Here is a 55,916-nt window from a genome sequence, read left to right as displayed (position 1 = left end):
ACATTAATTGTTTTATATTACTTAAATAGTTGATTTTTTCCTAAAAATCATTTTTTATTGTCGGATTTCCACACCATTCATTCCGTATATATCAGCAATAGAGCTAATTTAGTCCTTTCTCACGTTAAAATATGTTAAGTTGTAATAAAAATAAAAAATCGGCTTTATTTTTGTATGGTAAGTTACTACAGGAAATTGACTGTTTGTTTTACAAACGAACTTTTTTATTAAATAATATTAAGAAAGAAATGTATGAAATTTAAGAATTTATTATTTTCATTAGGAATTGCTTTACTCGGAGGAGTAGCAGCTGTTTTTATTTATGCGCGGCTTGTAGGATATCCTGAAAATCAAGCTTTTTCGGGACAATCATCTTCTCCTTCGGTTTATTATGCCGCATTAACACCTCAGGATGCCCGCGATGTGGCTTACCCTGATTTTACATTTGCTGCTGAGCGTACTGTGAATTGTGTGGTTCACGTAAAAGTAAAGACCATGCAGAACATGTATAGTGGTTCGGGAAATCCTTTTTTTGATTTCTTTTACGGATACCGCGAACAACGACAGGTTCCGCGCGAAGGATTCGGTTCCGGAGTCATTATTACCGATGATGGATATATCATTACCAACAACCATGTCATTGATAAAGCCGATGAAATAGAGGTAACACTCAATGATAAGCGTGTATTTACCGCGAAACTGGTAGGCGCTGACCCCACAACGGATCTTGCACTGTTAAAGATAGAAGAAAGCGGATTGCCGCACCTTACTTATGGTGATTCTGAAGCATTACGTGTAGGTGAATGGGTATTGGCAGTCGGAAATCCTTACAACCTGACATCTACGGTTACAGCCGGAATCGTCAGTGCTAAAACCCGCCAACTAGGCATCCTGGCAAATTCGACCCAAATGGGTATTGAATCTTTCATCCAGACTGATGCTGCAGTAAATCCGGGAAACAGTGGAGGAGCTTTGGTCAACACCAAAGGGGAACTGGTCGGGATCAATACGGCCATTGCTTCCCAAACAGGATCTTTTTCCGGAAATTCATTTGCTATTCCTGTATCTATTGTTCAAAAAGTCATTCTTGACCTGAAAGAGTTCGGAGTGGTACAACGCGCCATGTTGGGTATCGGTACCAGAGAGATAGATGCTGAATTTGCCAAAGAAAAAGGGTTGGACAAGATTGAGGGAATTTATGTAGCCAGTGTCATGGAAACCGGAGGTGCAGCTGCAGCAGGAATTAAAGAAGGCGATATCATCAAATCGATCAATGGAATTTCTGTGAATAGTTTTTCCCAGCTTCAGGAACAGCTAAGTAAGTATCGTCCAAATGATCATGTTGATGTCACCATAGAAAGAAATAAAAAAACACAACAAATTCAGGTTACTTTACGTAATATAGAAGAAACCACTCAAATTTCAAATGGTGATTCATCAAGTATTCTTGGCGCGAAATTTGAGGGGATAAATGATAGAGATAAACGAACTCTGCGGATCAGATCCGGTATTAAAGTAACAGATGTCGGGAATGGTAAATTGAAAGAAGCAGGCGTTCGTAATGGGTTCATCGTTACAAGAATAAATGATCAGCCAGTCAGTTCCATTTCTGATTTTCAGTCTATCCTCAATAAAATAGAACCGGGAGGACGAATCATTATTGACGGCATCTATCCGAATGGTAAAATAGATTATTATGGTTTTGCTAAATAATAAATTTATCATTTGATCAAACAATTTGTTTTTGGACGTGTTATATATTTAACGTAATTTTGCACAAATTTTTCAGATAGAATGAGACAGTTAAAAATCACAAAATCAATCACAAACAGGGAAAGTGCTTCTTTAGATAAATACCTGCAGGAAATTGGCAAGGAAGAGTTAATTACTGTAGAAGAAGAAGTAGAATTAGCCCAGAGAATAAAAAAAGGCGACCGTACAGCATTAGAAAAACTAACGAGAGCCAATCTCAGATTTGTGGTTTCTGTCGCAAAACAATACCAGAATCAAGGACTAAGTTTGCCCGATTTGATCAATGAGGGTAACTTAGGACTGATTAAAGCTGCCGAAAAGTTTGATGAAACGCGCGGTTTTAAATTTATATCCTATGCCGTTTGGTGGATCAGGCAATCTATATTACAGGCTTTGGCAGAACAATCACGTATCGTTCGTTTACCTTTGAATCAGGTAGGTTCATTGAATAAAATCAACAAAGCATTTTCAAAATTTGAACAGGAAAATGAACGGATTCCTTCTGCAGAGGAGTTAGCGGATGTCCTGGAAATTACCAAAGAAAAGATAGCTGATACCATGCGTGTTTCGGGACGTCATGTATCTGTCGATGCTCCGTTTATTGAAGGTGAAGATAATAGCCTGCTGGATGTATTGGTCAATAACGATTCTCCCGTTGCTGACAGGGCGTTGATCAATGAATCGCTGATCCGTGAAATTGAACGCGCTTTGGCTACACTTACCGAACGGGAACGGGATATCATTAAGTTGTTTTTTGGTATTGGAGTGCAAGAAATGACACTTGAAGAAATTGGTGAAAAGTTCGGATTAACGAGAGAACGGGTACGGCAGATCAAAGAAAAAGCCATCCGTAGATTACGTCATACATCCAGAAGTAAATTATTAAAAAGTTATTTGGGGTAACCCTCGACAAAAGTTTTCACAAAAAGTTGCAAGGATCTTGCAACTTTTTGTTTTTTATCAATGCTGTCTTACAACTGATCCCCTTCTTATTTTTTATATTAAAATTAGATCGAAGGTAAGAACTATTATCCTTCTATATCAGATTTAGGGGACAAGCTTTTTGTTGTTTTTATGCCTGTCCTTATCCCGTACAGTCTTTTTCTCAAAATTATTTTTCAGTGCTTCCGTCAAATCTATCCCTGTCTGATTGGCAAGACAAATCACTACAAATAAAACATCAGCCAACTCATCAGCCAGATATTTTTTATCATCAGAAGATTTGGATGATTGTTCTCCATAATCCCGGGCGATAATTCGCGCCACCTCCCCTACTTCTTCAGCCAGAATAGCCATATTGGTGAGTTCGTTGAAATAACGCACCCCATATTCTTTTATCCATTTATCTACAAATTGTTGTGCTTCTTTGATGGTCATCTGATCCGTTTTAGATAGCCTGCTGACATTAGTTTTTCCCAAACAATGCTTTGAATAAATGTTCTACTTTGCTGACAAAAACAACCTGGATAGATAGCCCTGAAACATCAATACCTTTTTTATTGGCGCCTGCAACAAAAATCTTAGTAAATCCCAGTTTTTGTGCTTCCTGTATTCTTTGCTCGATCCGACTTACCGGACGTATCTCTCCTGAAAGCCCTACTTCACCGGAAAAACAATATTGATGACTGATAGGCATATCAATATTAGATGACATAATCGCAGCAATTACAGCCATATCTATGGCAGGATCGTCCACCTTGAGCCCACCGGCAATATTCAGGAATACATCTTTCGCCGATAAACTGAACCCTGCACGTTTCTCCAACACAGCCAACAACATATTCAACCGCCTGCCGTCAAAACCGGTACAGGAACGTTGGGGAGTCCCGTAAACAGCAGAACTAACCAAAGCCTGTACTTCAATCAAAAAAGGCCTGATACCATCAATTGTGGCTCCGATCCCGATCCCGCTTAATCCTTCGTCATTCGTAGTAATCAACATTTCAGAAGGATTATTGACCTCTCTAAGTCCATTACCCCGCATTTCAAAGATCCCTAATTCCGAAGTCGAACCGAAACGGTTCTTCAAAGAGCGGAGAATCCGGTATACATGATTGTGGTCACCCTCAAACTGAAGAACAGCATCCACAATATGTTCCAGAATTTTAGGACCGGCCAGTATTCCGTCTTTAGTAATATGACCTATCAAAATAATGGAGGTATGGGTAGCCTTGGCATATTTAAGCAATGCTGCGGTACATTCCCTTACCTGGGAAACACTTCCTGCCGAGGAATCAATATTCTGGGTACTGATGGTCTGGATAGAATCAACAAATAGTAAAGACGGTTTATTATCATTACAATGCATCAGAATATTTTCCAAAGAAGTCTCATTCAGGAAAAGACAGTCATTGTCTTTCCTTCCGATGCGCTCAGCCCTTAATTTTATTTGTTGAAGGCTTTCCTCTCCGGAAACATATAATACGTTTTGTCCTTGTAGCTCTAAGGCAACTTGTAACGCCAGAGTCGATTTCCCGATACCGGGCTCACCTCCCAGCAATACCAGAGATCCCGGGACCAAACCGCCTCCCAGGACCCTGTTTAATTCTTCATTGTGGGTATTGATCCGTTGGTGGACTGCCGCTGATATTTCGGATAACTTCTGCGGTCTCGTCCTCTCAGTCGTTTCGTAAATCGGATGATTCGCTGTCTTCTTTTCTACCGGTTCCTCGATATAGGTATTCCATTCTCCACATCCGGGACAACGGCCAATCCACTTTGAAGACTCATTCCCACAATTCCTGCAATAAAATATGGTCTTGAGTTTCGCCATTTTAAGTTTTATCAGATATCCCTAAATCTATTACAGTACCAGCATGGCATCGCCATAAGACCCGAATCTGTATTTTTCCTTAACTGCCAGCTCATATATATCCATCAACCTGTCATATCCTGTAAAGGCCGATACCATCATCATCATGGTCGACATGGGCAAATGGAAGTTAGAAACCAGGCTTGTGGGTACACTTATTTCATAAGGTGGAAAAATAAATTTATTGGTCCAGATGTCGGCCGGCTTCAGCATTCCATTTGTGGAGACAGAACTCTCCAAAGCACGTAATACGGTTGTTCCGACAGCGCATACTTCAGACCTTCTCAATTTTGCATTATTGACAATTTCTGATGATGCTTCAGAAATGTTCATCTGTTCCGAATCCATTTTATGTTTGGTCAGATCCTCTACATCCACACTCCGGAAATTACCTAATCCCATGTGCAATGTGATCTCGGTCCGCTCAATACCTTTGATCTCGAAACGTTTTAATAATTCCCTACTAAAGTGTAGGCCAGCAGACGGTGCAGCAACAGCCCCTTCATGCTTTGCAAGAATCGTTTGGTAACGATCTTTATCTTCAGGAAGTACTTCGCGTTTTATAAATTTAGGAAGAGGAGTTTGTCCCAGGGAATAAAGGGTCTTTTTAAATACATCATATTCTCCGTCGAAAAGAAAACGAAGGGTACGCCCACGGGAAGTCGTATTATCAATGACCTCGGCAACCAGTGTATCATTGTCACCGAAATAAAGTTTATTTCCTATACGTATTTTTCTGGCGGGATCTACTAACACATCCCATAAACGTTGTTCTCTGTTGAGTTCACGCAACAGGAATACTTCTATTTGCGCTCCTGTTTTTTCCTTATTGCCATATAAACGTGCAGGAAAGACCTTGGTATCATTAAATACCATAACATCTCCTTCGTTAAAATAATCAATAATATCTTTAAATGTACGATGTTCAATGTGATCGTACTGACGATTGATCACCATTAACCGCGATTCGTCCCTGTTAGGTGCAGGGAATTTAGCGATCAGATCGGGTGGCAAATGAAATTTATACTGTGAAAGCCTCATATTAAAGGTATCTTTGAAATTAAATGATTACAACTATATTTTTGAAATTTCCATTTCAAAAGAATTAGGAAGCATGGCATCTTCAACTTTAAAAGCCCCGATGGCCGTTCTTCTTAATCCGATCAGACATGCCCCACTTTGATTCGCAATGCCGATATCACGGGCAAAAGCTCTTACATACGTTCCCTTACTGCAACGCATCTTTATTTCTACAACCGGAAGTTCAAATCGGATTATTTCCAGATTACTGATGGTAACCGTATTCGGAGGTAATTCCATATCTGATCCTTTTCTTGCAAAAGTGTAGGCACGTTTTCCCTGCAAATTCTTTGCCGAAAATAATGGCGGTACTTGTTGAATTTCACCGAGAAACTGTTTCAACGACTGCTCCAATGATTCCCGGGTAATGTGCTCGTATGGAAAGGTGGCGTTCGTCTCCGTTTCAAGATCAAAAGATAAAGTTGTCCGCCCGAATTCGATGCTGGCAACATATTCCTTATCCATATCCATCCATTCCGAAATGCATTTGGTTGCTTTTCCGGAACAAACAATCATTAGTCCGGTAGCTAAAGGATCAAGTGTTCCGGCATGACCTACCTTCAATTTCTTTATTTTCAACTTATGGGTAATCAGGTTACGACACTTACGAACTACATCAAATGATGTCCACGTTAATGGTTTATCGATCAATATTACCTGCCCGCTGATAAAATCTTCAGCAACGGATATTTGAGGATCAAACAGAGGAATGAGCTTTTCTTCAGGCATTCTTTATTATCCCAAAAAGATAAGTACAGCTGTACCGACAATAGCACAATAAATTGCAAAATAGATCAGTTTACCTTTTTTCACAAGATTCAGCATCCAGGAACAGGCAATAAATCCCGAAACAAAAGCTGCAAGAAAACCAATCACCAAGGAGACTGTCGGAATACCGGATACTTCTGATGAAAAATCGCCTTTCACCAAATCAAGAAAACATTCCCCCAAAATAGGAGCCAATACCATCAGGAAAGAAAACTTGGCAACCACATCTTTCTTATTTCCCAGCAGTAACCCTGTTGAGATTGTGGTCCCGGAGCGGGATAAACCAGGTAGAACGGCACATGCTTGTGAAATACCGATGATAAGTGCATCCCAGAAAGAAATTTTTTCTTTCTGACGTGGCTTTGCATAATAGGCAAATGTCAACAATCCTGCTGTGAGTAATAACATAGAACCTACCAGCATCAAACTATCGGAGAAAAAACCTTCCACGACATCCTTAAAAAATAAACCGACGATACCAACAGGAATAGCAGAAACAATTAATTTAACAATAAACTGGGTTTGGTCATTCCATTCAAATTTAAATAATCCACGTAACAGATCCATGATTTCTTTTCGCAGTACTACAATTGTACTCAAAACGGTAGCTACATGAACAGCAACCGTAAAAGTCAGGTTATTGGTCACCTGAACATTCAGCAATGCAGCGCCAATTTCCAGATGACCGCTGCTGCTGACCGGCAGAAATTCTGTTAATCCTTGAACAATCCCTAATATAAGTGCCTCTAACCAATTCATTAAATTCCGGTATTATAGGATTACGTTATAAGTTTGATAAAGTCTAAGTAATAGAATTTGATCTTATTTACATTTATAAAAAAATACAAAAACCCCGTCAAGGGGTTCCTGTATTTATATCAAGCAAGCTAAATGTTATTCCGGTTTTCAGACAAATACATCTAAGCTTAAATAAATTTTACCAACTTGCTTTTTTTACACCGGGTATTAACCCCTTGGAAGCCATTTCACGAAAAACAATACGGCTTACACCAAACTGACGCATATAGCCTTTAGGACGACCTGTCAGCAGACAACGGTTATGTAATCTTACCGTACTTGAATTCCTCGGCAAAGTTGCCAACTTCTGAAAATCTCCTTCTGCTTTCAGCTTCGCACGTTTTTCAGCATATCTGGCCACCATTTTTGCACGTTTAACTTCACGCGCTTTCATTGATTCTTTAGCCATATCTTAATTCTTTTTTGCGTTTTTAAAAGGTAAACCATACTCACGTAACAAAGCATAACCCTCTTCATCAGTTCTTGCTGTAGTAACGAATGTTATTTCCACACCAAGTATTTTGGTTACTTTGTCAATGTCAATCTCAGGAAAGATGATCTGTTCGGAAATACCTAAGCTATAATTTCCTTTCCCATCCAACTTACCGGATATTCCCTTGAAGTCGCGGATACGGGGAAGAGATACTGAGATCAGACGTTCAAGAAATTCATACATCTTACCACTGCGTAAAGTAACACGAACTCCAACAGGAACTCCTTTACGAAGCTTGAAGTTTGAGATATCTTTACGGGAAACAGTTGCTACTGCTTTTTGTCCTGCAATAGCAGACAATTCGGTGATAGAAGTATCAATGATCTTCTTATCTGCTACCGAATGACGGCCTACTCCCTGATTGATAATGATTTTCTCAATTTTAGGAACCTGCATTACACTGGTATAACCAAACTCTTTCATCAGAGCAGGAACAACTTCCTTCTGATATTTTGTTTTATATGTAGGAATATACTTTTTCATTATTTAAGTTCCTCCCCTGATTTTTTTGCATAACGAACCACTTTATCCCCATCCCGGCGACGGCCGATACGGGTTGCTTTCTTTTCTTTCGGATCGATATGGTTTAAATTAGAAATATGTATGGGAGCTTCCTTTTCTACGAAACCACCATTGGTATTCTTTGCATTAGGTTTGGTGTGTTTGGTGACCATATTCACACCTTCTACTATCGCACGGACACGATTTTTCTTCTTGTCAAAGATAACATCCAGTACCCGTCCTTGCTGACCTTTGTCATCACCGGCGTTCACAATCACCATGTCGCCTTTTTTGATATGTAACTTTTTGCTCATTTCAAATTCGTTTTTTGATGATTATAAAACTTCAGGAGCCAACGAAACAATCTTCATGAAACCGTCACGTAATTCACGTGCAACAGGGCCGAAAATACGGGTACCCCTGATTTCGCCCGCATTATTCAATAATACTACTGCATTATCGTCAAAACGGATATACGAACCATCGGCACGACGGATTTCTTTTTTAGTACGTACAACAACGGCTTTGCTGACCGTTCCTTTTTTAATATCGCCGGCTGGGATCGCATCCTTTACGGAAACAACTATAGTATCACCGACACTTGCATATTTACGGCGTGTTCCTCCAAGTACGCGGATACACAATACTTCTTTTGCTCCGCTGTTGTCGGCTACGCTTAATCTACTCTCTTGTTGTATCATGATTATTTCGCTCTTTCTATGATTTCAACTAATCTCCAATTCTTGTTTTTGCTTAAAGGACGGGTTTCCATAATGCGAACCGTATCACCGATACCACATGTATTTCCCTCGTCGTGGGCAAAGAATTTAGAGGTCTTATTCACAAACTTTCCGTACATCGGATGTTTTACTTTTGTTTTCACAGCAATAACAATGGTTTTATTCATTTTGTTGCTGACAACAACACCGATACGTTCTTTTCTTAAATTTCTTTTTTCCATTGGACTCTAATTACTGTTTTTCGGCTAATTCTCTCTTTTTTAACTCGGTCAATAAGCGTGCAATGTTCTTACGCGCAAATCTCAACTTCATCGGGTTATCCAACGGAGAAACGGCATGATTCAACTTCATTTTAGTGAGCATATTCTTTTCGTTTTCGATACGCTCAATCAACTCTTTCGTTGATAATTCTCTGATCTCTGATGTATTCATGTCCGGTCAATTATTTTTCAAAAACGTAATCACGACGTACTACAAGCTTCGTATGAACAGGCAATTTTTGAGCCCCTAAACGAAGTGCTTCTTTGGCAATTTCATAAGGTACGCCTTCTATTTCAAACATGATACGACCCGGAGTAATGGGTGCAACAAATCCTTCCGGAGCACCTTTACCTTTACCCATACGAACTTCGGCAGGTTTTTTGGTAATAGGTTTATCAGGAAAAATGCGGATCCATAACTGGCCTTCACGTTTCATATAACGGGTAATCGCCTGACGGGCAGCTTCGATTTGACGACCGGTAATCCATGCACAATCCAAGGTCTTGATACCAAAAGAACCGAAAGAAAGCTCATGTCCGCGTTGCGAATTACCTTTCATCCGTCCTTTCTGGCGTCTTCTGAATTTGGTTTTTTTAGGTTGTAACATTTTCTAATATTTTAATGCTTCTATCCTTTAAAATGATTATTAGCGACGACGGCCACCGCCACCGCCTCTTTTACCTCCGCGATCACCTCTTTCACCACGGAATTCGCCGCGAGGAGAACGGCTGTTTCCTTGTTGGGAAGCTGCGAAGTTACCTACATTCGGTGAAAGGTCACGTTTTCCGTAAACTTCACCATTACAAATCCATACCTTGATACCAATCAGACCAACTTTGGTTAATGCTTCTGCAAGGGCATAATCGATATCGGCACGAAATGTATGCAAAGGGATACGTCCTTCTTTCAACATTTCGGCACGAGCCATTTCTGCACCTCCTAAACGGCCGGAAGCAATAATCTTGATACCTTCGGCGCCCATACGCATGGTCGACATGATAGACATTTTCATAGCACGGCGATATGAAATCTTGCCTTCGACCTGGCGGGCAATGTTGTTTGCTACAATGGTAGCATCCAACTCCGGACGTTTGATCTCGAAAATATTGATCTGAACATCCTTTTGAGTGATTTTCCTCAACTCTTCCTTTAGTTTATCCACCTCTTGTCCGCCTTTACCGATAATAATACCGGGACGGGCAGTGTGTACCGTAACTGTAATCAATTTTAAGGTTCTCTCAATAATGATCTTCGAGATACTGGCTTTGGCTAAACGGGCATTGAGATATTTACGTATCTTGTTGTCTTCTACTATTTTTTCAGAGAAGTCCTTGCCGCCATACCAGTTGGAGTCCCAACCTTTGATGATTCCAAGACGATTCGAAATTGGATTTGTTTTTTGTCCCATTTACAGTTACTTATTTGGTTTGAGTTTGAGTTTCGTTTTGCACTTTATCTACCACAAGTGTAACATGGTTCGAACGTTTCAACATCCTGTAACCACGACCTTGAGGTGCTGTACGCAGACGTTTCATTACACGTCCGCTGTCAACTTTTACTTCTGAAACAAACAGGGTATTGTCTTCCAGACGCTCTCCTTCATTTTTCTTTTGCCAGTTGGCAATTGCAGATTTGAGGAGTTTTTCAACCCTGATAGCAGCATCTTTATTGCTGAATTTCAATATATCTAAAGCCCTATTCACTTCTTCTCCCCTGATCATGTCTACTACATAACGCATCTTACGGGGCGATGTAGGACAATTTCTAAGGATGGCAAAACTTTTTGTTTTATTTGCCTCTTTACGTTTATCGGCTGTTATTTTCTTTCTTTTGCTCATAACGATTATTCTTTCAGGCTTTACAATTATTTTTTACCGGCATGTCCTCTGAACACCCGTGTTGGAGAAAACTCACCCAACCTGTGACCTATCATATTCTCAGTCACATATACAGGGATGAATTTGTTTCCATTATGTACGGCAATAGTATGTCCTACAAAATCGGGAGAAATCATCGAACGTCTCGACCAGGTTTTAATGACAGATTTCTTGTTGGTTTCGTTCATTTCGAGAACTCTTTTTTCCAACTTATAATCAATAAAAGGACCTTTTTTTAATGAACGGCTCATATCGGATTATTTTTTTCTACGTTCTACAATATATTGACTAGAAGCTTTCTTCTTATTTCTCGTTTTGTAACCTTTAGCAGGTAAACCTTTACGAGAACGGGGATGACCTCCTGAAGCACGGCCTTCACCACCACCCATCGGGTGATCGACAGGGTTCATAGCAACACCTCTGGTACGGGGACGGCGTCCCAGCCAACGGTTACGCCCGGCCTTGCCTGATTGCTCGTTTGAATGATCCGGATTAGATACTGAACCGACCGTAGCCTTACAAGTGACCAAGATCATACGAACTTCACCTGAAGGTAATTTCAGGTTGGCATATTTGCCATCACGAGAAAGCAATTGCGCATATGTTCCGGCACTACGAGCCATAGATGCTCCTTCACCGGGACGAAGTTCAATATTGTGAACAATGGTACCCAATGGAATATCCGATAAATATAATGTATTTCCGATTTCCGGAGCAACATTACGTCCTGATTCTACTTTCTGTCCGACCTTAAGCCCGACAGGAGCTATAATATAACGTTTTTCACCATCGGCATAAGCCACCAATGCAATACGAGCACTACGGTTAGGATCGTATTCGATGGTTTTTACGATAGCGGGAATATTTTCTTTATCTCTTAAAAAATCGATAATACGTAATTGTCTTTTATGACCGCCGCCGATATAGCGCATAGTCATTTTACCGGAACTATTACGTCCACCTGATCTTTTAACAGGGTAAAGTAACGATTTTTCCGGAGTAGCACATGTAATATCGTCAAAGGTAGTGACGATTTTATGTCTCTGCCCCGGTGTTGTGGGTTTATATTTCTTTAATGCCATAACCGTTTAGATATTACTATAAAAATCAATTTTTTCACCTTCTTTAACAGTCACTACCGCTTTCTTGTAAGCATTGCTCTTACCAGAAATGACGCCTGACTTTGTAAATCTCGATTTATTCTTTCCAGCATAACGCATGGTGTTCACAGACACAACCGTAACCCCATACATTTCTTCAATTGCTTTTCTGATCTGCAATTTATTGGCCGTCCTCTCTACCAAAAAACCATAACGATTCAGTTTTTCTTCCTGAGATGTCATTTTTTCGGTGAGTACCGGCTTTAAAAGTATTTCTAATGACGTTTTCATTTTGGGTTACGAGTTTTGTTGTAAAACATTGATCGAACTTTCTGAAAAAACCAATACCGATGCGTCAGTAATGTTATATGTATTCAAACCTGAAACAGTAACGGTCTTTGTTTTTTGCAAATTCCTGGATGATAAATATACATTATCCTTTTTCTCTGCAAATACAAAAAGGGACTTTTTGTCAACGATCTGCAGATTCTTTTGTATTTGTACGAATTCTTTCGTCTTAGGGGCATCAAAATTGAAATCTTCAACAACCATGATTCCTTCACTCTTGGCTTTATGGCTAAGTGCTGAAAGACGGGCCAGTTGTTTCATTTTTTTATTCAATTTGAAAGAATAATCCCTCGGAAGGGGACCGAATATTCGTCCACCACCAACAAACACTGGTGATTTCAAGCTACCGGCACGAGCTCCTCCTGTTCCCTTTTGACGTTTGATCTTACGGGTACTGCGGGCAATTTCCCATCTTTCTTTGGCTTTGTGTGTTCCTTGACGTTGATTGGCCAAATATTGTTTAATGTCCAGATAAATGGCATGGTCGTTCGGTTCGATACCGAAAATCGCATCATCAAGAGATACCTTTCTTCCGGTATCTTTCCCTTCTATATTATATACTGCTACTTCCATTAATATTCAACTATTAAATATGAACCAATTGCTCCGGGAACAGAGCCTTTTACTAATAAAAGATTCTTATCAGCGAGTACCTGTAAAACTACGAGGTTCTGAATCTTTACTCTTTCACCACCTGTACGGCCGGCCATCCTCTTTCCTTTAAAAACACGTGAAGGATATGAAGATGCTCCCATGGAACCAGGTGCACGTAAACGGTTATGCTGTCCGTGAGTGGCACCGCCCACACCTCCGAAGTTGTGGCGTTTCATTACACCCTGAAAACCTTTTCCTTTGGATGTTCCAATCACATCAACATAATCATCTACCTGTATTTTTCCTTCCATATCGGCCAAAGTAATAGATTGTCCCAATTTATAATTGTTCACATCTATTTCATTGTTACGAAATTCAATAAGCAATCTCTTAGGTGATGTTTTTGCTTTTTCAAAATGTTTCCTCTCTGCTTTAGGAGTATTCTTTTCTTTCTTTTCACCAAAACCCAACTGCAGAGCGTCGTAACCGTCTTTCTCAACGGTTCTGATTTGGGTGACTACGCAAGGGCCAGCCTCAATAACCGTACAAGGTACATTTTTACCCTCCGGTGTAAAAATCGAGGTCATCCCTATCTTTTTTCCAATGATTCCTGGCATAGTTTATTAATTATTAAATGAATGATATAAGGTGGATCTCATCATGCCTTCTGATTCCCCACCACTGCTTAAACCTTTATGATCACACTTTGATTTCTACCTCCACGCCGCTGGGCAACTCTAACTTCATCAGCGCATCGATGGTTTTAGGCGTAGAACTGTAAATATCCATCAAACGTTGGAATGAACTGAGTTCGAATTGTTCCCTTGATTTTTTATTAACAAAGGTCGAACGGTTCACTGTGAAAATACGCTTGTGTGTAGGAAGGGGTATAGGACCGCTTACCGAAGCACCTGTCATTTTCACCGTTTTAACGATTTTTTCAGCCGACTTATCCACCAGATTGTGGTCGTAAGATTTAAGTTTAATTCTAATCTTTTGGCTCATATTGAATTAAAAAAATAATGAATTTGCTGTTCTATTAGGCATTTCCTTTAACGCTTGATATCACTTCTTTAGCTAAATTATCAGCCAAAGGACTGTAATGAGAGAATTCCATCGTCGATGTGGCACGACCCGATGTGATAGTACGCAACACGGTTACATACCCGAACATCTCAGAGAGCGGTACTTTACATTTGACAACACGTGCTCCTCCCCTTTCTTCCATACCTGTGATCTGACCACGACGTTTATTGAAGTCGCCAATTACATCACCCATATATTCTTCCGGTGTGACCACTTCAACGGACATGATCGGTTCCAGAAGGATAGGTTTAGCATGTTTACAAGCTTCACGGAATGCCTGTTTGGCACAAATTTCGAATGAGAGCGAATCGGAGTCGACAGCGTGATACGAGCCATCGAGCAAAGTTACTTTCATACTGTTTAAAGAAAACCCGGCCAAAACACCATTTTGCATGGATTCTTTGAAACCCTTTTCAACAGAAGGAATATATTCTTTGGGAATATTTCCACCTTTTACTTCATTAATGAATTGCAACCCCGTAACACCTTCATCAGCCGGCCCTACCACTACAATGATATCGGCAAATTTACCACGTCCACCGCTTTGTTTCTTAAATACTTCACGATGTTGGTATGAAGCGGTAATGGCTTCTTTATATGCGACCTGAGGATTACCCTGGTTACATTCCACTTTGAACTCACGGCGTAAACGGTCAAGAATGATTTCCAAATGGAGTTCACCCATTCCTTCTATCACAGTTTGGCCGGAATCCGGATCTGATTTCACCCGGAAAGTAGGATCTTCTTCAGACAGTTTTGATAAAGCTGTGCCCAGCTTATCTATATCTGCTTGTGTTTTTGGTTCTACAGCCACACCGATTACTGGATCCGGGAAAGTTATCGATTCCAACACGATTGGTTTCGCCGGGTCACATAAAGTATCTCCGGTACGCAGATCCTTTAAACCGACTGCAGCACAAATATCACCGGCACTACAGTTTTCTATAGGGTTTTGTTTATTCGAATGCATCTGGAACAAACGCGAGATACGTTCTTTTTTGCCTGAACGGGTATTCAACACGTATGAACCACTGTCCAATGTTCCTGAATAAACACGAATAAAGACCAGGCGACCGACATAAGGATCCGTAGCTACTTTAAAAGCAAGAGCTGTTAAAGGTTCCTTATCATCAGGCTTACGGGTCACGGTGTCCTCCGTATCCGGGTTAATACCTGTTATATTTCCTTTATCAAGAGGACTTGGCAAATATGCTGCAATGGCATCCAATAAATACTGTACGCCTTTGTTTTTAAACGACGAACCACACATCATCGGCACAATCGTTTGTGCAATGACTGCTTTACGTATACCTGTTTTTAATTCTTCAACAGTGATGGTATCCGGATCATCAAAGAACTTTTCCATTAAGACATCATCGGTTTCCACTACTGACTCGATCAATTGATTACGCCATTCTGTAGCTTCATCCAACATTTCTGCCGGAATTTCCTTTACTTCAACTTTTTGACCTTTATCATCAAGCCAATAAACAGCTTTAAAAGTAATCAGGTCGATGATACCTTCGAATTTATCTTCGGCTCCAATAGGAATTACCAATGGAACCGGATTAGATTTCAGGCGCTCCCGGACCTGGTTTACCACACCTATAAAATCGGCTCCGTTACGATCCATTTTATTAACGAATCCTATACGGGGTACACCATATTTTTCAGCCTGACGCCATACTGTTTCCGATTGCGGCTCAACACCACCTACAGCGCAAAATAAAGCGACTGTTCCATCGAGAATACGTAATGACCGTTCTACTTCGACTGTAAAGTCAACGTGACCGGGGGTATCTATCAGATTAATATTATATACTTGATCATTGTATTTCCATTGGCAGAATGTTGCAGCGGAAGTAATGGTAATCCCTCTTTCCTGCTCCTGCACCATCCAGTCCATGGTTGCGGCGCCATCATGAACTTCTCCCAGCTTATAATTGACACCCGTGTAGAACAAAATTCTCTCAGACGTAGTTGTCTTACCGGCATCAATGTGCGCCATTATACCAATATTCCTGGTATAGTTTAAATCTTTACTCATTTAATTATTAATATACTCCTTTTTCTTCTTTATTAATTTAGCGGAATATTAAAAACGAAAATGTGAGAATGCACGATTGGCTTCTGCCATTTTATGCATATCTTCTTTTCTTTTAAATGCTCCTCCTTCTTCGTTATACGCGGCTAAAATTTCGGCTGCAAGTTTTTCGCTCATGGATTTACCACTACGTTTCCTTGCATAAAGAATCATGTTTTTCATGCTTACCGAAACCTTACGATCCGGACGGACTTCCATCGGTACCTGAAAAGTGGCACCACCTACACGACGACTTTTAACTTCAACCTGAGGTGTTATGTTTTCAAGTGCCTTACGCCATATATCCAAAGGCGCTTTATCATCTTCCTTGGCCTTGGCTTCAACAGTTTTCATTGCATCATAGAAAATATTGAAAGCAGTCGACTTTTTGCCATCCAACATCAGGTTGTTCACAAACCGGGTTACCTCTTTATCACCATATACGGGATCAGGTAATAATATTCTTTTTTTAGGTTTTGTCTTGCGCATTGAAGTATCCTATATAATGTGTATAATTCTTATTTTTTAGCTTTTGCAGCTTTTGGCCTCTTGGCACCATACAACGAACGGCTGGCCAAACGACCTTCAACGCCGGATGCATCAAGAGCCCCACGGATAATGTGGTAACGTACACCTGGAAGATCTTTCACCCTACCGCCACGGATCAACACGATCGAGTGCTCCTGAAGATTATGACCTTCACCAGGAATATAGGCGTTCACTTCTTTCTGATTGACCAACTTTACACGGGCTACTTTACGCATAGCCGAATTGGGTTTTTTCGGAGTGGTAGTATATACACGAACACAAACACCCCTCCGTTGAGGGCAAGAATCCAAAGCAGGCGCCTTACTTTTATCCACAAGTTTGGCCCGTCCTTTTCTTACTAATTGCTGAATTGTAGGCATAAAGTCTATTTAATCTATTCTATTTTACTCTAAAAAATGGTTCGCAAAGGTACGGCTTTTTTTATTATAAACAAGACCACACGAAATATTTTACTAAAAATATATGTATTTTTTCAAAAAATATTCCCATTAAACTGGTGGAATATGTAGAATGAAACATTTTTCCCATTTTTACGTAATTATATTTGAGCGGCAATTAAGATATAACATGGAAGATTTACCAAGATATTTATTATATCCGGCAGACATTTTTGTTGATAAAGTTCCTCATATTGTAAGTACGGTATTGGGATCGTGCGTTTCGGTTTGCCTGTACTCTCCACAAATGCAAATAGGAGCCATTAACCACTATATTCTACCCCAATGGAATGGTAATGACCTGGCAACCATGAAATATGGAAATCTGGCTATTATCCGTATCCTTGAAGGATTGCTGAATTTCGGATGTAAGTATGAGGACATCGAAGCTAAAGTACTGGGAGGTGCGGAGGTGCTTACCGGAACTCCAACAAGATTCCATATCGGAAGAAGAAATGTTAAGATAGCTACCGAAATTCTCAATGAATTTAAAATACCTATTGTTTTCTCTAATATAGGAGGAGATACAGGAAGAAAAATTACATTTAACACAAAGACAGGTGAAGTAGATAGTTATTTCATACAGAAAAAAATAAATTCAACTGTCGACACTATCCAAAAACGGAATCCGGAGGGATTTTAATATAAAATAACCTCACACACCTAAGGCCGGCCTTTTTATACTTTAACTCAAAGTATCAGTTATAAATCAGTATAGTTCATAGCTTCTTTATTCAAAGCATACTTTGAGTATTTTAGCTTCTATTCCGAATTCTCCTGTTAGATTTTCTATTTCAAATTACCAGTTTTAAACAGGCTGTTGTCATTGAGAATTCACGGAACTATTGCCTGACAATTTTCAAGTATCTTTTTGATTTCCGGAATGGGAACACCCAGAGGCGTAGTATTTCTCAGGCATGCCAAAGCAGCAGCGGCTCCGGCAACCTGTCCCATTCCCATACACGATGCCTGTACCCGAAGTGCTGAATTTGCCAAACGATCGCTACTGACGCATCTTCCGGCTACTATCAGGTTTTTACTGTTCTTAGGTACCAATGCCCTTAACGGAACGGTGGCTACTTTTCCTTCCTGAAGGTGTTTCGGACGTACTCCCTCCGCGATATGTAAATCTATCGGATAAAATGAATATGATAGAGAATCCTCAAATACCCGCCCTTCTACATAATCATCATGTGTGACCTGATATATTCCATCTATGCGATTGGTTTCCCGGATAGATGTTTCCGGTTGCATTTTAGAAATATAGGCATTTTCACATCCGGGTAACGATCTGACAAAACGGATAATGCGTAACATAGATTCGCGTCCCCGAATGTTGGTCTGCGTATGTGTCCGGGATGTCGTTGAATCAGCATCCATTACATGTTGGGTAGCTAATCCTCCCTTTGCATTGAGCAGGGACATAATACCGCTATAAGCATCTGTTTTCAATAATGTACCATCGGCAATTGCTTGCTTAAACCGCTTATTCAAATCATCCGGATCCAGTTTTTTAACATCATATCCGCCAAGTTCAAAAATCAATGATCCGGGTTGGATCTCCTCTTCCCTTATCAGGTGGAATCCGCACATCGAAACGACCAATGCATTTCCGGTACAATCGACCAATTGATCACATATGATCCGGTAATGAGTTCCTTTTCCGACAACATCCACATGCCATTTTCCATTTTTCATTTTAATCTGCACCGGTGTTTCGTAGTACCGGATAGTAACTCCCGCCTGTAAGCATTTTTCTTCCGCGATCAGCGCATATAAAGGGCCGTTAATATGTACCTGATGCCGCCAGTGCTGCCGCCCTGGAGGAATAGTAAAATCAGGGATCTTGCCGCCTCCCAGGGTAACGGTTTCCTCAACCAGCTCCCAGCCTATTCCGCCGATAACCTGCCGGCCCCAGGCATGGAATATTCCCGGAAAAGTAACGCCGCCTGTAGTCATGGTTCCGCCCAGCCAACTGCCATTTTCCACGAGAATGGTTTTACAACCGGCCCTTGCCGCCTGAATGGCTGCAATAACACCTGCCGTTCCGCCACCTACCACTAAAATATCTGTTTCCTGAGTCGGAACCTTTGACTGGGCGTTTTCAGTTTTAGCATCCAGAACCGCCGGAATGGAACATGCTACGGATAAAGCCCCTATATTTTTTATTGCTGTACGTCTTTTCATATTTTCACGGATATTTATGGCAAAATTACAATAAAACCGTCAAGCTTCGGAATCCTAACGGTTTTATTGTTTTTGTTATCAATCATTAATGATATTATATATTTCTATTTCATATAGCCGGACCTGGTTATAGGTATAAAACCTGACTTTATTTGTTGAAACCATCTCCCTTATGAGTATTCATGCGAATCATTCCTTAAAAAATCAGATAAATGAAAGCGATGGCAATTTTCCCCATCGTAGGTACGAGTAGTCCCGCTGTATATCTTACTTTTTTCGCTTTTTGAATCTTTGTTTTTTTGTTCAACCAGTTGAAGAATGATTCTAGTTGAACAAATATTCAATGCGTTTATTTTATTGATAATTAATTTTTTAACCAAATAATCAGCAAATAGTATCAACTACTGATTCGCATGAGTATTAATCAAACAATTGTTGACACCAAGACGGAGATAAGGTTCACTGCGCTTCATTATTCCGGAAGCGGTAACCATGTGCATACATGCGAACCGTTCCACCCATTCACAGATGCATAATCCGTCATGCGGATATCACCATCTTCAGTAGGAATAATAAATTCCAGATGCGTTCCGAAAAGTGCCGGCTGAACTTTTTGAATGTTCACTACACCTTTTCCGTCGGATACAACCTTAACGGGTTTATCGAAATCAGCATCGATATTTTGATCTCTTGCCAGTACGATCGGTCCCCATTTCAGGGCCTGGAAGTTATGTGAAGCCGGATTGCTCCCTTTGGGGGCATCTATTATGCGACATTTCATCTCAAAAGTAATGTCTACCTTATCTTTGTTTCTCCATTCACGGGAAATATCAAGATATGTTCCCTGTTCGACCTTGCCGATGGATTCTCCATTTACCTTAACTATAGTGTTTTCACTCCATTCGGGTATCCGTAGTTTCAGATTGAACTTTTCTTTTCTTGCCGGATTAATGTTTATCACAACATTTCCGGATTGCGGATAATCTGTTACAATTTGTAATTTCAAATCCTTATTCTTAGGCGTCTTCATATAAACCATAGCTGCATCATACAGATTTACTACAGGACCACCGGCTGAATTCATTACAGCGACAAAAGGAATATACGCCAATCCCATCGGACCATTCAGGTTACAACAAGTTACGTGCAGGTCGTCGAACATCCAGCCCCATCCACTACCGTTTACTTTCTTTCCGTTAAGTAGATTGACATAACTGAAGCCGTCGCCTGTTGGTTTCATGGCGCCGATTAATCCGTTATAGACATATTTTTCTATTTCGTCCATGGTGGATGATTCGCCGGTAAGGCGTAATATCTGGCTGCAAAATTTCATCCAGGTAACTCCTGTGCAGGTTTCCATCATGCGTGAAATATCAGGGTTGGACTGTTCGATTGCCGTGTTCCCCCATGCCTCTCCCATCACTTTCGGATGATAGGGTTGATCACAACCACCGTTACCAATAAGGGTGATTTCTTTGGTCCTGATGTTGTTGTAATAATTGAGCAAGGTCTGTTTCACCGTGGGATCTGCCGTTACGCGATAATATTCAACTAATCCTTCGAACAGCGACGTCATCTCATAAGCCTTTGGGTAGTGTCCGGCCATTTTGTATGGCTCAACATTGTTCAATGCCATTTCGAAAACATTGTAATGTTTTGTACCTCCCATTTCATAAATATAGGTGGCAAAGTCCAGATAGCATTGTTCGCCTGTCATTTTATACAACCGCATAAAGGGTTCGAGTAATGTACTCGACTCGATGTGACAAGGCTCATACCCGATATTGGTTGCACTCCATCCGACATCAGTAATCTCTGTTTTAGGTGCATACCCGACAATTTCGATAATATTGTCGGCTTGTTTTTTCAATGCATCGAGTACAGCCGGATCGGGGTTTACCCAGTTATAGTATTCATCCAACCCGAGCATGACATACTTGCGTTCCCAGAGCTCACTTTTTTCAGGTTGTTTTTCGATCTCTACACAACTGATACTACCGTTCGCACGCTGGGTAGATAACAGATCCTTTACGGTTGTTTCCATGAGTTTTTTTAACTCCGGGTCGTGCGTATAACGGTAAAACATGCATCCGGAACGAACGGATTTACCCCACATTTCACCTAAGGCGAATTTCGGGCGGCCGCTTCTAAAAAAATCGACAAATTTGGCATATGGAATGACTCCTTTGTTCCAATGTTCCATTGAATTATCTATATGACCGTCCAGATAGCCGTTTAATTGAACCGCTCCGGGAGGAAGCGGTTCAAACACATCGGAAACATTAATATTATCCCGTTGTTGAAAGGATAACATAAATAATAATATTAATACTGGAGAAAAAAAATTCATCATGTCATGTTATTATTTGAAAATAAGTCCGCTCCGAGCAACTTCTGTTAAAACGGACTTAATTTGGGTTTTGTCTCAAATTTAGATTTAATATCAGTTCATCATGCGGTATAGAATACAAATAATCCCGATTTTCCCTGCATTTATTTACTGTTTATATTATTCTTTATACACGGCAAATTCCGCAAGATGCCCATGCTGCTGGTTAGCATGGGAATTCAACATCCATATGCGGATATACTTCATTGTCGGAGTGCCATCCACATAAAATTGTTGAACTACAGCCCGTTGTTCAAGTGTCGCTTTGTTGGCAGGAGCAGTTGTGCCGGTGAAAATATCATAGGTTGTCCAGTTGGAACCATCCATACTTCCCTGTATCTGGAATTCTTTAATACCGTGTTGTGTATAACTACCGCGCGGAGTCAATTCTACCATATATACATCAATATTTTCACCCATATCATAAGCCAGCCAATGGGGATAATTTGTCGGGTAACTACCACCAGCCGGTTGCCCTTGGGCATCAGTAGCGGTATGCCAGAACGTAGCGGGATTTCCATCGATTGTCTTAGCGGGAATACCACCTTCCGATCCGTTTTCGGTTTGCCCCTGATTAGGCGCCCAGGTGTCGGCAGTGGCAATCCATCCGTCTGTAGAGATTTTCACAGGGTTCTTTACCGGAACATTACCGGTATCATATGCGGTATAAAAAGTATCAATGGCTATGGGGGTAGGCAGGAAAAATGTCCGGTATTTATATTCCGATTCACTAACATGTCCGGTTACCCTGAGGATATCTTCATCGGCAGGAACAACAACCCTACGGGTTTCAGTATCCGAAATTTTGTAAATCAATTCGGTACCAGCCGCGCCGTTGAGTATATCAGACTTTCCCCAAATAATGGTCCAGAGCCTTTCTTCATCTACATATTCATTGGCAATACGCCGATTGGATAAATCCGCCCGGTAAATATCGCCATAGGCTTTTCCTGTTATCTCCATAGGAACAGAGGAATTTCTCTCATCATCAAATGTCTTGAAAATAAAAGTATAAGTATTCTCAACTAACGGTGAAATCATTTGATAAAGGGTATCCATATCCTCAAGGGTTGGAATATCTATCGAGTCGGTGTAATTATTCCAATATATACGGGTATTAGTTACTTTAGGGTCGTTGCTCGGCTGCCATTCCAACAGAATCCTGTTTTCTCCGGGATGCAACAAGGGCGAAACAACTTTGCCCGGATAAGTAATTCCATTGGAAACGATAAACTCCTTATAATTTTCGTCCATATCGCCGCATGAGGCCATAAAACAGGCGATAGATATAAAAATGGAATAATATATTTTATTTATCTTATTCATAATTATACATTTTATTCGTTATTTAATAATCTGACCCCAAAAAGTTAATTCGGAAAGAGTAAAATTTCCTATTTCAACATCTGTACCATATGTACTAAAGGTGGCCGTAGTTCTGAATCTTAAATGAGTTACAGGCATGTAGGGTTCCGGCACTTCATCCGATGCAACCAAGTCATAATCCATCCCATCTACTACACAATAGTCTTTATCTTCCTGCGTAATGGTTCCTACCGATCCGTCTTCTTCATAGCCGGAGGGTTTAAATGCTTCGAACTTTCCAAGTAAGTACCAGTTATCCCAGCTTCCGTTAGCAGGAGGATCATCAGATCCCCATAATTCAAAGGTACGGGGACTGGAGCCCGAATACTCATCGCCGGGTCTCTGATATACCTTCATCCTATTAACACTGGCCGTATATCCTAAAGAAATGGTAAAATGCTGCGGTATAGGTGCGTCATGTTTTGAAGCAAACATATTAGAGTTACGTTTACCGGTAATATCATCCCATACACCTTCAATAGCATATTGCGGTCCTTCTACGTATTCCCAGGTATCTCCGGGAAGTTTCTGGTTTACCCAACCGTCTTTCGGTAACAGTTCCTCCATCAATGGGGTCAGGTAGCGTATAAGGGTATCCGATTTATTGTTCCATCGGTCGCGTACATACATGGCAAATTTTTGCTCCTTGGCTTCCATCCCGCGCCGGTAAAAAATACCAGTATCCGCCTTGGTATAGAAGATTTGCAAAGGATGCCACATATCCATTTCCGTGGTATCGGCCAGTAACACAAGGGCCAGGTTTGCCCGGGAATGATTGGAGAAACTGATGCCGACCCCGCCAAAAGCAGCTTCTATCTCTTTGGCAGCACTCATTACAGGTGGAGTTAGAGGGGTAATGCTTATACTGACCGGCTCTGATGTTTTGTTGTTCCATCCGATACTGTATAAATCGACTGTACGGCTTCTGGTATCGCCAAAGCCTTCAACCACCAATGAATCTACATAAAGGGATGCTTTGGTTTCGCACATTTCACCTCCCCGTTCATAAACGACCTTTACACCTGCCAAATTCTTGTCATTGGGAACCTTATACCTGATAAGAGCGCCACCATGCGTATTGATTACCTCAGTAACGGTTACCGGGGCAGGTGCCGGAGCCTGACCGTCGACATGATCCAACCGGCCTTCTTCTTTACATCCGTACCAGAACAGACTGGCGAACATAATGAACATATTTAATATTTTTTTCATATTCATATTATTATAATTTTTATACTAATCCAGCATATACTTACCTATAATTGTCCTGCTTGCATCACTGATGTTGGTTTTATTGTATTTATGCCGATTTTAATTATCAAACTATATTATCTATTGATTACCAACCGATGTTTTGTACTAAATTCCTGTTGTTTTCGATGTAAGAATCCATGATTGGCCAGAAATAATCTTTTGTACTAAAAGATTGCTGATACAAGGGTGCAACCGAATAATATTTTCCAGGGGCGCTTTCATTCACTTTCCAACCTTCAATGGCACGGGAGAATTGATCCGTAGCCGTTTTCCACCGGCGAAGGTCCCAGAATCTTTGTCCTTCGAGCGCCAGTTCAATCAGGCGTTCCTGTTGGATAATCTGGCGCATTCCTGCCTGTGATTCATATTTACTGTTATTGGCATAGGTATCCCAGGATTCCACTATTCCTTTCAGGCCAGCTCTTGCACGCACAGCATCAATATACTGATATAATTCTGCCTGACTGGCTCCATTCGGCCCCTCTGCTTCATTAATGGCTTCAGCATAGAGCAAATACAAGTCGGCAAGACGCATAATGGGCCAGGGGTAATATTGCATGTTATAGCCATTTACAGACGATTGTACATTTTGATAATGAACGCACTTTTTCCAGTAATACCCGGTAAATGGGCCGAACTGCTGACCTTTCTTACCCTGATTACCACTCCTGCGACAAGCAATATAAAACAAATCGTCCGGCTTATTATCATATTTCCCCTGTCCGTACCAGATTCCGCCATCAAATCCCAAACTGGCATAAAAACGGGGTTCCCTGTTGAAATGCAGTTCAATAGTAGTATATCCATTTTTCACATATAATTGTTCGGCCTCAACCGCTGTCCGTAATGCATACATATTTACCCCCTGTCTACTTTTATCTTCGGCAATGGGCACTCCATTATCTGTATAAAACATTTCGGCAATTTTTAATGGTGGTTGTAATTGTGATCTCAATGTGGAATTGCTGAAATATTGCGGATCCAGATTAGCCGTAGATAGACGTTGTAAAGTCTGCATAGCGCTGCTTCCTGTCTGGGTATTTGCCCAGATAATTTCGGAATTCCATTTCTCGCAGAATACATTACGTATACTTAACTCAACCATAGTGGTATCCGTTAATTTATACTGCTGGTATTCAGGCTTATATTCATACAAGCCCATACCAACCCTGTGACATATATCTATAGCTTCCCTACATGCTGTCATGGCCCTTTCCCATTTTTCCGGATCATCGTTCGTGTTAAAAAGGAGGGTACCATCGTGGTTTTTCAAGGTACTTTGATCGGTATTTCCATTGAACAGGGGGCTGGCTGCCGTTACCAACACTTTGGCCTTCCATGCCGCCGCTATAGGTTTGGTGATCCGCCCCATTTCCCTGGTAGGGTTAGCTATGATGGAGTCAAGTCCGGGAAGCGCTTCATCGATCAATTCGACAATATATTCGAAACAATCGTCCACCGGCACCCGCGAAACCTTTACTTCCTCTTCGCTTGCCGTGATGGGCAGGTTTTCCTTGACCAATGGTATCGGCCCGTACATCCGAACCAGATAAAAATGATAATAAGCTTTCAGAAAAGTAACTTCCGCAGTCCATTTGTCCCTTTCCCAAACAGGCAAATCCGGAACCTTTCCTACATTTTCCAGAAAAATATTACAGTCTCTCAGCGCCTGATACAAATCAATCCAATAATTGTTGGCCAAGGGAGTATTTGCATTCTGAAAGCCCCGGGCAATACGAAACATTTCATCGCTGTATTGCGGTTGGCCCGGATCAATAACCGACCACATCTCATCGCCTCCCATAATAGCCGGATCCAAGGCTATATTCCCATCCCTGGGCATGTATGAATAGCAGGTATATAAATATTTTTCAGCTTCCGAACGCATGCTAAACGCATGTTCGATGGTAGCAATATTATCAGGCACCAGATCCAGATAATCGTCACAGGCATTGAACACCAATATGAAGAATAATCCAACAACCCATTGTTTTTTTATTATATGTAACATTTTCATATTTCTTTAAATGTTAAATTTTTATATTAATTAAATGTAAGGTTGATACCGAGATTGATTACCCGTTGCAAGGGGTATCCCAATCCGTTTCCGGCCATTTCTACATCCCACATTTTAAATTTACTGAACAACAATAAATTCGTACCACTCACATAAAAACGACAGGTACTCATCCGGAATCTTTCCTTCCATTTCCCGGGGATGGAATAACCGATTTCTGCCTGTTTCAATCTAAGAAAGGAGCCGTTGCGCATCCACCAGGTACTTGTTTGCATATTATTATAGTTGTACCCGGGGCTTAACCTCGGCCATGTGGCATACATGTCCTGATTGGCCTCCGACCAGTGACTGTCTGCATATGCTTTCAATACCTGTGTTTCATTCTGGAAGGGTGTAGTTTGATCGGTGCTAATCCAGAAAGATTCCCTGGCAGCTCCCTGGAAAAAGAAAGAAGCGTCAAAACCCTTATAGCCCATGGAAAATCCAAAACCATATACGATTTCCGGAACAGTAGGATATCCGATAGGAACCTTGTCAATATCCGTTATTTTTCCATCCCGGTTGACATCAGTGTATTTGATGTCGCCCCCTCCATATGCCATGTTGAATTCTTGTGCCGGGGCATTTTCGGCTTCGGCGTCATCCATAAACAGGCGCTCGGCAATATAACCATACATCTGGTTTAGCGAATTGCCCACCCGGGAACGCCAGTACTCGTTGTATTGAGGTTCTTCATAAGCTTCATATTTGCTGGCGGCGTATGTAAAATTGGCACGGGCAGAAGTCCAGAAATCTGCTGTCCAGGAATGTTGATAATCCAAGGATAAATCAACCCCCTTTCCGGAAGCCTCGCCAAGATTGGCCCTGATGCTTGATGTCAGTCCCATGGTAGGAGGAATCGCTTCACGGGTCATCAATATATTCTCACGATATTCGGTAAAATATTCGGCTACAATGTTCACTTCATTCCATAGGCCTATTTCTATAGCAAAGTTTTGTTTGGTCGATGTTTCCCATGTAATATCTTTGTTAGCATAACGGGTTACCTGAATGCCATTGAGGGATTGATCCATATTGGTACCGAAAGTCGCCGCTCTGGTTCCGGAATTCATATCAACATTTGACAAATAATAGAATCTGTCGGATGCAGTCCCTATATTGTCATTTCCCACCAGACCATAGGAATAGCGCAGTTTCAGATTATTCACCATGGGCTTTAGTGACTCCCAGAATCCTTCGTTGGCTATGTTCCATGCCACACCGGCAGAAGGAAAAAATCCGTAACGGTGTTTTTGGGCAAACCGCTCGGAGCCGTTGTATCCGAAATTAAACTCTGTAAAATACCGGCTGTCGTAGGAATATGTCAAACGTCCCGATAATCCGAGATTACGGGATGGCAAAGAAAGCTGCAGGCTGCAGGAGTTGGCATTAAGCCCTTCTCTCGCCATAAATACAAACAAGCCGCTGATGCTGTGTTTCTCAGAAAACGTACGGTTATAGTTGAGCATTGCTTCCGCATAGAAGGTTGATTCAACTGTTTTGGGACTTTCGCTGTAGTTCAGGTATTCGGTGCCGTTATCGTTGGTCTGCTCCAGCGTATATTCATGAGTAACCCGGTCGTAGCTGACTATCTGATACCAGTAGGGATTATAATAGCGTGTCACATAAAAATTGGCCAGACGGGTAAGATTGATCATACCCCTTATGGACAAACCATCAGTCAAAAAACTGAGATCCTGCTTCACTTCCATCTGGGCCAACATCTGGGAACGTGACTGATCCTTATAACCTTTGACCATTTCTGCATAAGGATTCGTATAACTGTCATCATAGTTGCCGAACATAATATGATTAACGGATTTATGGGCATCATCCACGGGAAAATATGCCGGAAACATCACCGGATTGGATCTCATCACCATATTATACATTTCCGTTCCGGTATATATCGGTCCGTTATAATCGTCAAAATTACCGCTTAAACGGACAATCATTTCTGTTGTTTTAGTAACATCAATGTTAACATTACTACGCAAAGTATAATTCCGTAGCCGTATATTGTTGTTAAAATTATTCCGGTCATCCACTTTTAAGATACCATTGTCCTGGCTAAAAGAACCCGCTACGTAATAACGTGCTACACCGCCGCCGCCACTGACATTCAGGTTGACTCTTTGGTTTACGGCATAATTTTTAAACAACATTTTGCGCCAGTCATTGGCCGGAAATATCAAAGGGTTCATTCCATCTGCCGTACTTTCAATTTTTTCTTCGGAATAGGGTAGTTCATCCAACGGATTACGTGTCAATACCGCTTCGTTACGCAACTTCATATAGGTAACCGGATCGGCTAATTTTACATTCCGTGTGGGTGAGGAAATTGAATTTTCATAACGGATAGATATTTTCGCGGGACCTACCGTTCCCTGCTTGGTAGTTACCAATATCACCCCGTTGGCCCCGCGCGCACCGTACAATGCCGTCGCTGTAGCATCCTTCATCACGGAAAAGCTGGCGATATCGTCCGGTTGCAGGCGCGCCAGATCGGTAGTGGTCAGTTCGATTCCATCAATTAATATCAAAGGATTGGTATTGGTGCCGAAAGTGGTGATACCGCGTACAAAAAAATCGGCGTTATCAGCGCCTGGCTCCCCGCTTCGTTGGTAAGCAATGACTCCCGCCATATTCCCAGCTAAAGCCGTTGTTAAATTACTTGAAGGCACTTTCAATTCGGCAGGATTTATGGTACTGATGGAGCCGATCACGCTTTCTTTTTTTTGCGTTCCAAAGGCCACAACTACCACCTCGTCGATTTCAGAAGCTGTTTCGATCATGGTAACGGCAACCACGCGGCGTTTCCCGACCTCGATTTCCCGGGTCTGATAACCCATGAAATGGAATAACAATACGGATGTATCGCTCGGAACGGTAATCGTATATTCACCATTTGCATCTGTAGCTGTACCCAAACTTGTACCACGAATCAGTACATTTACCCCGGGCAGCAATTCACCGTGATTATCAGACACGGTACCGGTAATTCTTATCCCTTGCGCCGACGATAAAGCGCCGGGCTTCTTTACCTCTTTTGGACGGATAACAATATGTCTTTCCCTGATGGAATATCCCAAACCCGTATCTTTTAATAACTCATCCAATACCTCCTCTATCGGTTGATCTTTGGCTCTAATATCTACTTTTAAATCGTCAGAGATATCATCAGCATTATATAGGAACAAAAAATCGGTTTGGATTTCAATTTGCTTAAAAGCATCCCTTAATTTTACCTGTCTTTCTTTCAGTGATAATCTGCTATTTTGTGAATAGACCTCTGCCGATACATGCAGGATCGTTATAAAAAGCATTATCAAAGATAATTTCATAATACACCATAAGTTAATCGGGCATAATCTGCTCTTGGTTTGAATTTTTTTCATACATTTGACTGTTTTTGTGACTTTAAATATTGCTGTAACCTGAAGCCTTGGCAGGAATGGTTTCAGCAGTTTTAATCTCATTTAAAATACACCAGGGTAATGCTGGAACATTGCTCTGGTTTTTTATTGGGTTTTATGTTTTCATGATATTATTTATATTTAAGTTATTTACTAATAATGATTTTATTTCCTTCTATCGCATATTGAAAATACCTGATTTCTTTGAGCAGGTCCAATGATGTTTCAATACTTTGATCCTGGAGAAAAGTCCCTGTAAAAGGAATATTTTTTAAAGAATTATCTTTAAATATGATCTCTACATGATACATCATCTCGAATTTTTTGGCGATCTGTTCAAAAGATACCTGCTCGAACTTATAATATCCATTGATCCATGAAGTATAAAATCCGGCATCTACGGTTAATAATTCCGTTTCCTCTGTATCTTTCCGGAATATGAACTGCTGGCCCGGATATAAAACAGTTGAACGCATATTGTCCATCAGAAGATCTATTTTTCCTGTTACTAATGTTGTAATGATCTCAGATTCTTCTTTATAGGCATTGATATTGAAAGAAGTGCCCAATACTTTCACCTGCAATGCTGATGTGTGAACCGTGAATGGTAAAGATGCATTCCCTGTTACTTCAAAATACCCTTCGCCTTCCAGATAAACATCCCTGTTTTGATAATTAAAATCCGACGGATAACGTAAAATACTGCCTCTGTTTAAAAAAACCTGTGAATGATCCGGCAATGAAACCTTTAATATGGAATCGCCCGGGGAATGATATACCGTATAAGACAATTGTTGATCCGGAGCATTGTTCTTTACAAGTAAGCCAACAATTGTTCCAAGACATAATATAATAAGAAAGGCAGCAGCAATCCTTGACAAATATTTAATTGAAAACCTGGATGTTCTTGTATGATCGACAATGCGTCCGTTCAAAGCGAGCCAGGCACTATCCGTTTGGGATTCAATCTTATCATTAGGCATTTTAGCCGTAATCCAGCAATTCAGGTATGAATCATACAGTTCCCGGTTCCCTTCACTTTCCGATAGCCATTGACGCAAATAGGATAATTCTTCCTGTGTAATATTACCAGAAAAAACTCTACCAATGATCTCTTCTATGTGAAAATTATTGTCCATTATAGTAATATGACCGGTTTAGATGTAAAAGATGTGACATGGGAGGAAAAAATAATTAGAAAAATATAGGCTTCTACTATCGAATGGCTAAGCAATCAAGAACATACAAAATCAAAAAAAATCTAAATATTTATTGATTCTTTTAGTTTTCTCATTGCCCTGACGATTTGGGTGCGAACCGTATTGATGGAAATTCCCAACTTTTTGGAGGTTTCTTCATAACTAAGGTTATCCATCCGTATCAGGGTAAAAACTTCTTTACATTGAGGAGGGAGCAAATCAATAGCTTTTTCTATTTCCTCCAGTGATTCCCGTGTAATCAGTAATGAAAGAGGATGTTCCCCGGATTGCGGCAGCAATAAGTCACTATTTTCCATAAGATATTGAACATGTTCCTTATGTTTTTGATGCACCTTCATGTGTTCAAGGTGTTTCAGGCAATTATTACGAACACCTTTCATCAGGTATGCCTGAAGAGATTTGTTGATAACTATTGACTTATGGTTTTCCCATAAGCGTAAAAAAAAATCGCTCATAATTTCTTCGGCAGCACATTTTTCTCCAACAATACTTTCGGCATAGAAACATAAATAGGGATAATAAGATTTAAACATCAGCTCAAATTCCCTTTTGTCACCACTCTGAAGTTTCTTGACATCAACACCTTTATGGCTACTCATAAATATTACCTTTGTGCAAAGATATAAAGATTAATTGTTTGGCAACATCTTATATTTTTCCTATACCGGATGCCCGGCAACAGGAATAATTTTTCCGTCATCACACAAATATCCGCCTAAGTTTGTCAGATTTTTAGTCCGGCAGAAACCACTTAAAATTCAGGATAGTTTTTTACTCAACGCTGATCTTAATGATCATTACTCCACTAACATTTTAGTATTTAAAATATTTTTTCCGCCATCAAAAATAGAGACAAGATATGTTCCCTGAGAAAAGGTCACGGGGACTTCCATTTTTTGTCCGGATGATTTGATGGTTTTAACCAACCATCCCGACGTATCATAAATTTTTATAAGCAAATCTGTTTTCAGTTCATCTAAATGAATTGAAAGCATCTGGCCGCTTCTTACAGGATTGGGGAATATTTTTATTTCATTTTTCAGCATTTCTCCGTTTCCTGTTGTTCCGGAAATGGTAATTGTGTAGGATTTTTTTTGCGTTTTATCTTCCGATTGTACCAATAACACTACTTTCTGGCCTGAAACAACCAATTTTTCCGTAATATTTCCGGCTATAACTGCCTTAATATCTTCAGGTTCACCGGTTACTGTAACTTTTGCCGGAAAAGAATTCAAAGCCAATGTATACTGGTAGATCTCAGGATCGAAAGCAGGGATTAACTCGCCCTGGCTTACTGCAATGTTCTTTAATCCTGCATTCGAAAAATCAACTTCACCCCGTACCTTCACATAAGTGGAATCTTTTTCTCCGGCATATTCGGCAAATATATAACCTTCTCCCCTCTCGCCTGATGCCTGGAAAACACCATTTTCAATGCTGCCTATATTACCCCGGATGCTGAAAGTTATATTTTCAGTAGTCATATAATCAATCACCTCACCCTGCACATTACGTGTAATGACTCCCAATTGCCTTGATCCGCCTGTTTTGGTGATCACCCGTTCCGGAAAAAGATCGATTCCTGCTATTTCAGTATCGACCGGAAGAGAAGAAATAGCCAACAGGGCATTAGTAACAGCCCTGGTTGAACCATCAGAAGGTTTGTTGGCAATTTTATCATGCACGACCATAGCTGTTGAACCTCCACCATCTAAATTCACGGCAGTCCATGCCCCGGCAGAAGATATAATATCAGCCAACTGCCTTGTAGTAACACCTCCTGAATAATTTGCCGCCCGCCCATCCACTATGACCATGTATACTTTTGCAGCGTCTTTTGAAAAACCAATGGCTGTACGTGGATGATATTCATTCCAGTTATTGTTCGTCGGGGTTCCGTTCTGGAGTATATATTGGTTGGTACCCACCACATTTAAATAATTGCCGGACAATAACTGATTATTGATTCTGATATTCATTTTCACTCCTATAATATCGTTGATTTCCATTTTTCCTAAAAAAACAGCAGCATCCCCGTTTCCGACAAGCACGACTTTTCCTTCAGGGATATCCAGTCCGTAAGTATCTTCCGTAATGCTCTCCACCTTGAACTCTATCCGTTCATTTACTTTCCAGCGGTCTGAATGCATGGAAAGGAGTACCATGGTACTTTTATATGGCGACCATGCATGGGATTGCGGCGTTGCATTTTTGTTGGCGGCAGTGTTGAAAAATACCAGTTTCCCTTCTGCAGCCTTATAATTGATCTCCGACAAAGTATATTTTTCCGGTGTATTGTTGATATCCACCTCTCCTGTATAGCTGACATTACCTGTATAAGGAGTACTATTGTCATCAAAAGCAATGGAAAATTCCCTCCCTGAAACAGGAAGCTGCGACAACATACCGTTGCTTATTTCCATACCCATCGAACGGCCGACTTCGATAAAATACTCATAGCCTCCTGATGAAGTCAGGTAAAAATCGGCATTGATGGCAGCTACAGGCAGACGGCCATCATTTTGATATTCTGTCTTTTTACGGGACATCATGGAGACAGGCGTTTCCAGTCCTGCCCAGTTTGCCGGTTTACCTGTACAGGTTTCAATGCTCACAACAGGATTTGAAACATCTACTTCCAGCACATTTACTTTCAATCCTTTTCCCAGCGGAGCAGTAAACTCAGGCAGATCGTAATAAGTCCTTTTGATTCCGGGTGCAACAACATGGGTGTTCAACAGTGTGTCTACCGTATAGGTAATCCTATCAATTACTATTTGTGCAGATAAATAACCGGCAATGGTTAACTGACAAATGATAATTAACACAAAGCGTAGTAAAAGAACATGAAATATACGGACAAAAATTCCGGTTGTTTTTAAAAAGATAGAGATCATTGAATGAAAAATGAAGAGTTTATGATATACTTTAAATCTAAATCGACTAAGAGATTCTTATGAGGATGTCTAAAAAGTCACAAATTACGGCTGACCTAAGTGTGCGAGTTCACTGAAAGTAATTTGCATTTACTTGCATGAGGGTTTCGCCGTTCCGTTTGAAAACGGACTTTCAGACAGTCAAATGCAAATCCGTGAATCGCTTTCCATTTACCGAGGTAAATCATCATAGTGAATTATATCTTTTGTGTCAGAAATAAAAAAGGAAGTACAAAAAATCCCTTTTTTATCCCTGATATTCACAAAAACACTGTTATTCAATCACTTTTAAAACAACATTACCCCAAATTCCTGAAGGACCCAATTTGTTCCCTCCATTATAATACAAATAATACAACTCACGTTCTTCAATCGGTTTTTCATTTTGCGCTATCATTTTATTTTTCCACGAATTACTTACTTTAAGTTCAAGATGATTGCTCCCTTGTTTCAGGTATGAAGTAATATCTATTCTGAATGGTTTGCACCACAATTCTCGCTCTAATCTTTTCCCATTGACTGAAACAGATGCTGTTTCGAAAAGATTCTCAAAACTCAAATAGATATTTTTGCCGGATGGCAATTCTGTTATGTCAAAATCATTTTTATAGGTGATCATTCCTGAAAAATGCCTGATTTGTTCGTCCTCTGATTCCGCCCAGTTTTCAAGCCCGTGTTGTTTCAATTCTATCTTCTCACCTGTCCGTTTATTAAAGAATTCAATATCCCAGGTGTTATCAAGAGCCAACAGGGTTTTATTTTCATACTGCTTATTTTTTGACCCGCCGCTTGCCGATTTGGATAATTTTTCACTAAATACGATGAAACAACTTTCATACTCGTCCAATGTTACAGGAATAACTGTTTTAGCATCTGTAAAAGAAAACTGATCCAGCTTGCGTCGTGTACCGTCCACAGGATTCCATAATTCAGGTTGGTAACCCGTTATGTTAAATGCGATATCCAGATTTAATAATGTATCTTTCTGGTTGGATAAGAAAAAAACAGCTCCTTTATCCAGGATACGTTGTTTCCATAATATCGGCATTTCCGGGTCAAAACTGACAGCTTCGCCTGTACCGATTCTTTCTAATACCGTATTGATAGGCATATTACAAAACACCTGTCCTTTCCCTACCTTTCTTTCTATTTTTTCTTTTATCTGATAGTCTGCACTTCCCCAGATTTCACCTGATAATTTTTGTACGTCATGGTCGCATTGCGGATAATCAGACATACTGGGCGATCTCTCAATGGGATTACCTAAAATATTTGCGCCTTGCTCCACCAGTTCTTTAATCCGTTTCAACACTTCAGGGCGCATAGTATTCAACGGAGGCAACACCAACAACGAATAACTCACCCCCGAAGGAAGGATTAACCGTCCGTTTTCCACCTGGATAATATTCTCTATCACATCCGAATTGATAAAATCATAATCATATCCTTTGGATATTTGTTTATCTACCCATCCGCTCATCCTGGGTGATTCCTCGCTGATAAAGAAACATACATCCGCATGATGCCTCCCTTGTTGTAACATGTAACAACAGCGCCGCTGGTAATCGATCCATGATTTGGAATGGTCGAACCATGTATTGTGCCGGTTGTATTCGATACCGAACCAGGAATTGATACCGGGGACTTTTTTATCATCAGGTTGATGAATACATAAATGCAGGATATGTTGATTGATACCTTCAGTATAGCTTTGGTCTCCTGATCGTTTAAGATTGCCGGGATAATACTGATAACAGCTGTTAACTGTTGTATACGATTCGGCATATACCATATTTTTTCCATACATATGACATCCCGATGAAGCTAAACGACATTCGATATTTTCACCGTGATTGGTCCAGAATTCACCACCAACGGCAGGTGAATATTTGCTGTAAAGAATAAATTCGGAAGGAAATCCGTCCCATCCGTAATTTTCCAGCCAGAGCTGTGTCCCGTTTTTTTCACATATTTCTTTCATTCCTCCCACATATTCGGAAGCGACACGCTCGGCGACCAGTCTGCGCATATCCCACAGGAAGCGGTTCGACTGATCGACAGAACCGACAATCTGGCCTGTTAAAACAGCCATCCACGGATAAGGATCGTATCCGTATTTATTGACAAATACAGTATCAAAACCATCCGTCCAGTTTTGCGGACCGGTTTCGTAACTGTCGGCAATAACGCGTGTAAACGATTTGACATCTTCCTGCGGCATTCCATTAACAATTTTCCCCACATACGAATTATAATGGTTTTCAATGGGCCTTTTATTCATTTTATCGATCTCCAGACCCCTCGCAGCCGGTGCAGCCGGCTGATTGGTCGTATTGGTGGTAGTCATTCCCACCCTGAGTATCTTCCACTTACCGACGGGCGCATCCCAGCATAAGGTATCACCTTTCAGAAACTGTGAAATATTCTGTATTTGTTTTTCTGCTACAATTCCTGTTGTACCGGGTTGTTCCTGATTTTGCCATATATGTGCAAACCAATCGGGAGTTGCCCTACTGGGTATCTTGATAAGCCATTTTTCCGGATAATTTTCAAGAATGGGTTTTACGGATAAGTTAAGTTCCCGCAATTCAAACTTTTCCGGTAAATCTTTCAATATGATCCGGAACTCGGTTGATGTTACTTCTCCCAACGACATCGCCAAAGGCGCCGAAGGTTCGGCTCCCATGCGTACTTCTCTTTTAATGCGGTCAAAATAATGCGATTTTACCGGTACAAATTCACCATCCTGTTTTATCAGGACATCACAAAACATATGGTACCGCTGGTCGCCGGGTTTGATATGCAAACTCCTTTTAGTTACAGGTGCCTGATATTTGATATCTATTTGTATCGGCTCTCTGGCCCGGTTTGTAAATGTACATATCGTCCCGGGGTCCGCATCCGTCAGGCTGGTTATTCGTATCGCCGCAGGAACTGATGTAATCGCCGCCTCTAGTTGTGTTTCCTCAAGCAATACCGGGTAAGCGATTACGGAAACATCCTGGAAAAACTCTTTCGGCTTGCCAATATATTGTTTTATGGTGGCCGGACCTTCAACTTCAACCTCCGAATATACCAGGTAACGCATGGCATCCTCCGGTTTTACCCAAGGACCGCCCGACTGGCTCCATCCGGCTGAATTAAAAGTACTTATATTAATCCCGATACGGCTTCCTTCCCTGATGGCGTGTTGCATGCATTCGAACCATTCACTGCTGAGCGTTTCAACAGCACCTAACTTGCCTCCATCATAAATATTCCCTATATAAACCTCGCCTATCCCTTTACTGTAAAGAGCTTCAAGGTCTTTGGTTATTCCTTCCTTCGAAACATTCTCATTCATCCAATACCAATAAATACCCGGTTTTGTTGAGTCTGGCGGATGAACGAAACCTTCGTACATGTCCGATGAAGTACAAGATAATTGTAGTACCAACAATACCCATAATCCTGTATACAAAATTGATTTTCTCATTTGAATATTATTTATTACGCTTTAGTTACTTCTTCCATTCGCGAGATATCCTTCGGCTAAGTTCGCTCCATGAGAACGGATTAACATCGCTTTTATTTTTATAACGCAAACTAAGGGCTGACGCTAAGTTGATTTTTTAAGGTTTAAATGAACCCGGAGGCTCAACGAAATTAAACATCCATGATATATTGTCTCCAGCGAGCTTGTTAACTCATTTTCGAACGGCTGGCACATGAATGATTTGTCTCTACACAATTATCTTAATGGCTATTATCTCAATATTCAAAGTTCCGGGTTAAGAATTCCGTTTTTTACTCAGTCTTAAACATTGTACTTTGAATTTCACACTAAAATATTGACTCTTCATATTACACTACGCTAAATTAGTTATTTAGATTGGAACATAATGCAATTTACTCCTGAAAAAATCCTTTTGCCATTACCGTTGAAAGGGTTGTTTTCATTCCACCGGGAATAATCATGTATTGTCAATTTTCAGTTGACCGATGATAATTCTAAATTTAAAAATATACAAACGACAAAATAAACAGTTCAACAAATTTGATGGAAGTGGCCACCAATCAACGCAGGAAAAAGCTATTGCCCAGGAAGCGGCAACCAGGTACATACCTGTGATCCCGCCCACCCGTTTACGGAAGCATAATCAACCATACGTATATCACCTTCCGTGGTAGGAACCACAAATTCCATACGGGCATCAGCCCTGGTAGGCTTCACTTTACTTATCTTCACTATGTTTTGTTCACCCGCTTTTATCCGAACAGGTTTGTTATATCCGGGATCGATATTTTCATCGCGGGCCAACACGATCGGCCCCCAGATTATTGCCTGGAAATTATCGCCTTTCCGGTTACTGCCCCTGGGCGCATCCACAACACGACATTTCATTTCAAACTCTATCTCGATCAAATCACCTTGTTTCCACTTCCTGTCGATTGTAGCGTACTTACCAGAAGAAACCGCTATTTTTTTGCCGTTAACCATCACTTTGGTATTTTCACTCCAGCCCGGAATACGTAATTGAACGGCAAATTTTTCTGCTTTCCCTGGATTTACATGAATCATTACTTTACCGGATTGCGGATAATCAGTTTCAATGTTTATTTGCATAGCCCGGCCGGATGGTGTTGTTGCGGATATTTTTCCGGCATTATACAGGTTGATCACAGGCCCCGAAACGGAATTAGTTACTGCAACATATGGTATATACGCCAGGCCCATAGGACCATTCAGGTTACAGCAGGTTACATGCAGGTCATCAAAATGCCAACCCCAACCATGGCCGTTAACTTTTTTCCCGTTGAACAGATTGACATAGCTAAAGCCGTCGCCCGTAGGTTTCATGGCACCGAGCAATCCGTTGTAGATGTATTTTTCGATTTCGTCAACAGGTGAAGAGTCCCCGGTTAAGCGTAACATCTGGCTGCAAAACTTCATCCATGTGACTCCGACACAGGTTTCCATCATTCGTGTAATATCCGGATTGGTTTGTTCAAATGCCGTATTATCCCAGGCTTCACCGGCCACCATGGGATGGTAAGGCTGATCACCACCGCCATTTCCGATGATAGTAATTTCCTTTGTCCTGACATTGTTATAATAATTAACCAACATTTTTTTTATCGTAGGGTCTTCCGTTACACGGTAGTATTCGACCAAACCTTCAAATAATGAGGTCATCTCATAAGCTTTCGGATAATGCCCCGCCATCTTATACGGTTCCACATTATTGAGCGCCATTTCAAAGACATTATAGTGTTTGGTACCTCCCGCCCCGAAAATATAGGTGGCAAAATCCAGATATTGTTGTTGTCCCGTAAATTTGTACAAACGCATAAAAGGTTCCAGCAATGTACTGGACTCGATATGGCAGGGTTCATATCCTATATTCGTCGCACTCCAACCCAGATCCGTAATTTCCGTTTTAGGAGCCTTCCCTACCTGGTTAATGATGCAATCGGCTTGTTTTTTCAAACTTTCGAGTACTTTGGGATCAGGATTTACCCATTCGTAATATTCTTCCAATCCCAGCATGACATATTTACGTTCCCACATATCACCGGCCGGCCCGTCGGGTTGTTTGTCCACAGACGAACAGCTGATACTACCGTTGGGTTGCTGCGTAGACAATATATCCCGGACAGTTTCATCCAGTATTTTCTTCAGCTCCGGATCCTGGGTATAACGGTAAAACATACATGCGGAGCGTACCGCTTTTCCCCACATCTCACCCAGGGCAAATTGTGCCCGCCCTTTACGGAAGAAATCGACAAAGGAAGCATAAGGGATCACGCCCTTATTCCAGTTATCCATTGAATTTTGTATGTCTTTTTCAAGATAACCCGATAATTGCATGGAATGAGGCGGCAAAGGAAACTGTTGGTCTTTTACCTGTGCCGGTATAGTTGTTCCTAAAAAACAGATAGTAAAGAAACAAGTAAAAACTCTTTTACAAAAACATCTGTTCATACTAAAAGAAATGTTCATAACCTGATTATTAATTGATATTTATGTCCCCTAAATTGTCAAAATAATATTACTCCAAAACAAGTTACTCCCCGTCCTACTCTGAAGTACCCATTCTTCTCCAGCCCTCATACCGTATTGGAGCGATAAACATAAGGATTTTTTGGATGTTTATCAATAGTATGAGTAAAATTCATATCATCATGTTTATAAAATAAACTCCTCCGTAGAAAGAAGAAATAAGCAGATTCCAATATCCGACTATTGGATGTTCCCAAGCGATTAATAGAGAGATACAAAGGCTTAACGGTCGACAACCGCGTTTTCCCTGTTCCGAGCAACAGCAGTTGCAACGAGAAGCTGAAAAATACAGGCAAACAATGCGGTTTCAAGATGTAATTTTGGTTGACTTCCAGATATTTGATAAATTTGCTTTATTTATAAGATGGGAATTAAAGTGTTTTATTTAGAATATCACAAATAGGTAAATTAGTAAATCACAAAACAACAAAATTGATGATGAAACGAACAATTCTAACTTTTCTTGCACTTGCAATGTTTTTTGTTATTGGAATAGAAAATGTAAAAGCACAGCAAAATATCAATAAAAACAATGAAACTATTTTTATTTGGGGAGGTGATATCAATTTGAAAATGGTTGAATATATAGCTAATTTGACAAAAAAAGAAAGTCCGAAAATCTGTTACCTCCCGACTGCAAGTGCAGACAACCAGGATAACATTAAATATTGGGAACGCATTTGTAATACATTGAAATTAGATACAATAATCCTCAAAGTTTGGGTGAGTTCTTCAAAAAACAATCAATCCTTCGAAGATATTTTGCTTAATACCGACGCCATTGTGGTTGGCGGGGGCAATACCTTAAACATGCTTGGTATTTGGAGGGCTCAAGGGATAGATATTATCCTGAAAGATGCATTAAATAAAGGAATAATCGTAGCGGGAGGAAGTGCAGGTTCGATCTGTTGGTTTCAAAATGGAATCAGCGATTCCAGACCTATTAACTTAAGTGTCGTTGATGGACTTGGCGTATTACCTTATAGCAATTGCCCCCACTATTCACAAGGAGACAGAAGAGAATTATACCACCAGATGATAATAGAAAGGCAAATACCTTTTGGATATGCAAATGATGAATTAGCAGGCATACTTTTCAAAAATGGAAAAGCTGCAGAATTTGTTAGTCAAAGTGACAATCATAATTCTTATTTTGTTAATGTTGAGAAGGGAAAAATAAAATCTCAAAAACTGGACTCCAAAATTATATTGAGAAATAATGCTCTTCCAGAAGGTTGTTATTCTTCCCTGACGGTAGACAAGAAAATAAATGATTTACTATATGTCAATGACACATACTCTCCATTGAATGCATATATGATGGAAATCAAGACCACCCAACTAAATAATCCGGGCATGGATGAGTTGAAGAAAAACAAGATATTGGACATAAATGTGCCCAAAATATTCCTATATAACAATAAAATAGCCGGAGTTGTAAATGATGCTTACCTTGATTCTTTTGGCTATGGGTTATGGTATTTTTATAACTGTAAAGGCGTTTGGACAAGTATGGGAGAAGATATTGGTGGTGCAACAGTATTTGAAAGTGAAATTACATTCAGAGAAAAGGCAGGGATTATTATTAAACGTGCCGAAGAGAAATTGAATTGTGACTAACAAATTTGGTTAGATATTAAGAATCATCTCCAATGATAGGGGGTTTGCTTATTCTGTCCGTCCCAAAGATGTTGTAATTTAAATACATAGTATGGGAAAGTGCTAATTCACAATGAAATAATTCTCTAATTTATCTGAACACGAAGATATTATTCCAAGAACGAAACGTCAAGGCTGAAAAGAATTTTACCGGAAATCCCGAAAAAATGCTTATCCATACACCCGGGTTATTTGATAGCCTTACACCGCAAACTGATGTAAGACGCACTGTTAGTAGATCGTTACTTCTGAAATTCAAAACCCCGCAAAAAGCCCTAACTGTCAACCACTTAAGTCAAATCGATAAAAATCTAAAATAATCAAAGTAACTACCACAATTTACGATCAAGAATTAACTTTTCATTTACGGATTCTATATTAACATCTAAAGAATTCATAATTAATGATAAGAGTACTGATCCTTAAATCTTACTGATTTCTCTGATTTTCCTATATATTTTTACGTTTTTATAGCCATTACCGGTATAGTATCAATGTGGACATTTATCCCGATACGAACAACATTATTTTTATTTTGTACTAAATGATAACCGTACCGGACCAATTAACCCGGAAGGCAACAAAGGGGTTTCTTTGGTAAATTTCACCACATTGGTTTTAGTATAACGTTGTTCTTCAGGTAATGATTGATCTCCAATAATTCGGTTGGGCCAAAGATTTACAACGGTTATTTCCAATGAATTCTTACCTTTTTTCACAAAATCGGTAATATCTCCTCCAAAAGGCTTTTTCCACCATATGCCGACAGTTTTTCCATTAATTTTTATTTCTGCGATATGATGTAATTCGCCCAGATCCAATCTAATCCGGAAATTACGCATGACTTTCCCATCTATCTCAAATGTTTTTTTGTATATAGCAGTTCCTGAATAATATTTTATCCCGGGATCCGAATGTTCAGTCCAGGACATCAGTTCGGGAAAAACAATATGTTCAGGCCCTCCCCACGCAGGATCAAAAGATACCTGCCATGACTCATCCAGATAAATATTACCGGGAGGATTAACCCTGATTTCTTCTTCTTTACCGTTTTTGGACAAAGTGAAAATTCCTTCATGATGAAAACCCAGGCTACCATCGGACAAATGTTCAAATGGGATTTTGTCGAACGTTTTAGATGGCGATGGAAATATTTCCACACCATTCATTCTGATGACAGTAACAGGATCAGATTTTACGGGCCGACGAAAAACCACAAAAGCGGAACCGAAAGGATCAAGATACAATGGAATAGTAGTCTGGTCACCAGAAGAAACATATGTATTTACCGGAACGATCCTGCCGTTTTCCGGATACCAGATTTCAGGCTGCTGACCGGTAACTCGAAATGAACATGAAGTGTATTCAGGACGTTCCAAGCGATTGGCTATATAATATATTTCCAGATCGTTCGTTTCTCCATAATCGGAAACAGTACGATGAATATAATCAAGTTGCGTGGCCTGCTTATCTAGTTTTTTTTCAATAGCATGACCGCTTATGTATTCAAAATCAGGAACAATACCCTCATTTTCCAGTACTTCACGAATGGTTTTACCCCATATGACCTTCCCTTTTCCATAAACATTCTCAGTAACCCTGTCCCCATCTATATTTCCCCACATACGCCCGGCAGTTTCCGCCAAACGCTTCTCAGCGGTATCCATATTTTGTAACCCAACAATTGTTTCAGGTTTAGGTCCGATTATAACAGCTCCTTCTTTTACCATTTGCTCCAGTTTATCAAGCACCTGTATATTCACGGCTTTTCTTTCGGGTAAAACCAATACCCGGTAATTCATACCATCCGGGAGATATATTCTTCCATTACGGACACTCATGCGTTCAAGGATCACCTCGGTATTCACCACATCATAATCGTAACCTTCACCAAGACGAGGATCAATATGCTTTAACGGCACCTGATTAGGAACATTGTCTCCGTAATAAAAAGCGACATCGGCCACAAAAAGTCCCTGCGAAAGCATCATCGAATTACGGGAAGACCAATCGAGAAAAGCTTTTCCCTGTTTCCACCAGGTAACATTTGGATTGATATGTGTTCCGGCAAAATACTCATTACCTGGTTTACCTGCTTCCCTGGGTGAATGTGTAAAAGTATGTATGACAAAACGGTTCATCCCTTCGCAGAAAACCCTATCCATAGTAGGCTTCAACATCCATGGGTCACGTTCCCAGTGAGGGCCGATGGTTGTAGGTCCTTCGGCCTGCATGAAACGCTTACCATAAATATGTGCAGCTGATGCTCCCTGCTTGATATAAAGGCGTTGATGCGGTGCTACCCTATGTGTGTTGGCAATAGCCCAAAATTCACCCATTGGGATATCGCTTTGTCCGAGATTTTTCAATGCATCGATTGGAGCAGGATGCGGACCGCCGGATTCGGGGTGTAAGCCTAACCCATATCGATGAGACAATTCTTTGAATTTCTTGTAATGATTCCGGAAAATGAGATCAGCAATAGTACGGCGAAAATCATACAAAAAACGTTCGGAAAGATCATGGCTTTCAATGATTTTTCCCGCAACAACCGGCAGAAACTTCCTAATATCATATCCATTGTTTTCCGTGAAGAACTGTTCCATAAGCGGGGTCCAGTTAGCTGCACCCAATTCCCAACTGTCATCATGAAGATAATGCAACGATTTACTGCCTTTTTTTTGGAGATCCTGAATCAAAGGCAGGACAGCATGATTGAACTGTAGTTCCATCGCACCGGCATTCATATAATCGATCGCCAACCCTCCGGCGCCCGGACTGTGTGTCGATACTTTAACACCCGTTCCGGTATGACCGAAACGAAGGATTGCAAAGCGGCCTTCCGGGACATCCCAACTGATATCACCATTTTCATTTACATATTCACTGATATCGATCACGTCCTCCAGGCGGGCATGATAGCCGGAAAGCCCATCAGGAAGCGGACGGACAAAAGTCTCCCAGTCATAGCCCAATCCGTTGGGAGTTTGTGGTATCGAGATCGTATGTACGGCTTTGATGTTAAAATACGGCAAAGGTTGTACGGCTTCAGCCCCAGGCAACAACTTTATAGCCAATGTTGCTACCGGCTTAAAATAAGGTTTGGAGGAACCCTCATAAGTAAGAAGCTTACCGGGTAATGGTAACTTTTGGTTCAATCTTTGACCGCCTTCGACTGTTATTTCGCTCCAGACTAATTTTTGCGATGCATATTCAGGAGTTACCCATGGCCCCCCGTCATTCCAGCCGCTGGTAATGTTCAAACTGATTTCTATACCGAGGCTGTCGGCAATGTGACAAGAATAAGCAAACAATTCCTGCCATTCGGGACTCATGAACCCGGGACCTGCTTTTGAGCGAAGGATAGTATTATGATAGGTTAGTTTACCCGTATAATAACCTGAACTTCCAGCATCAAAAATAATGGCTCCGGCTATTCCGGCTTCTTTCATGGCTGTCAGATCATCAAGAATTCCCTGTTTGGTTATATATCCTTCGAGCCACCACCAATAAGCCCGTGTACGGGCATAATCAGGAGGGTTTTGAAAATCACTATCCAAATCAACACTTGGCTTAAATGGTACGGAAAATTCCTGAGCACATATATTTCCTGTCAAGAGAAATGCACAACAGATAATCAAGTGAAGTTTTTTTAACATGTATTTGTCCGAACTAAAACAACTCATATGAATTCCAGAATTATCAAAAAGTATTTATTTTTCAATATCACTAATAACCCTGTAAAGATTCCAACGTTTTTGAAATACTTTACAGGGTTTAAAATTACTTAGTAATTTACTTATTGAGTATAATCATCAAAATCTTCTGCTGCCAGACGATATGTAACTATCCTTATTAAATCAATATAACACATTGATTATCATCATAAATCCACTTCCTGTAATGTATATATCTCAAACCACATTTTTTTGATATAGACAGTGGCATCAGGCGCACCTGTAGCTACAAAATCATAACGGAACCTATGTCCTACACTTCCCCAACCATGGGTATTGATGGCTGCTTCACAATCGAATTTAAAGACTGCCCATTTTGATTCATCAGCGGCATCAAGACCTGTAAAATCAAAATGTAATTCCTCATTTGTAGAAACACCTCCCGCCGCATTAGGTTTTCCAAAAAACAATTGGGCATCATTAATTTCACGGCTGTTCTGATATTCAATGTAAAAATAAACCTTGTAATAAACCGCCAGGTTCAATGCTTCCGTCAAACCCTGCGTATGAATGTACGGATCATTACCTGTTTTAACCAGTTCGATATAAGTTCCATGATCTGTTACTGCAACGTCTTTTTTGGTTCCTGCCAAATCCAACGATGTGGAGACTTCCTTATAAAGCGCAGGCATAGTGATCTTTGGAATAGACGGCTCACTAGCAAATGTATCGATACATGAAGGCGGCACAAAAAAGCTGTTGATACTGAGTCCCCGCTTAAAATTTTCAATAACAGTGGTCGGTTCGCTCAATGTGATACTTTGTTGTACAGCCTGATCCTGTATATCAACATACTTCAGGATACACTTCACTTCATTTTCCGCCTGTCCTACCCATTCGATAGTCAACACTTCGGTGTCCGGATCGTAGAGAATATTCTTGGCGCTTCTGTTAAACAATGTGGCCCGGAAGTTATCTCCATACACTTTTCCAATCATTTCAGCAGGCACCGATGCAAGATCCTTGCTATTGAAAGCTTTGATACTAAATGCATAATTTCCCTCATCAAGCATGATCCTGTGCCTGACAGTATCCGCATTTTCCGGAATTTCCACCTGTACGGAATCCGTATAATTATTCCAGTAGATGCGGGCATATGAAACAGACGGGTCACTACCCCGCAGCCATGATATTTCAGCATATCCATCTCCCGAACGAAATCCGGGGGATATCGGTTTGCCCGGATAGACAGTACTGTTGGGCACCCGGTATTCTTTATAAATATCGTCCTGGTCCTTACATGAAAACGTCAATATGACGATAATAATAATATATAATAATTTATTCATATTCATATTTTTACATAAATATTATTTCACAAGTTGCCCATATAAATCTATTTCGGCAATAATAATCTGGCCTCCTTTTGTGCCATCCCATACTTCCTGTGGCCGTATCCTGAGAAATTTGACAGGACGGTAAGGGTTAGGGATTTCATCATTCGGGACCACCATGAATTGTTCACCTTCTCCATTACCATACACTTTATCTTCGTCTGTCGGAGAATTACCTCCCGAAGGCATTTTCGATTCAAACTTACCCAGGCAAAACCAGTCACCGCTCAGCAATAGGTCATCTCCGGGATCATCGCTATCCGATCCCCATAATTCTATCTTTTTAGGTGTTTTACCTACATATTCAAAATTCAAACGATGATGCATGACCATCCGGCTAATGATAGCTTCCCGGCCTAAAGTGAAGGTACAGGTATAAGGAAAAGCCGGTCCGGTATGACTGGAAGCAAATATATTAGCATTCCGTTGACTGTAAACACCGTCCCAAAGATTAGTAAATCCATAATTAGCATTACCTTCTGCTGCATCAATCCAATCGGAAGGTAATGCATATGCAGACCATGGTTTCGGGATTTCCTCTTCAAATAAGGGTTTGAGCACAAACTGTTTTGATTCTGTCCTGTTACCCCATCGATCTTTCATGTAAATATTGAAAGTCGTTTCAACAGAATCCATGTCTAAATAAGTGAAAGTAGATCTTATTTCAGACAAAGTAAAAGAACGCAACTGGATAAAGTTTCCCGTAAAAGTAGTGTCTGCCGACAATACCACAGTTAATGGAGTTTCAGCATCATTTTGAAAACCGCCCCGTACCCCACCGAATGCTGTCTCAAGTGTCAATGATTCAAAAGCAGTCAATACAGGAGGAATACCGGGTGTAACCTGATAAACAACAGATTCTGATGATTTCTCATTCTTCCCGACACTATAAATACTGATATCATAAGCACGGGATTCGTTAAATCCTTCCAACACTAATGAATCGATGAATAAAGAGGCGGTTGCTTCACGGACAACACCGGGCGCACTTTCATATTCCGCCCTGACATACAAAAGATTATCATCTTTTGGGAGCTTGTAATAGAGTACCGACCCTCCGGCAAAATCCCTGTGGGTAATGCTACTTTTATCAATTGCAACAGGAGCAGGCGCATTGGAATCAAGATGCTCATCCAGAGAGTCTTCCTTACAGGCTCCTGTGATAAGTATAACAATGATGGTGATGAAAAGATGATAATGATGATTTTTCATGGTCATTATTTTTAGTTTATATCATTTAGATTATTAACCGTTTTACCATCCTATATTTTGTACAAGATTTGGATTACCGGTTATCTCACTACTTGGGATCGGCCAGAAGTAATCCCTGAGAGTAAATTTCTGCTCGAAAATGGGCTTAGGGATATAATATGTTAAGGCATCGCTTTGCTTAACATCCCAACCTTGTATAGATGTCTGGTACATGTCAGTAGCAATCATCCAACGTCGAAGATCCCAAAACCGTTTTCTCTCAAAACATAGCTCTATCATACGTTCCTGCCTGATAATATCCCGTAAGCCATCCTGACGCGTATACTTATCATTATAGATGGAATAGTTACTCCAGGCATCTTGTACAGTGGCAAGGCCGGCACGTTGCCTTACCTTATCCAGATATTCCAGCGCAATCTCCCGGTTAGCGGTATTATTTTCCGCTTCATTAACGGATTCCGCATATAGTAAATAAAGGTCGGCAAGACGGAACCATGGCCAAACGTACCAAACTACGCTGTAAGAGGTTGCCGCATTCTGAACATTTTCAAAATGAATCCATTTCTTGACATAATAACCGGTGGGAGAACCGCTTTCCGCAACCTTCTGTTGGGGTTGTCCGGCTTTTGCCTGTACATAGAAGAGACTCGAAGGGGATTTATCATCATAATTTCCCTGTCCATACCACATCCCGTTATCGAATCCGAGCCATGCGTAAAAACGGGGTTCGCGGTCGAAATGCAAACGTGAGGTCTGGGCTCCTTCACGGACATATAGTCCTTCATTGGCATTCGCTACCCTAAGACTGTAACGGGTATTATATTCCCAACTACTGTCCTCGTTGATCGGGATACCATTGCTTGAATAAAACATCTCAGCAATTTTCAATGGCGGACCGAAATATTGCCGCATTCCTGAATGATCCTGATATCGGGTGTCTAATTTCGGGGCAGCTAATGTCTGAAAAGTAGTCACCTGTGCCTTGGTATCTCCCCAGATAATTTCATCATTCCATCTATCATTGATAGCATTGCGTAACGACATTTGTGTCATAATGGTATCGGTCAGCCTATATTGCCTGCTTCCAGGATATTCGTACAATTTTAGTCCAATATATTCACAAGCATCGATAGCTTCTTTGCAGGCTTCGGCAGCCCTCGCCCATTTCCCTACCGAGTATTCGCTGTTGATCAACTGGGTTCCATCGTGATTTTTCAGGGTAGCATGTAATGTGTTCCCGTTAAAGATAGGACTTGCAGCTGTAGTCAGAATCATTGCTTTTATTGTAAGTGCGATGGGAATGGTAATCCGTCCCAATTCATCACTAACGCTATATACTTCATATTCCAGATCAGGTATTGCTTCGTCTATCAGTTGAATTGCATAGTCCACTACATCATCCACTTTATTACGTGTAACTTTCACTTCATCCACACCAGCAGAAACCGACAGGCTTTCGCGAACAATCGGAACAGGACCGTATTGGCGTAACAGTAGAAAATGATAATACGCTTTTAGTACTTTAACCTCGGCAGTCCATAAACGACGATCACTTTCAGAGAAATCAGATGAGAGAGGCACCGTAACAATATTTTCGAGAAAAATATTACAATCGCGTAAGGCCTGATAAAAACGCGGCCAGAAATCCCAGAGAGGAGACTGTGCCGTTTGTAATCCTTCTGCATACTTGATCCCGTTTAAGCTAATTTGGGGATTCATTACTTCGGAATCAAACCATACTTCGTCCCCTCCGGTTATATCAACGGCAACCCCATTATCATGCGAGGTCAAATATGAATAACAGGTAAAGAGATACCTGAGAGCAGGCGTGCGCGAGGAAAATGCATTTTCCAGCCGGCTGGTACCTTCCGGAACAACATCGAGCCAGTCTGAACAGGAAGATATTGGCATCAAACATATCATTCCGATGATTAAATATTTTATTATATTTTTCATATCAAAATTTTCTTTTTAATTAAAACTCACATTGATACCTAGGTTATATACCCTTTGAATCGGATAACCCAATCCATTGCCGGCCATTTCGACGTCCCAGAGTTTAAATTTACTCCATAACAACAGGTTGGTACCACTAACATATAAGCGCAAATTGCTTATTTTCAACTTATTTTTCCAATTGCCGGGAATAGAATATCCTATTTCAGCCTGTTTCAGCCTCAAAAATGAGCCGTCACGCATCCACCAGGTACTTCGGGGGGTATTGTTACTGTTGTCTTCACGACCTAAACGAGGCCAGAAAGAGTAAAGGCTCCTGTTCTCTTCAGACCAATGGTCGTCGGCTATTGCTTTAAGCAGGTTGTTCTGCCCTATAAAAGGCTGTATGTTATCCGCCTCAATCCAAAACGATTCATTAGCCGCTCCCTGAAAAAATATAGAAGCATCAAAACCTTTGTAACCCATTGATAAACCAAATCCATAAACGATCTCGGGCACAGTAGGATTACCTATTGGGACACGGTCGATCTCAGTGATTCGCCCGTCTCCATTTACATCTGTATATTTAATGTCGCCACCGCCATACCATTGTGTGCTGATTTCCTGAGCAGGAGCGTTATTGGCTTCGGCATCATCTACAAACAAACGCTCGGCAATATAACCCCACTCCTGTTTCAATGATTTACCTTCATGTGAACGCCATGGTTCACTGTAAGCAGGTTCCTCATATACCAAAAACTCACTGGTGGCATAGGTGAAATTACCACGTGCCGAAGTCCAGAAATCAGTGGTCCAGTTTTGTTGGTATTCCAGGCTAAGATCAAATCCGGTACCATTAGCTTCACCCACATTTGCCCTTACTCTATCCCGGTCGGCTAAACCCATTGTAAGCGGGATAGATGAACGTGTCATTAATATGTTATACCGATGCTCTTTGAAATATTCGGCAATTAGGGTCAGTTTGTTCCACAATCCTATTTCTATGGCATAATTCTGCTTGGCTGAAGTTTCCCATGTAATATCTTCGTTGGCATAACGTATTACGGAAATGCCATTCTGACGGAAATTCAAATCCCTGCCGAACTGCATCCACCTGTTACCATCATTCATATTCATTTCTGAAAGATAGTAAAACCTATCTGTAGTTGAACCTATTTGATCGTTACCTACCAAACCATAGGAATAGCGGAGTTTCAGGTTAGACACCACCGACTTAATGGGTTCCCAGAATTTCTCATTAGAAATATTCCATGCTACACCCATTGAAGGGAAAAATCCAAAACGATGGGAATGGGAAAAACGTTCCGATCCGTTATATCCGAAATTAAACTCACCAGAATAACGTTTATCGTAGGAGTAGGTAACACGTCCGGACAACCCGATATTACGCGATGGCAAAGAAAGTTGCAGGCTGGATGTATTGGCATTAAGCGATTGTCTTGCAATATAGACCAACAGAGCGCTGACATCGTGTTTTTCGGCAAATGTACGGTTATAGTTCACCATTCCTTCAAAATAAAAAGTTGAATTTGTTACTTTATCCCCGGTAGGTTCGCCATAGCCTAAATAATCAGTGGCTGAATCTTCATTGGTGTTACGTAAAGTATATTCACCGGTCTGATAATTATATGTACTGATTTGATAGTAATAGGGATTATAGAAACGATTGACGGAAAACTGGGATAAGCGGGATATATTCAACATACCCCTGAACGAAAGTCCGTCGGTCAGGAAATTTAAATCCTGTTTCACTTCCACCTGCGCCAGTATTTGCGAACGATTCTTATCTTTATACCCACGTACAGATTCGGCATAGGGATTAGTATATAAATTGTCATAGTTTCCGAACATAATATGGTTCACATGGGCTGTTTGAGGGGTTACCGGATAGAAAGCAGGAAACATAACAGGATTTGACTTCATAATTTTCTTATACATATCCTCCCCACCTGTAATTGGTCCGCTATAATCATCAAAAATACCGCTCAGCCTAACGGTTAACTCCGTAATTTTGGTAATGTTCATGCTTACATTCGAACGCAGAGTGAACGATTTATTGTTGATATTGTTATTGAAATTATTTCGTTTATCTACTTTCAACATACCGTTATCATGGTTAAAGGAACCCGAAACATAATAACGGGCAACGGTTCCACCGCCGCTGACACTCATGTTGGCACGTTGATTCATGGTATATTTTTTAAATAACATATCCAACCAGTCATTAGAAGGAAACCGGACCGGATCTCTACCCGATTCCGTGTCTGCGATCTTTTCATCCGAATAGATCTGTGTTTTTGACGGGTCCCGGGTTTTCGCCGCTTCATTCTCAAGCCGCATGTAAGTAACGGGGTCTGCTAGTTCCACATTCCGGGTAGGCATCGACCATGAATTTTCCAACCTGACGGATATCTTTGCCGGACCTTCTTTTCCTTGTTTGGTAGTAACTATGATCACACCATTTGCACCCCGGGCCCCGTACAAAGCTGTTGCCGTAGCGTCTTTCATTACGGAAAAACTGGCAATATCGTCGGGTTGTAACCGCGCAAGATCGGTCGAAGTAAGTTCTATACCATCAATTAATATCAAAGGGTTGGTATTGGTACCGAAAGTTGTGATACCACGTACAAAGAAGTCGGCATTGTCGGCTCCTGGTTCACCGCTACGCTGATAGGCTATAATACCTGCCATTTGCCCGGCAAAAGCAGTGGTAAGATTACTATTCGGCACCTTAAGTTCGGACGGATTAATAGTAGTAACGGAACCAACCACACTTTCTTTCTTTTGCGTTCCGAAAGCCACTACCACCACTTCATCCAATGTTGCCGCTTCTTCCTGCATGATTATGGCTATAACCCTTCGATTCCCTATCTCTGTTTGTTGGGTCTGATAACCCAGAAAATGAAACAATAATACAGATGTATCACTGGGAACAGTAATGGTATATTCCCCGTTCACATCAGTAGCTGTTCCCTGGTTTGTACCACGAACCAATACATTTACTCCGGGCAATAGTTCGCCATAATTATCGGACACAGTACCTGTAATTCGTATACCCTGCTGATGCGGAGACATTAACGGGCTTTCCTCTTTTACCTTCAAGATAATATCTTTATCTTTTATGGAATAAGTTATTTTTGTCCCTTCCAATGCCTGATCCAGAACCTCTTTAATACCTTTGTCATGGGTATTAACATGTACTTTTACTGTCTTATCGATCAGATCATCATTATAGAAAAAGGAAAAATCCGTTCGGGATTCTATCAATTCAAGAAGTTCGCTTAACTCGACATTACTTTTGTTAATGGTTAATTTTACATCCTGTCCGTATATATTGGCAGTAGCACTCATTAATCCGGCAGTAAACAAAAGAATAAATATTTTCACTACGATCAATAATTTTTTTAAAAGCTTAAATTTTCGCTTTCTGAAATTTTTCATATTTTTGACTGTTTTTGATATGGCACCATTAACCTTGGGTGAGATCAAGATTAACGGGCTAATAGTTTTTATAAAAAACACCTTTAATGAGCCGGCAGATGGTCCAATATCATCCGGCTCTTTTTCATTCATTGAATCATCATTTACTTTTTCTCATATTTCATTTCTCATTAATGTTTAACAATTTCAATATTTCTCACTGATATATAGATGGTTGTTTTCTTTCCGAAAGTTAATAGGATAAACTTCACTGATATTTCCTAGTATATCTTCAAGTGTATGCTGTGGTGTAACCCTACCGGTAATCCTCTTATTTTCCAGCTTAGCAGGTAAATGTATTTCTAATTGATACCGGAATGAAAGCTGCCGGATCACATTTCCCAAAGATTCATCGGTAAACCTGTAGATACCATCTTTCCATTCTGTATAATAACCGGCATCAACAGCCGATATATTTACCGACCCCGTATAAGGGTTAATGCCAGCCTGTTGTCCGGGAAAAAGCCGTATTTGCTGTACAGTCTCTCCTCTCTCGTTCCGGGTATCTACGTTTACCCCTCCGGTAACCAAAGTAACAGCAATATGTGTATCAGGTATCGATTCCACCATAAATTCGGTTCCGGTCACACGCACATCAATATTCCCGGAATGAACAATAAATGGCCGGGATTCATCTTTTTCAACTTCAAAATAAGCGTTTCCATCTAAACATACGACACGCTTCTCCTTGTCAAATACCGGAGAATATGAAAGTTTACTGAAAGCATGCAACCAGACAATCGATCCATCCGGAAGTACATATTTCATGACACCTCCCTGGTTTTCCACTATTGAAGGAACAGGCTCCGTATTGTTTCCCCGGTCGATCACATACCAGAGTGCTGTGCCGAAAATGATACCGATAAAAACAGCAGCATATGTTATCCACCTGTTATATTTACGAATTCTATGAGATTTACCCGGCATAGTCCGTTTAACAGGTTCTAATCGGGCATCTAACTGTCTCCATTTTGATATCAGATCTTCATGTGACATCAATTTTTCATTATCCCAAATTTCCAGATACTGTCGAAATATTTCTTTATTCTCATCACTTTTACACAACCATTCGTTTAGATTTTTTTCTTCTTCTTTATTGATGGTATTTTGTAAAAACCGGAGAATAAGGGGAATAATATGTTCAGGAATTGATGACATGTCTTATCAAAATTTAACTTTATTTTAAACGTTATTATTATAAACAATCGAGTTATTGTATTTACTTAAAAGCCGATTCATTTTTTTATTTAATACTCCTATATTTTTCCCACCATCAAATTCTCTTGAAGAAAATTTGATACCTTTGTTTTATATATCCTTAAAAGTCAACAGCTGTTAATGATCCGTTCCGAGCAGTATAAAATAAGAATATTCCAGTCCTTATATGTAGAAAATGTAGCCGTTTTGATACGTTTTGCATTACGCTATGTTTCTCTGGATGCTGCCGAAGATATCGTACAGGAAGTTTTTCTGGATATCTGGAAAAATGAAAGAATTATCAATCAGGAGCTTAATTTTTCATATTTATTGACTGCCGTAAGAAATAAATGCATTAATCACGTCAAACAAAAAGAACTGAGAAACACACACATAGATAAACTGATTGTCGAATCCGGTGAAAATAATGTCCATCACCCCGTAGAAAAAAATATTGTCGAGAAAGAATACCTGCAAAGAATATACGACCAGATAGACTTGTTACCAAATAAATGCAAAACGATTTTTAAAATGGCTTATTTCGAGGAGAAAAAAAGCAGCGAAATTGCTGAGATCCTCAATTTATCCATCCGTACTGTTGAACATCAACTATACTTAGGATTAAAAACTGTCCGTAACCAGTTAAAAAGAAGGTGAAAATTCAACGTTTCATATAAACAATTATTTCTACTTATATCTTTCGCAATCGGTTGCGTTACTTTTTATTATTTATCAGATGTTTTTTCAAATATTTTATTTTTCTTTGCCACAAGAAGTAGTATCTCATTATTATGAATTGTCCGTCTCCTCGCTGGGGGATAAGTTTTGTGAAAAAATATTTATCTTTAAAACTCATATTTTTTTGTATCTTTTATCCGGTATATTATGCTTTCATACAAGCCTTGGTAACAGTGGCTTTGGCATAACTATTGCAGAGAGAGAGAGAGAGAGAGAGAGAGAGAGAGAGAGAGAGAGAGAGAGAGAGAGAGAGAGATAAGATTATGCGTTCAGGCGCATAGTAAATTTACACATATATTATATAGCCGCACCATTGTTTTTTGGCAATGGGCGGCTTTTTTTATTTTTCCCATCCACTTTAAAAATGAAGAAAAACAACTTTCCATGAGAGTTTGCGCCATTCCGTGTGCGCACACGGAATAATTCAAAAAAAATAATTTAAACTTAATATAAAATCA

46 protein-coding genes and 1 pseudogene are annotated in these 55,916 nt (G+C 40.4%); 7 read left to right on the top strand and 40 right to left on the bottom strand.

The features are described 5' to 3' along the window. Nucleotides 1-252 precede the first annotated feature (252 nt). Both LBQ60_09195 and LBQ60_09190 read left to right on the top strand, forming a co-directional pair. Nucleotides 253-1,713 (top strand): Do family serine endopeptidase, encoded by a 1,461-nt coding sequence (locus LBQ60_09195; GenBank protein ID MDR2038085.1) that lies wholly within the window; start codon nt 253-255, stop codon nt 1,711-1,713. Nucleotides 1,714-1,794: 81 nt separating this feature from the next. Next, nucleotides 1,795-2,655 (top strand): RNA polymerase sigma factor RpoD/SigA, encoded by an 861-nt coding sequence (locus LBQ60_09190; protein MDR2038084.1) that lies wholly within the window; start codon nt 1,795-1,797, stop codon nt 2,653-2,655. 144 nt (nt 2,656-2,799) lie between these two features. Here LBQ60_09190 and LBQ60_09185 read toward each other — a convergent pair whose 3' ends face one another. From LBQ60_09185 to rpsL, 23 genes are all read right to left on the bottom strand, one after another. Next, nucleotides 2,800-3,129, bottom strand: coding sequence for a nucleotide pyrophosphohydrolase (locus tag LBQ60_09185; GenBank protein MDR2038083.1), 330 nt, complete (start codon nt 3,127-3,129; stop codon nt 2,800-2,802). A 28-nt stretch (nt 3,130-3,157) separates the two neighbouring features. Then, nucleotides 3,158-4,525, bottom strand: a complete 1,368-nt coding sequence (gene radA, locus LBQ60_09180; protein ID MDR2038082.1) for a DNA repair protein RadA — start codon at nt 4,523-4,525, stop codon at nt 3,158-3,160. Between the two features lie 30 nt (nt 4,526-4,555). Continuing rightward, complete coding sequence (queA, locus tag LBQ60_09175) at nt 4,556-5,605, bottom strand: tRNA preQ1(34) S-adenosylmethionine ribosyltransferase-isomerase QueA (GenBank protein ID MDR2038081.1); 1,050 nt, start codon at nt 5,603-5,605, stop codon at nt 4,556-4,558. A 33-nt stretch (nt 5,606-5,638) separates the two neighbouring features. Then, on the bottom strand, nt 5,639-6,373 hold the full coding sequence (gene truB / locus LBQ60_09170) for a tRNA pseudouridine(55) synthase TruB (protein MDR2038080.1): 735 nt from the start codon (nt 6,371-6,373) through the stop codon (nt 5,639-5,641). A gap of 6 nt (nt 6,374-6,379) precedes the next feature. Continuing rightward, complete coding sequence (locus LBQ60_09165; GenBank protein MDR2038079.1) at nt 6,380-7,171, bottom strand: undecaprenyl-diphosphate phosphatase; 792 nt, start codon at nt 7,169-7,171, stop codon at nt 6,380-6,382. A gap of 178 nt (nt 7,172-7,349) precedes the next feature. Continuing rightward, nucleotides 7,350-7,619, bottom strand: coding sequence for a 30S ribosomal protein S14 (rpsN, locus tag LBQ60_09160; GenBank protein ID MDR2038078.1), 270 nt, complete (start codon nt 7,617-7,619; stop codon nt 7,350-7,352). A 3-nt stretch (nt 7,620-7,622) separates the two neighbouring features. Beyond that, nucleotides 7,623-8,186 (bottom strand): 50S ribosomal protein L5, encoded by a 564-nt coding sequence (gene rplE / locus LBQ60_09155; GenBank protein ID MDR2038077.1) that lies wholly within the window; start codon nt 8,184-8,186, stop codon nt 7,623-7,625. Continuing rightward, nucleotides 8,186-8,518 carry a 50S ribosomal protein L24 gene (rplX, locus tag LBQ60_09150; GenBank protein ID MDR2038076.1) on the bottom strand — a complete coding sequence of 111 codons (333 nt, stop codon included), beginning with the start codon at nt 8,516-8,518 and terminating at the stop codon, nt 8,186-8,188. The genes rplE and rplX overlap by 1 nt, the downstream gene beginning before the upstream one ends. 21 nt (nt 8,519-8,539) lie before the next feature. Continuing rightward, nucleotides 8,540-8,905, bottom strand: coding sequence for a 50S ribosomal protein L14 (gene rplN, locus LBQ60_09145; protein MDR2038075.1), 366 nt, complete (start codon nt 8,903-8,905; stop codon nt 8,540-8,542). Between the two features lie 2 nt (nt 8,906-8,907). Beyond that, on the bottom strand, nt 8,908-9,165 hold the full coding sequence (rpsQ, locus tag LBQ60_09140; GenBank protein MDR2038074.1) for a 30S ribosomal protein S17: 258 nt from the start codon (nt 9,163-9,165) through the stop codon (nt 8,908-8,910). A 10-nt stretch (nt 9,166-9,175) separates the two neighbouring features. Further along, nucleotides 9,176-9,376 (bottom strand): 50S ribosomal protein L29, encoded by a 201-nt coding sequence (gene rpmC, locus LBQ60_09135; GenBank protein ID MDR2038073.1) that lies wholly within the window; start codon nt 9,374-9,376, stop codon nt 9,176-9,178. Between the two features lie 10 nt (nt 9,377-9,386). After that, on the bottom strand, nt 9,387-9,812 hold the full coding sequence (gene rplP, locus LBQ60_09130; GenBank protein ID MDR2038072.1) for a 50S ribosomal protein L16: 426 nt from the start codon (nt 9,810-9,812) through the stop codon (nt 9,387-9,389). 39 nt (nt 9,813-9,851) lie between these two features. Continuing rightward, nucleotides 9,852-10,613: a 30S ribosomal protein S3 gene (gene rpsC, locus LBQ60_09125; protein ID MDR2038071.1), complete on the bottom strand. Its 762-nt coding sequence runs from the start codon at nt 10,611-10,613 to the stop codon at nt 9,852-9,854. Nucleotides 10,614-10,623: 10 nt separating this feature from the next. Further along, a complete protein-coding gene (rplV, locus tag LBQ60_09120; protein MDR2038070.1) occupies nt 10,624-11,043 on the bottom strand; it encodes a 50S ribosomal protein L22 in 420 nt (139 codons plus the stop codon). Between the two features lie 26 nt (nt 11,044-11,069). Next, nucleotides 11,070-11,333, bottom strand: coding sequence for a 30S ribosomal protein S19 (gene rpsS, locus LBQ60_09115; protein MDR2038069.1), 264 nt, complete (start codon nt 11,331-11,333; stop codon nt 11,070-11,072). Nucleotides 11,334-11,339: 6 nt separating this feature from the next. Further along, entirely contained in the window at nt 11,340-12,164 is an 825-nt protein-coding gene (gene rplB, locus LBQ60_09110; GenBank protein MDR2038068.1) for a 50S ribosomal protein L2, read from the bottom strand. 6 nt (nt 12,165-12,170) lie between these two features. Continuing rightward, nucleotides 12,171-12,473 (bottom strand): 50S ribosomal protein L23, encoded by a 303-nt coding sequence (rplW, locus tag LBQ60_09105; protein MDR2038067.1) that lies wholly within the window; start codon nt 12,471-12,473, stop codon nt 12,171-12,173. 6 nt (nt 12,474-12,479) lie between these two features. Next, entirely contained in the window at nt 12,480-13,103 is a 624-nt protein-coding gene (gene rplD, locus LBQ60_09100; GenBank protein MDR2038066.1) for a 50S ribosomal protein L4, read from the bottom strand. Continuing rightward, nucleotides 13,103-13,741 (bottom strand): 50S ribosomal protein L3, encoded by a 639-nt coding sequence (gene rplC / locus LBQ60_09095; GenBank protein MDR2038065.1) that lies wholly within the window; start codon nt 13,739-13,741, stop codon nt 13,103-13,105. Before rplC ends, rplD begins: the two co-directional genes overlap by 1 nt. Before the next feature lie 82 nt (nt 13,742-13,823). Next, nucleotides 13,824-14,129, bottom strand: coding sequence for a 30S ribosomal protein S10 (gene rpsJ / locus LBQ60_09090; GenBank protein MDR2038064.1), 306 nt, complete (start codon nt 14,127-14,129; stop codon nt 13,824-13,826). 34 nt (nt 14,130-14,163) lie between these two features. Next, entirely contained in the window at nt 14,164-16,257 is a 2,094-nt protein-coding gene (gene fusA, locus LBQ60_09085) for an elongation factor G (GenBank protein MDR2038063.1), read from the bottom strand. A 48-nt stretch (nt 16,258-16,305) separates the two neighbouring features. After that, nucleotides 16,306-16,782: a 30S ribosomal protein S7 gene (gene rpsG / locus LBQ60_09080; GenBank protein MDR2038062.1), complete on the bottom strand. Its 477-nt coding sequence runs from the start codon at nt 16,780-16,782 to the stop codon at nt 16,306-16,308. 29 nt (nt 16,783-16,811) lie between these two features. After that, nucleotides 16,812-17,201, bottom strand: a complete 390-nt coding sequence (gene rpsL / locus LBQ60_09075; GenBank protein MDR2038061.1) for a 30S ribosomal protein S12 — start codon at nt 17,199-17,201, stop codon at nt 16,812-16,814. Nucleotides 17,202-17,409: 208 nt separating this feature from the next. On the opposite strand from rpsL, the gene LBQ60_09070 reads away from it, so the two are divergent. Beyond that, a complete protein-coding gene (locus LBQ60_09070; protein ID MDR2038060.1) occupies nt 17,410-17,922 on the top strand; it encodes a chemotaxis protein CheD in 513 nt (170 codons plus the stop codon). 191 nt (nt 17,923-18,113) lie between these two features. Here LBQ60_09070 and LBQ60_09065 read toward each other — a convergent pair whose 3' ends face one another. The 11 genes from LBQ60_09065 to LBQ60_09015 all read right to left on the bottom strand — a co-directional run bounded on the left by LBQ60_09065 (nt 18,114) and on the right by LBQ60_09015 (nt 40,085). Then, nucleotides 18,114-19,466 (bottom strand): FAD-dependent oxidoreductase, encoded by a 1,353-nt coding sequence (locus tag LBQ60_09065; protein MDR2038059.1) that lies wholly within the window; start codon nt 19,464-19,466, stop codon nt 18,114-18,116. Between the two features lie 472 nt (nt 19,467-19,938). Further along, a complete protein-coding gene (locus tag LBQ60_09060) occupies nt 19,939-21,780 on the bottom strand; it encodes a glycoside hydrolase family 127 protein (GenBank protein ID MDR2038058.1) in 1,842 nt (613 codons plus the stop codon). Nucleotides 21,781-21,975: 195 nt separating this feature from the next. Beyond that, nucleotides 21,976-23,181: a discoidin domain-containing protein gene (locus tag LBQ60_09055; GenBank protein ID MDR2038057.1), complete on the bottom strand. Its 1,206-nt coding sequence runs from the start codon at nt 23,179-23,181 to the stop codon at nt 21,976-21,978. A gap of 18 nt (nt 23,182-23,199) precedes the next feature. Beyond that, on the bottom strand, nt 23,200-24,432 hold the full coding sequence (locus LBQ60_09050; protein ID MDR2038056.1) for a DUF4959 domain-containing protein: 1,233 nt from the start codon (nt 24,430-24,432) through the stop codon (nt 23,200-23,202). A gap of 127 nt (nt 24,433-24,559) precedes the next feature. Beyond that, a complete protein-coding gene (locus LBQ60_09045; GenBank protein MDR2038055.1) occupies nt 24,560-26,485 on the bottom strand; it encodes a RagB/SusD family nutrient uptake outer membrane protein in 1,926 nt (641 codons plus the stop codon). Nucleotides 26,486-26,517: 32 nt separating this feature from the next. After that, nucleotides 26,518-29,874, bottom strand: a complete 3,357-nt coding sequence (locus LBQ60_09040; GenBank protein MDR2038054.1) for a TonB-dependent receptor — start codon at nt 29,872-29,874, stop codon at nt 26,518-26,520. A 218-nt stretch (nt 29,875-30,092) separates the two neighbouring features. Then, complete coding sequence (locus tag LBQ60_09035) at nt 30,093-31,085, bottom strand: FecR family protein (GenBank protein MDR2038053.1); 993 nt, start codon at nt 31,083-31,085, stop codon at nt 30,093-30,095. 122 nt (nt 31,086-31,207) lie between these two features. Further along, nucleotides 31,208-31,765 (bottom strand): RNA polymerase sigma-70 factor, encoded by a 558-nt coding sequence (locus LBQ60_09030; GenBank protein MDR2038052.1) that lies wholly within the window; start codon nt 31,763-31,765, stop codon nt 31,208-31,210. A 198-nt stretch (nt 31,766-31,963) separates the two neighbouring features. Beyond that, nucleotides 31,964-34,063: a phosphodiester glycosidase family protein gene (locus LBQ60_09025; GenBank protein ID MDR2038051.1), complete on the bottom strand. Its 2,100-nt coding sequence runs from the start codon at nt 34,061-34,063 to the stop codon at nt 31,964-31,966. Between the two features lie 313 nt (nt 34,064-34,376). Next, complete coding sequence (locus LBQ60_09020; GenBank protein ID MDR2038050.1) at nt 34,377-37,577, bottom strand: hypothetical protein; 3,201 nt, start codon at nt 37,575-37,577, stop codon at nt 34,377-34,379. Between the two features lie 597 nt (nt 37,578-38,174). Then, the gene (locus tag LBQ60_09015) at nt 38,175-40,085 is read right to left on the bottom strand and encodes a glycoside hydrolase family 127 protein (protein MDR2038049.1); all 1,911 of its coding nucleotides are present in this window, start codon (nt 40,083-40,085) and stop codon (nt 38,175-38,177) included. A gap of 204 nt (nt 40,086-40,289) precedes the next feature. On the opposite strand from LBQ60_09015, the pseudogene LBQ60_09010 reads away from it, so the two are divergent. Together LBQ60_09010 and LBQ60_09005 are read left to right on the top strand one after the other, a co-directional pair. Next, a pseudogene (locus tag LBQ60_09010) lies at nt 40,290-40,457 on the top strand (site-specific integrase). Between the two features lie 123 nt (nt 40,458-40,580). Continuing rightward, on the top strand, nt 40,581-41,765 hold the full coding sequence (locus LBQ60_09005; GenBank protein ID MDR2038048.1) for a peptidase E: 1,185 nt from the start codon (nt 40,581-40,583) through the stop codon (nt 41,763-41,765). A gap of 569 nt (nt 41,766-42,334) precedes the next feature. Here LBQ60_09005 and LBQ60_09000 read toward each other — a convergent pair. From LBQ60_09000 to LBQ60_08975, 6 genes are all read right to left on the bottom strand, one after another. Then, nucleotides 42,335-45,463, bottom strand: coding sequence for a glycoside hydrolase family 2 (locus tag LBQ60_09000; GenBank protein MDR2038047.1), 3,129 nt, complete (start codon nt 45,461-45,463; stop codon nt 42,335-42,337). Nucleotides 45,464-45,687: 224 nt separating this feature from the next. After that, nucleotides 45,688-46,830 carry a DUF4998 domain-containing protein gene (locus tag LBQ60_08995; protein MDR2038046.1) on the bottom strand — a complete coding sequence of 381 codons (1,143 nt, stop codon included), beginning with the start codon at nt 46,828-46,830 and terminating at the stop codon, nt 45,688-45,690. A 21-nt stretch (nt 46,831-46,851) separates the two neighbouring features. Continuing rightward, nucleotides 46,852-48,087: a DUF4959 domain-containing protein gene (locus LBQ60_08990; GenBank protein MDR2038045.1), complete on the bottom strand. Its 1,236-nt coding sequence runs from the start codon at nt 48,085-48,087 to the stop codon at nt 46,852-46,854. Nucleotides 48,088-48,129: 42 nt separating this feature from the next. Continuing rightward, nucleotides 48,130-50,043 (bottom strand): RagB/SusD family nutrient uptake outer membrane protein, encoded by a 1,914-nt coding sequence (locus LBQ60_08985; GenBank protein ID MDR2038044.1) that lies wholly within the window; start codon nt 50,041-50,043, stop codon nt 48,130-48,132. Between the two features lie 15 nt (nt 50,044-50,058). Then, complete coding sequence (locus LBQ60_08980; GenBank protein MDR2038043.1) at nt 50,059-53,484, bottom strand: TonB-dependent receptor; 3,426 nt, start codon at nt 53,482-53,484, stop codon at nt 50,059-50,061. Between the two features lie 186 nt (nt 53,485-53,670). Continuing rightward, on the bottom strand, nt 53,671-54,681 hold the full coding sequence (locus LBQ60_08975; protein ID MDR2038042.1) for a FecR domain-containing protein: 1,011 nt from the start codon (nt 54,679-54,681) through the stop codon (nt 53,671-53,673). 180 nt (nt 54,682-54,861) lie between these two features. Between LBQ60_08975 and LBQ60_08970 the strand changes: the two genes are divergently transcribed. Both LBQ60_08970 and LBQ60_08965 read left to right on the top strand, forming a co-directional pair. Continuing rightward, nucleotides 54,862-55,377, top strand: a complete 516-nt coding sequence (locus tag LBQ60_08970) for an RNA polymerase sigma-70 factor (protein ID MDR2038041.1) — start codon at nt 54,862-54,864, stop codon at nt 55,375-55,377. Nucleotides 55,378-55,456: 79 nt separating this feature from the next. Further along, on the top strand, nt 55,457-55,717 hold the full coding sequence (locus LBQ60_08965) for a hypothetical protein (GenBank protein ID MDR2038040.1): 261 nt from the start codon (nt 55,457-55,459) through the stop codon (nt 55,715-55,717). The last annotated feature ends 199 nt before the right edge of the window (nt 55,718-55,916 follow it).

This window comes from Bacteroidales bacterium (assembly GCA_031275285.1).
Classification (GTDB): Bacteria; Bacteroidota; Bacteroidia; order Bacteroidales; family UBA4181; genus JAIRLS01.
This window is presented reverse-complemented; position numbering and strand designations above follow the sequence as displayed.

Excerpts from the sequence above, each read along its gene's own strand:
- LBQ60_09195 (MDR2038085.1), top strand. The coding sequence starts at position 253 with ATGAAATTTAAGAATTTATTATTTTCATTAGGAATTGCTTTACTCGGA.
- LBQ60_09190 (MDR2038084.1), top strand. The coding sequence starts at position 1,795 with ATGAGACAGTTAAAAATCACAAAATCAATCACAAACAGGGAAAGTGCT.
- LBQ60_09185 (MDR2038083.1), bottom strand. The coding sequence starts at position 3,129 with ATGACCATCAAAGAAGCACAACAATTTGTAGATAAATGGATAAAAGAA.
- radA (MDR2038082.1), bottom strand. The coding sequence starts at position 4,525 with ATGGCGAAACTCAAGACCATATTTTATTGCAGGAATTGTGGGAATGAG.
- queA (MDR2038081.1), bottom strand. The coding sequence starts at position 5,605 with ATGAGGCTTTCACAGTATAAATTTCATTTGCCACCCGATCTGATCGCT.
- truB (MDR2038080.1), bottom strand. The coding sequence starts at position 6,373 with ATGCCTGAAGAAAAGCTCATTCCTCTGTTTGATCCTCAAATATCCGTT.
- LBQ60_09165 (MDR2038079.1), bottom strand. The coding sequence starts at position 7,171 with ATGAATTGGTTAGAGGCACTTATATTAGGGATTGTTCAAGGATTAACA.
- rpsN (MDR2038078.1), bottom strand. The coding sequence starts at position 7,619 with ATGGCTAAAGAATCAATGAAAGCGCGTGAAGTTAAACGTGCAAAAATG.
- rplE (MDR2038077.1), bottom strand. The coding sequence starts at position 8,186 with ATGAAAAAGTATATTCCTACATATAAAACAAAATATCAGAAGGAAGTT.
- rplX (MDR2038076.1), bottom strand. The coding sequence starts at position 8,518 with ATGAGCAAAAAGTTACATATCAAAAAAGGCGACATGGTGATTGTGAAC.
- rplN (MDR2038075.1), bottom strand. The coding sequence starts at position 8,905 with ATGATACAACAAGAGAGTAGATTAAGCGTAGCCGACAACAGCGGAGCA.
- rpsQ (MDR2038074.1), bottom strand. The coding sequence starts at position 9,165 with ATGGAAAAAAGAAATTTAAGAAAAGAACGTATCGGTGTTGTTGTCAGC.
- rpmC (MDR2038073.1), bottom strand. The coding sequence starts at position 9,376 with ATGAATACATCAGAGATCAGAGAATTATCAACGAAAGAGTTGATTGAG.
- rplP (MDR2038072.1), bottom strand. The coding sequence starts at position 9,812 with ATGTTACAACCTAAAAAAACCAAATTCAGAAGACGCCAGAAAGGACGG.
- rpsC (MDR2038071.1), bottom strand. The coding sequence starts at position 10,613 with ATGGGACAAAAAACAAATCCAATTTCGAATCGTCTTGGAATCATCAAA.
- rplV (MDR2038070.1), bottom strand. The coding sequence starts at position 11,043 with ATGAGCAAAAGAAAGAAAATAACAGCCGATAAACGTAAAGAGGCAAAT.
- rpsS (MDR2038069.1), bottom strand. The coding sequence starts at position 11,333 with ATGAGCCGTTCATTAAAAAAAGGTCCTTTTATTGATTATAAGTTGGAA.
- rplB (MDR2038068.1), bottom strand. The coding sequence starts at position 12,164 with ATGGCATTAAAGAAATATAAACCCACAACACCGGGGCAGAGACATAAA.
- rplW (MDR2038067.1), bottom strand. The coding sequence starts at position 12,473 with ATGAAAACGTCATTAGAAATACTTTTAAAGCCGGTACTCACCGAAAAA.
- rplD (MDR2038066.1), bottom strand. The coding sequence starts at position 13,103 with ATGGAAGTAGCAGTATATAATATAGAAGGGAAAGATACCGGAAGAAAG.
- rplC (MDR2038065.1), bottom strand. The coding sequence starts at position 13,741 with ATGCCAGGAATCATTGGAAAAAAGATAGGGATGACCTCGATTTTTACA.
- rpsJ (MDR2038064.1), bottom strand. The coding sequence starts at position 14,129 with ATGAGCCAAAAGATTAGAATTAAACTTAAATCTTACGACCACAATCTG.
- fusA (MDR2038063.1), bottom strand. The coding sequence starts at position 16,257 with ATGAGTAAAGATTTAAACTATACCAGGAATATTGGTATAATGGCGCAC.
- rpsG (MDR2038062.1), bottom strand. The coding sequence starts at position 16,782 with ATGCGCAAGACAAAACCTAAAAAAAGAATATTATTACCTGATCCCGTA.
- rpsL (MDR2038061.1), bottom strand. The coding sequence starts at position 17,201 with ATGCCTACAATTCAGCAATTAGTAAGAAAAGGACGGGCCAAACTTGTG.
- LBQ60_09070 (MDR2038060.1), top strand. The coding sequence starts at position 17,410 with ATGGAAGATTTACCAAGATATTTATTATATCCGGCAGACATTTTTGTT.
- LBQ60_09065 (MDR2038059.1), bottom strand. The coding sequence starts at position 19,466 with ATGAAAAGACGTACAGCAATAAAAAATATAGGGGCTTTATCCGTAGCA.
- LBQ60_09060 (MDR2038058.1), bottom strand. The coding sequence starts at position 21,780 with ATGTTATCCTTTCAACAACGGGATAATATTAATGTTTCCGATGTGTTT.
- LBQ60_09055 (MDR2038057.1), bottom strand. The coding sequence starts at position 23,181 with ATGAATAAGATAAATAAAATATATTATTCCATTTTTATATCTATCGCC.
- LBQ60_09050 (MDR2038056.1), bottom strand. The coding sequence starts at position 24,432 with ATGAAAAAAATATTAAATATGTTCATTATGTTCGCCAGTCTGTTCTGG.
- LBQ60_09045 (MDR2038055.1), bottom strand. The coding sequence starts at position 26,485 with ATGTTACATATAATAAAAAAACAATGGGTTGTTGGATTATTCTTCATA.
- LBQ60_09040 (MDR2038054.1), bottom strand. The coding sequence starts at position 29,874 with ATGAAATTATCTTTGATAATGCTTTTTATAACGATCCTGCATGTATCG.
- LBQ60_09035 (MDR2038053.1), bottom strand. The coding sequence starts at position 31,085 with ATGGACAATAATTTTCACATAGAAGAGATCATTGGTAGAGTTTTTTCT.
- LBQ60_09030 (MDR2038052.1), bottom strand. The coding sequence starts at position 31,765 with ATGAGTAGCCATAAAGGTGTTGATGTCAAGAAACTTCAGAGTGGTGAC.
- LBQ60_09025 (MDR2038051.1), bottom strand. The coding sequence starts at position 34,063 with ATGATCTCTATCTTTTTAAAAACAACCGGAATTTTTGTCCGTATATTT.
- LBQ60_09020 (MDR2038050.1), bottom strand. The coding sequence starts at position 37,577 with ATGAGAAAATCAATTTTGTATACAGGATTATGGGTATTGTTGGTACTA.
- LBQ60_09015 (MDR2038049.1), bottom strand. The coding sequence starts at position 40,085 with ATGAACATTTCTTTTAGTATGAACAGATGTTTTTGTAAAAGAGTTTTT.
- LBQ60_09005 (MDR2038048.1), top strand. The coding sequence starts at position 40,581 with ATGATGAAACGAACAATTCTAACTTTTCTTGCACTTGCAATGTTTTTT.
- LBQ60_09000 (MDR2038047.1), bottom strand. The coding sequence starts at position 45,463 with ATGTTAAAAAAACTTCACTTGATTATCTGTTGTGCATTTCTCTTGACA.
- LBQ60_08995 (MDR2038046.1), bottom strand. The coding sequence starts at position 46,830 with ATGAATAAATTATTATATATTATTATTATCGTCATATTGACGTTTTCA.
- LBQ60_08990 (MDR2038045.1), bottom strand. The coding sequence starts at position 48,087 with ATGAAAAATCATCATTATCATCTTTTCATCACCATCATTGTTATACTT.
- LBQ60_08985 (MDR2038044.1), bottom strand. The coding sequence starts at position 50,043 with ATGAAAAATATAATAAAATATTTAATCATCGGAATGATATGTTTGATG.
- LBQ60_08980 (MDR2038043.1), bottom strand. The coding sequence starts at position 53,484 with ATGAAAAATTTCAGAAAGCGAAAATTTAAGCTTTTAAAAAAATTATTG.
- LBQ60_08975 (MDR2038042.1), bottom strand. The coding sequence starts at position 54,681 with ATGTCATCAATTCCTGAACATATTATTCCCCTTATTCTCCGGTTTTTA.
- LBQ60_08970 (MDR2038041.1), top strand. The coding sequence starts at position 54,862 with ATGATCCGTTCCGAGCAGTATAAAATAAGAATATTCCAGTCCTTATAT.
- LBQ60_08965 (MDR2038040.1), top strand. The coding sequence starts at position 55,457 with ATGTTTTTTCAAATATTTTATTTTTCTTTGCCACAAGAAGTAGTATCT.